The organism is Streptomyces sp. BK340 (assembly GCF_007827595.1).
GTDB lineage: Bacteria > Actinomycetota > Actinomycetes > Streptomycetales > Streptomycetaceae > Streptomyces.
Genome location: NZ_VISR01000022.1, coordinates 1 through 56,779 on the forward strand (window position 1 = coordinate 1; position 56,779 = coordinate 56,779).

Sequence of the window (56,779 nt, forward strand, 5' to 3'; positions counted from 1 at the left end):
ACGAGGTGGTGCTGCACAAGCCGGGCACCGCGGAACCGCTGCCCCTGGACACCGTTCCCGCCGTCGCGTGGGACGGCGACCTCGACCGCCTCGCCCGCGACGTCGGCGATCACGAGGCACCGGTCCTGCGTATTGCCGGCGTCCCGAACGCGCGCCTGTCCGACGAGGTCGCGGCGGCGCGCGAGCTGGGCCAGGAGGACTCCCTCGCGTCGGCGGTGCCCGCGCTCGACCCGGGCGACGTTCCCGCGTGGGCCGCGGTGCACGGATGGGACGCGGTGGTGACGTGGTCCGCGGACGCCGTCGACCGGATGGACGTGCTCGTCTTCCGGGACGCCCCGGTGGCCGGCCGGATCCTCACCGGCACGTGCCTGCCGACGGCCGGCGAACGCACCCTGGTCAACGACCCGGTGGCCGCCGGTGCCATCACCGCGCTGCTGCCCACGCTGCGCGCGTACCTGCGGGAGACCCTGCCCGAGTACATGGTGCCGGCCGCGATCGTGCCGATCGGCAGCGTGCCGCTGACGGACAACGGCAAGCCGGACCGGCGCGCGCTGCCCGTACCCGACTACTCGGCCGGCAGCAGCGGCCGGGCCCCGTCCACTCCGGAGGAGGAGTCGCTGTGCGCGCTCTTCGCCGCGGTGCTCGGACTCGACCGGGTCGGCGTCGACGACAACTTCTTCTCCGTGGGCGGCCATTCACTGCTGGCCACCCGACTGGTCAGCCGCATCCGTGCCGTGCACGGTGTGGAGATCCCGATCCGGCTGGTCTTCCAGGCACCCACGGTCGCCGAGCTGGCGGAACACCTGACGTCCCTGAGCAACGTCCGCCCGCCCCTGCTGCCCCAGGACAGGCCCGAGCGGCTTCCGGTCTCCTTCGCGCAGCAGCGGCTGTGGTTCATCCACCGGTTCGAGGGGCCTTCGGCGACGTACAACGTCTCCCTGGCACTGCGGATGCGCGGCGACCTCGACACGGCCGCGCTCCGCCGTGCCGTGCACGACGTCGTGGTGCGGCACGAGTCCCTGCGCACCGTCTTCGGCGAGGCGGACGGGCAGCCGTACCAGCAGATCCTGGAGCCGACCGCGATCCAGGTGCCCTGGGAGGAGCGCGAGGTCACCGAGGCCGAACTCCCCGAGGTCCTGAGGGAGGCGGCGCGGCTGCCGTTCGACCTGGCCGGTGAGATCCCGATCCGTGCGTGGCTGTTCCGGATCAGCGAGCTGGAGTCGGTGTTCCTGATCGGCGCGCACCACATCGTCGCGGACGGCTGGTCTGCCCTCCCGCTCGCGCAGGACCTGACCGCCGCCTACGAGGCACGCCGTGAAGGCCGGACGCCGGAGTGGGAGCCGCTTCCGGTGCAGTACGCGGACTACACCCTGTGGCAGCGGGAACTGCTGGGGAACACTGACTCCCCGGGCAGCCTGTACCGACGGCAGCTGGACTACTGGACGAACCACCTGGCCGGGCTGCCCGAGACCATCGACCTGCCCACCGACCGGCCACGGCCCGCTGTGGCGTCGTACGCCGGCGACCTGGTTCCGCTCGCACTCGACGAGCAACTGACCGAAGGGGTGCGCCGGTTGGCCCGGGAAACCGGATCCACCGTGTCGATGGTGCTGCAGGCGGGGCTGGCAGCGCTGTTCACCAGGCTGGGCGTGGGCACGGACGTGCCGATCGGTTCGCCGATCGCGGGACGCACCGACGAGGCGCTGAGCCGCCTGGTCGGCTTCTTCGTCAACACCTGGGTGCTGCGGGCGGACACCTCAGGAGACCCCGGCTTCGCCGAACTCGTCCGGCGGGTACGGGAGTCGAGCCTGGCCGCCTACGACCACCAGGACATTCCGTTCGAGCACCTGGTCGAGGTGCTGAACCCGGTGCGCTCGCCGGCACACCACCCGCTCTTCCAGGTGTGTCTGGCGCTGCAGAACAACGCGCGGCCCGAGTTCGCCCTGCCGGGCCTGGCGGTGTCCGAGGAACCCTTCAGCACGGGGACTTCGCGCTTCGACCTGTTCATCAGCCTCACCGAACGGGACGACGACGGGCCGGCCCGGATCGAGGGCTTCGCCGAGTACGCGACCGAGCTGTTCGACGCCGGCACCATCACCACGATGCTCGACCGCTGGATCCGCTTCCTGCGTCAGGTGGTGGCCGCTCCGGACACGCCCATCGGGTCGGTGGACATCCTCGCGGGCAGCGAGCGCGCGACGCTGGACCGCTGGGGCGGCCGGGGCCGGGACACCGGGTTCGAGGCCGGCACCGTCCACGAGCGCTTCGCCGCCACGGCCGCCGCGACCCCGGACGCGATCGCGCTGGTCTCCGCGGACGGCACGCACAGCTGGACCTACGCCGAACTGGACCACTGGTCCAACCGCATCGCCCACCACCTCCGAGCGAAGGGCGCACGGCCGGACACCCGCGTGGCGCTGGTGCTCGACCGCTCACCCCTGCTCGTGGCCGCGATCCTCGGCGTGCTGAAGACCGGCGCCGCCTATGTGCCGGTCGACCCCACCCATCCGCCCGAGCGCATCGAGTTCATGCTCGCCGACCTCGCCCCGGCCGTCACCGTGGACGAGGGTCTCGCCGACGCAGACCTCGCCGGGTGTCCGGACTCGCCGCTCGAAGCCGACGGCGTGGGGGAGCGCAGTGTCGCGTACGTGATGTACACGTCCGGCTCCACCGGCCGTCCCAAGGGCGTGGAGGTGACCCACCGGAACGTGGTCGACCTCGCGCTCGACGGCTGCTGGGCCACCGGCGCCCACCGCCGTGTCCTGGTCCACTCACCGCACACGTTCGACGCGTCGACCTACGAGCTGTGGGTGCCGCTGCTCGGCGGCGGCACCGCCGTGGTGGCCCGCGCCGGACGGCCGGACACCGCGGAGCTGGCCCGTGTCGTCGCCGAGCGTGCGGTGACCGGACTGTGGCTGACCGCCGGGCTGTTCGCCGTGATGGCCGAGCAGCACCCGGAATGCTTCACGAACGTCGCCGAGGTGTGGGCGGGCGGTGACGTGCTCTCGCCCACCGCCGTCCGCCGGGTCCTCGACGCCTGTCCCGGCATCACCGTGGTGAACGGGTACGGCCCGACGGAGACCACCACGTTCGCCGCCCGGTACCGGGTGTCCTCGGCGGACCGGTGCACCGACCCGCTGCCCATCGGTGAACGCATGGACGGCAGCCGGCTGCTGGTCCTGGACGACCGGCTGCGGCCGGTACCGCCCGGAGTGGTGGGTGAGCTGTACGTCGGGGGCGACGGAGTGGCCCTGGGGTACGCGGGCCGGCCCGGCCTGACCGGCGGGCGGTTCGTGGCCGACCCGTTCGGGCCGCCCGGGGCGCGCATGTACCGCACCGGCGACCTGGTGCGCTGGAACACGGCCGGGAGCCTTCAGTACGTGAGCCGGGCCGACGACCAGATCAAGCTCCGCGGCTTCCGCGTGGAGCCGGGCGAACTCGAAGCGGTGCTGCGTGAACGCGACGGGGTGGCGCACGCGGTCGTCGCCGTACGCCAGGACCGCCTCGGTGAACGCAGCATGGTCGCCTACGTGGTGCCCGACGCGTCCGCCTCCACCGGCCGCGACGCGGTCGAACAGGTCGGCGAGTGGCGTGAGATCTACGACGAGATGTACGGCGGGACAGCGGTGGAGCCGGGCGGGGTCGGCGAGGACTTCACCGGGTGGAACAGCTCCTACACCGGACAGGCCATCCCGCTGCCCGAGATGCAGGCCTGGCGCGAGGCCGTGCTCGGGCGGGTGCGGGCCCTGCGGCCGCGCCGGGTGCTGGAGATCGGCGTCGGCTCGGGCCTGCTGCTGGGACCGCTGGCACCGGAGGCCGAGGAGTACTGGGGCACCGACTTCTCGGCACCCGTCATCGAGCGGCTGCGGGCCCAGACCGGGGCCGACCGGCGGCTGTCGGACAAGGTGTCGCTGCGCTGCCAGGCGGCGGACGACCCGGAGGGCCTGCCGACCGGGTTCTTCGACACGGTGATCCTCAACTCGGTCGTGCAGTACTTCCCGGACGCCGACTACCTCACCCGGGTGCTCGACCTCGCGATGGACCGGCTCGCGCCCGGCGGGCGCATCGTGATCGGGGACGTCCGCAACTACCGCACCCTGCGGATGTTCAGCGCCGCGGTGCACCGCTCCCGGCAGCCGGACGACGGCCCGGCCGCCGTGCAGGCCGCCGTCGAACGCGCGGTACTGGGCGAGAAGGAACTGGTCGTCGACCCGGGCTACTTCACCCGCTGGGCCGCTGCACGTCCGGAGGCCGTCGCCGCCGACATCCGCCTCAAGCAGGGCAGCCACCACAACGAACTGACCCGCCACCGCTACGAGGTCGTGCTGCACAAGGAACCCGCCCGCTCACTGCACCTGGCGGACCTGCCCACGGCGGTCTGGGGAGCGGACGTGCGTGAACCGGCCGACGTGGAGACCGCGCTGGCCCGGCACGGCGGCCAACTGCGCCTGACCCGCATCCCCAACGCCAGGCTGGCGGGCGAGGCCGCCGAGTGGGGAGCCCCGGCGGAGACCGGAGGCACACTCGACCCCGCCGAGCTGGAGGCATGGGGCGCGGCACGCGGGCTCGCGGTGTACTGCACCTGGTCGGCCCAGGCGGCGGACTGCTTCGAGGCGGTGGTCCTGCCCGACGTCGACGCCCGGTGCTGCGACGGTGTGTACCGGCCCGCCGACGCCCCCTCGTCGCGGCTGGTGAACGTGCCCGCGGTGTCCCGCCGTGTGTCCCGGCTGCCTTCGCGGCTGCGGGAGGAACTCGCGCGCCGGCTGCCGGAGTTCATGTTGCCCGGCGAGATCATCGTGCTCGACCGGCTGCCGCTCACCGAGAACGGGAAGGTGGACCGGGCGGCGCTGCCCGAGCCCGACCCGACCGCCGGTGACTACCGTGCCCCGCGCACACCGCGCGAGGAGGAACTCGCCGGACTCTTCGCCGAGGTGCTGGGCCTGGACCGGATCGGGATCGACGACGACTTCTTCGCCTGCGGCGGCCATTCCCTGCGGCTGACCCGCCTGGTCTGGCAGATCCACGAGAAGCTGGGCGTGGACGTGCCGATCCGGACGGTGTTCCAGTACCCCACGGTGGCCGAACTTGCGGCGCAGCTGTCCGCGGACACGGAGGTCGGCTTCGAGGACCCCTTCGCCGTGCTGCTGCCCATCCGCACCGAGGGGGAGAAGCCCCCGCTGTGGTGGCTGCACCCGGGCGGCGGGCTCAGCTGGCCCTACCTGGGCTTCGCCCGGCACATCGACCAGGCCTGGCCGCTCTACGGCATCCAGGCGCGCGGCTTCGACGGAACCACGCCGCCGGCGAGCTCCATCGAGGAGATGGTCCACGACTACGTGGGGCAGGTGCTGGAGGTCCAGCCGAGCGGCCCCTACCACCTGCTGGGCTGGTCCTTCGGCGGCACCCTGGCCCATGCCATGGCGGCGGAACTGCAGCGCCGCGGACACGAGGTGGCGCTCCTGGCCCTGCTGGATGCCGCGCCCTCCAGCCACTTCGCCGATCTCGAAGCCCTCGACGAGGCCATGGTGCGCCGATTCCTGGCCAATTACATGGGCCACCTGGCCGGAATGGAGGAATACCCGACCCTGGTCGCCACGGCCTCCGCCATCTTCGTCGGCGAGATGGAGCAGATGCGCCGGTTCACCTCGCCGCGGTACCACGGCGACGTGGTCTTCTTCAACGCACTCCTCGACCCGGAGACCCACGACAAGCGGCAGCTGGAGGAGGAACTCGAGGTGCTGTGGCAGGAGTTCGTCGACGGTCGAATCCAGCGCTTTGACATCCCCTGCGCTCACAACGAAATGTACTGGCCGCGTAACGCGGCTGAAATCTGTCGTGTCATCAACCAGATTCTGCGCGCAGCGCGATGATCTGGGCCAAACCCTTGACCGTTGGAACGATATCTGGAGGATTAGGGTGAGTATCAACCCGTTCGACGACGAGAATGGCCAGTTCTATGTGCTGGTCAACGACGAGGACCAGCACTCGCTGTGGCCCGCCTTTTCCGAGGTGCCGGCCGGCTGGCGTGTTGTCTTCGGTCCGGCGGGACGGGCGGAAAGTGTCGCCTACGTGGAGGAGAGCTGGACCGACATGCGGCCCCGCAGTCTCCGGGAGGCGATGGGCCGGTAGTTCGCGCGCCGTGGTGAAAGGCGCACGCTCTGGGCGGGCCGGAACGGATCGGTACCGTCTGCCGGTTGCAGGCCGAACAACCTAACATGGCATAGAGGCATGGACCTGACCAATCCATGAGCGTCAACGGGGAGGCTTGTGCTGTGGCTGGCACAAACAGCGACGTGATGTTCGTCCGATGGCCGGCACAAACGGACCTGCGGAATCGATGTAGGAGGGAGGGGGTGCCCCGTCTTCTCGTCGTGGAGGGGGGTGCACGCCCTCCCGTGTGCAACGACCCGTTCGAGGACTGGGTGCGGGCGCCCATATCCCGAGAGGATTTGGACGCCCGCGTCAAGGCGTTACAGAACCGGCTCGACAGCCGGCAGGTGCCGACCCTGGATTCGGCCGGAACGCTGTGTTTCGGACCGCATTCGATCACCATTTCGAATGCGCAGACCGAATTGATGGAGCTGCTGATCGAGCACTTCGGTGAGGTCGTGTACCGGCACGAACTCACGCAGCGGCTCGCCGACCGGGTGCCGATGCCCACGAGAAACTCGCTCGACCTGCACATCATGCGGCTCCGCCGCCGCCTGTCCCCGATCGATCTGGTCATCAGGACCGCGTGGGGACGCGGCTATGTGCTGGAGCACGCGGCCGCCTGAGGGCGTGCCCGCCACGGCACCGCGTGCGGCAGTCGGGCCACGCGGTGTCGAGCCGGAGAACATCACCCAGGTGCGGGCAGGCGCCCCGACGGATCCGTCGGCGCGGTGCCGTCACCGATCACGAACTGACCGCCAGCACGGGCAGCAGTGCGTTCTGCGACTGCTCCGCGGCGGCCGTACCGTCGCTGATGTGCAGGACCGCGTCGGCTCCCTCGAGGATCGTCCGGTCGAGCGGGCGGTAGCCCTGCTGCGGGGCGATGTCGGTCCGCGTGCGGGCATCGGCGTCCGTGACGTCCGTTGCCAGGTCCCAGGCCGTGGTGCTGCTCTGCAGCAGACCCTCGTAGGTGTCGGGCTCGGGATCCAGGAGCCCGAGAGCCTCGCTGCGGCCCAGGCTGCCGGCGACGAAGCCGTACCGCTCGCCCATCAGCGGCCCGAGGACGGTGCCGGCACCGTGCCAGTTGAGGTCCAGGTCCGCCTGGCACCAGCTGCTCGGATCGCGCTGGAAGTGCAGGTTGTGGCCGAAGGCCAGGGTCGGGCCCCGCAGTGCCTCGGCGCTGCGGACGTCGAGGAGGCTCTGGGCGATGAGCGAGTCCCGGGTGGCGAGCAGGCGGGAGATCCGCGCCGCGTGTTCGAGGCTCTGCGCACACTGCTTGTGGTACCGCAGCAGGCCGAGGCCTGCGGTCAGATGTGTCCTGGCCCGGAACCACTCGGCGTGCGCGTCCGCCGCGGCCGGCTCCGGCTCGCGCGCGTGCAGCAGGGTGAGCATGGCCTCGGCGATCGAGCGCGCCTGCTCGGCCTCGGCCGTGGCGCCGAGCGACATGGCCGGGTCCATCACCGCCTCCGTGCGGCTCCAGTCCTCGTCGTCGCCGAGGAGGTCCGTGAGGTCGACACCGAGTTGCAGGTAGTCCCGGGTGTGCTCGAGATAGCGCCGCGGGCTGGGGGCGCTGTGGTTCTCCGTCGGCGTGTCGAAGCCGTGGAACGACAGGCGCTCCTCCGGCGGCCGGTTCTCGTTGTAGGTGCGCATCCAGGCGATCAGCTGCCGGTTGGGCTCCTGGTTCCCGAAGCCATGGGAGAAGCCCTCGCGCATGACCGTGTCGAGGCTTCCGGCTCCCCCCTGGACGAAGTCGTTCACGGCGAGCGCGGCCACGCGGTCGGTCTCGAGGGCGATCGACCGGAAGCCGCGGTCGGCCAGCTGGACGAACAGCTCGTTGCGGACCCATCCGAAGGCGGGCTCCTGGTGGGTCGGCTCACCGAACGCCAGCAGGTCGCATGAGGCCACGGTGAGGTCGTGCAGGTTCTTTCTCATGTGTCTCAATTGAACCATTGCAAGACCGGTTGAGACTTTCCGAAAGTCATGCCCATCGAACGGGATCGGTTGCGTCGGGAAGTCTCAAACCGTTGATCAACCAGGGGGGGGCGGGACGGAGGGGGATCAGCGGGAGCTCGACGCGTACTTGCGCACCGAGAGCGGGGCGAAGACCAGGATCAGGCCGATCGACCACGCGATCGTCTGCAGGACGTAGCCGCCCGCCGGCCCGCCGCCGAACAGTGCGCGCAGCGCGTTGACGGCCGCGGTCATGGGGCTGTGGGCGGCATAGGCCTGGAGCCATCCCGGCATCGTGCTGGTCGGCACGAACGCCGAGGAGATCAGGGTGAACGGGAAGATCCACACGGCACCGGCCGCCTGGGCGGCCTCCGCATTGGGCACCGACAGGCCGATGAAGGCACCGAACCAGGACACCGCGTAGCCGAAGAGCAGCAACAGCAGCATGCCTCCCACCGCCGGAAGGGACCCGCCCAGGAAGCGGAATCCGACGAGCAGGCCGATGAGCACCGTCACGGCCACGGTGACGGCGTTGCGGAAGATCTCCGACACCGTACGGCCGACGAGCACGGCGGAGCGGCTCATCGGCATCGAACGGAAGCGGTCCATCAGACCCTCGCGCATTTCCGTGGCGATGCCGATGGTGGTGCCGGCGGCCGAGCCGTACAGCGCCATCTGGACGAAGATGCCGGGGAGGAGGAACTGGGCGTACCGGCCGCCCCCGATGTTGATCGCGCCGCCGAACACGTACGTGAACAGCAGGATGAACATGACCGGTTGGAGGAGGGAGAAGCTCACCAGCTCGGGGCTGCGCAAGGTGTGCCGGACGTTCCGCAGCGTCATCTCCCACACGTCGGACAACCACCAGGAGACTGCGCTGCGCGGCTTCGCGCCGGCCTTGTCGCTCCGCAAGGTCAGGGCCGTGGACGTCATGACCGCTCCTTGTCCTTCCCGCTGCTCTGCCGGTCGGTCCTGTGCTCGGCGGAACGACCGGTCACGGCGAGGAACACGTCGTCGAGCGTGGGCCGGCGCAGCGCCACGTTGCCGATCGCGACACCGGAGTCCCTGAGCAGATGCAGGAGATCGGGCAGCGTGCCGCCGTCGGCCAGCGGTGCGTGGACCACCAGCGTCTCCGGGTCGGCGGTCGGCTCGATGCCCAGCCGCTCCCGCAGGAGTCCCGTGGTCCGGTCGAGGGCTGCGCCGTCGACGAGGGTGATGCCGACCCAGTCCTGGCCCACCTGCGCCTTCAGCTCGTCCGGCGTGCCGCCGGCGATGACCTTCCCCTGGTCGATCACCGACAGCGAGTCGGCGAGCTGGTCGGCCTCCTCCAGGTACTGCGTCGTGAGCAGCACGGTGGTGCCCTCCGCGACCAGTTCGCGCACCATCTGCCACACCGCCATGCGGCTGCGCGGGTCCAGGCCGGTGGTCGGCTCGTCGAGGAAGATGAGCCTGGGGCGGGCCATGAGGCTCGCGGCGAGATCGAGCCGGCGGCGCATCCCGCCCGAGTACGTCTTCGTCTGCCGGTCGGCCGCCCGGCCCAGGTCGAACCGCTCCAGCAGCTCGCTCGCCCGTGCCCTGCTGTCGGACTTGGACAGCCGGAACAGCCGGCCGATCATGTGCAGGTTCTCGCGCCCGGTCAGCAACTGGTCCACCGCGGCGTACTGCCCGGTGAGTCCGATGATGGCCCGAACCCTTCGTGGATCGCTGCGCACATCGATGCCGAACACCTCGGCCGTCCCGTCGTCCGGGCCGATCAGGGTGCTCAGGAGGCGGACGGTGGTCGTCTTGCCCGCGCCGTTGGGGCCGAGCAGACCGTGTACGGTGCCCTCCGGCACGGTGAGTTCAAGGTGGTCGAGTGCCATGACCGAGCCGAAGCTCTTGCACAGTCCAGCCACTTCGATCGCTGCCGGCATTTACCGGATTTCCTTTCCGAGCAGTGGCGGTTTTTGAACTTCCCGGTTCATGAAGCTCAAGCGTATACCTGCAATCCCGATTGAAACTTTGAAAGAAAAGCCGCAGGAATAGTGCGCTAAAGTCTCAATCCATGGATCACCTGCGTCCGACCGATCTGGCCCGTGAGCACGGCATCTCGACCCAGGCGGTCCGCAACTACGAGCGGGACGGGTGCATCCCGCTCGCCGACCGCACCGCATCCGGCTACCGGGTCTACACCGAAACGCACGCGGCCGCCCTGCGCGCCTATCTGGCGCTCGTCCCGGCGCACGGATACGCCGTGAGCGGGCAGATCATGCGGGCGCTCAACACGGGCGAACTCGACGCCGCGCTCACGGCCGTCGACCGCAGTCATGCCCAACTGCTGCGCGACCGGGGAACACTGGACGCGGTCGGGCAGGCCGTCGCCCATCTGACCACCGGCCCCGACGCCGCCGCGCACACACCGGTGAGCAGCGAGACCTTCAGCATCGGCGAACTGGCCCACCGCCTGGGTGTCACCGCGGCGACCCTGCGCAACTGGGAAGCGGCGGGCATCCTCGCCCCCGACCGCGCACCGGTCACCGGCCACCGCACGTACGGCGCCCCCGAGGTCCGTGACGCGGAACTGGCCCATCTCCTGAGGCGCGGCGGCTACCAACTGGACCAGATCGCCACCGTGGTCCAGCAGATCCGCACCGCCGGCGGCACCCAGGCACTGTCCGCCGCCCTCGACGACTGGCGGCAACGCCTCACCGTCCGGGGCGTGGCGATGCTCAACGCCTCCGTCCAGCTCGCCCGTTACACAGCCCTCCTCGGCATCACCCCGCCCCAGCCGTCGCACCGTCGGTGAGAATGGGCGATGTTCACGCGCTGACAGGGAGGCAGGGGGACGCATGGCCGAGGACGTGGAGACCGTGACGGAAACCGAGCAACGGGCAGCGGCCGAGCCCCTGCCCGAGCCCCTCGTCAAGGAGATGGACAGGGAGATGCGCAGGTGGCGGATCGCCACCTTCAACTACGGGGTCACCTACTACCTCAGCCGCATCCTGCTCATCATCGCCAGCGCCATCGTGGCGGCCGACCAGAACCTCGGCGGCGGCCACGGGAGTTGGCTGATCACCTGGGTGCCGGCGCTGGCACTGGTCGTCGCGGTGATGACGGCCGTGGACACCTGGCTGAAGCCCCAGCAGAAGTGGCGCGGGTTCATGGAGTCCCGGGACGCCCTGGCGGACCTGCGGATCCAGGCGGGCGGCGGCATGCCGGCCGACGAGGTGCGCGCGAAGTTCCTGGAACTGCGCCGGCAGCACCGGGAGCGGAACGTCTTCTGACGAGCCGCCCCCGGCACGGCGGGGCTACTTACGGGCGACGGACGTCGCGAGCCGTTCCACCGCCCGGCGCTCGGCGGCCTCGACGTCCAGCCGGCCGGACCGGTTGCCGCCGCGGGCGACGACGGCCGCGCGGACGAGGGCCAGGTAGAAGAGGGCGGGCCCGCACGGGGTCCACTCCGCGGGCTCCTTCCGCAGGATGAAGTCGAGCACGCTGTCGGGGTCGGCCGGGACGAAGTCGAACCGGTCGTGCTCCCACTTGTCCTCGATGCCGCGGCTGCGGCGGGCCATGAGGGTGTCGGCCGTCAGGCCGGGGAGCACGGCCCGGTAGAAGGCCGCCCACTGGTGGTTGCGCAGGTCGAGCGCGAAGGCGAGCAGTTCCAGCTCGACCTCGTCCTCGTCCTGGACGGCGAGTTCCTCCCGCAGCGCGCGGCGCGCCACCGCGTGCAGGCTGATGGGGGAGCCGTCCTCGGGGACGTCGTGGATGGCGGCGAGCCCCTCGTTGACCGAGGAGTTCCAGCGCACCTTGTTGTGGCCCTCCACCCTGACGCTGCGCCGCGCGAAGACCATCTTCCGGTCGGGTCCCGTCTCCACCGCCACGTTGACGCCGAAGCTGCAGGAGAGGAACGCGGGCGCCGTCACCGGGTCGGCGTTCTCCAGGTACTGGGAGCGCAGGGTGGCGGACTCCCCTTCGCGCAGCGGCTCGTCGAGGTTCACGGACGTGGCGATGAAGTCGTAGTAGTCGGCGTCGCACAGACTCATCCGCACCAAGGGTTCTTCGGTCTCGTCGCTCCGCGAGGTGATGATGCTCTCGACGGCGAAACGGGGGTTGTTCCAGGCGTACGGCTCACCCGCCGCCTGCCGGCGCTGCATCTCCGCCTCGATGTCCTCCCGCCACCGCTGGACCTCGACGGGGAGTTCCACGCGGCGGAGCCCCGGTTCGTAGATGATCTGGACATTCTCCTTCGGGATCGGGCGCGTGCCGTCTCCCTCGAAGATGTGACAGTCCGTGACGAAGTTCCCGATGACCATGCGGTCGCGCGATTCCACGAGTTCTCTCCCCGTGTCGAGTAGCGTGAGCGGCGCACCTTGTCAGGTGTGAGACGTCAGGTTTCCACAGACGGTCCTGCCGCGTGGCATGGACGGGTGGCTGAACTCTTTGGAGGGGGAGTTCGGTTGGACCGGGGGAAGAAGCGCGACGGTGTGGTCGCCACGGTTGTCGTCGACACATACCGGGGTGACGCACGACGGGTCAGGGACCGTACACAGCTGCGGAAGACGGCCTCTCGCTTCGTGGAACAGGCCGCACGACTCGGTTTTGACGCACCGTCACTGGGAGTCACCAGCGCGGGCAGAGGTGGCGGGCCCGGACCGTCCGCGGGGCGTGAACAGATTCGCGATCTGGTGCTGCGGCTGAGACAGCAGGCGGTGGAGAGGAAGATCCTCTACTGGACCGGTCACGGCGAAGTCGTGTCGGGCGCCTTCTACCTGGCCTGCGAAGACAGCTACCAGGACGGCGAGTTCGATCCCGGCCGGGGGGTCTCGGCCGAGGAACTCGTCTCGTGGCTCGCCGAGGACCCCACGGACACCCTGCTCGTCCTGGACGCCTGCTTCTCGGGCGAGGCGGTGCGCGAGGTCAGCCACCACGTGAAGGACGCGCGGCTGAACGCCGGTGTCGACGACGCCGAGGTCGGGTTCGCCGTCGTCGCGACTGCCGGATCACGGCAGGAGGCGCTGGAGGGACACTGGGTCGACTGCCTGGAAGAGGTCCTGTCGACTCCGGAACAGCTCATCGACGGCAGCGCCCGGATCTTCCAGCGCGAGAACGAGTACGTCCCCTTCCAGCAGCTGATGAGCGCGGTCCGGAGCCGGGCCGGGGGACAGGTCCCCTTCTGGCAGGAACCGCAGACACTGCGCGCCTGGTTCCTGCCCAACCCGCACTGGTCCCCGCGGGCGCGGTCCGCGCTGCGCCCGGAGGACGACCGCTCCTGGATCGGCCAGGAACTCGCCGGCGAGGAACTGCCGGTCTTCTCCGGCTCGGGAGAGAGCTGGCACCTGCGGGACTTCGCCTCCCGGCACCGGGTGCTCGCCGACCTCGTCAACTGGCTGCGCACCCAGGAAACCGGGATGCTCACGGTGACGGGAGCGTCCGGTGCGGGCAAGTCGACGCTCCTCGCGTACGTGGCGCACCTGACCGTCGAGCACTTCGTGGCCTCCCTGCCCGAGGACCGGCGCCCCCGGGTGCTGCCCGAACTCCGCTCGGTCAACGCCGCGCTCCACTGCCGCGGCCGGACACTGTCGACGCTCTGCGAGGAACTGGCCCGAGGCCTCACCCCGCTCGGACTGGACACGACACAGATCAGGCAGGGATCACCGCACAGCCTGGTCCGGCAGGTCGAGGCTCTGGCGGAGCGCAAGGGCAGCCTCACCCTGATGTTCGACGGGCTCGACGAGGCGGCCGCGGGGCACTCCTTCGACCTCGCCCGGGGGCTGCTCAACCCGCTGGCGGCCCTGCCGGGCGTACGCGTGGTGGTCGCCACCCGGCCGAACGCCCGCCGCCGTCTTCCGGGCGAGCTGCGCGCCGAGACCCTGCTGGACGTGCTGCACAGCACCACCGTGCTGGAGCTGGACCGCAAGGACGAGACCGAGCAGGACATCGCCCGGCACGTCGAACGGCTGCTCGCCGAGGGGGACTCCCTCTACGCGCTGCCGCACGCCGAGCAGCGACGCGGCGCCGTCGCCCGGCAGATCGCGGCCGGCAGCAACGGCCTCTTCCTCGTGGCCACCCTGTGGGCACGGCACGTGGCCAAGCGGCCGGTGCCGTCCGACGCGGAGCAGGTGCGCAGTGAGTTACGGCAGGGGACGTCCGTCCTGGACGCCCTGCTGGCCGAGGAGCTGTTACGCCTCGACCCGCAGGACACCGCCCGGGTCCGGGACTTCATGACCGCCCTGGCGCTGGCCCAGGGAGTCGGACTGCCCCAGCCCAGGGTGTGGCTGGCGGTGACCAACGCGGTGCGCGCGCCCGAGAGCAGGGAGTACGGGGAGCCGGACCTGCGCGACGTGATCCGCCGGGCCACCGGAGTGACGATCGCCAAGGATGTCGAGGCGGGCGAGGAGGTCTACCGCCTCCACCACCCCAGCTTCGGCGCCCATCTGCTCGGCGACGAGCTGCGGCAGCGGGAACGGCACCGAGCGGTCCACCGGGCTCTGACCCCGCGCCGCGGTGAGGACTGGCGGACCGCGGAGCAGTACGTGAAGCGCCACCTCACCGCACATGCCGCCCTGGGCGGGGACGACCTCCTGGCGGAACTGGTGGGCGACTGCCACTTCCTGGTGGCCGCCTCGCCCGACGTCCTCGAGCCCCTGGTCGCCGCCCGGCTCACGACCACTCCGCACAGCGCGCTCTACCTGGGCGTCGCCGGTCACTTCCGCCGGCACGAGGCGGAGGAGGGCAGATGGGCGATGCTCCGGGCCACCGCGCTGGCCATGTTCTCGCGGGAGTTCCTCACTGCCGTGCCGAAGCCGTCGTCGGTGTTCTGGGACGACGTGTGGAGCAGCGCCGTACGGCTTCCGCTGCACAGGAGCTGGCCCGCCCCGCCCGGCGGGGCGCTCGCCGTGCACTGGGAGTCGCACGGCGACGGGATCATCCACGCGTCGGGCGCCGGTGAGGTCAAGTCCTGGACCGCGGAGGGACAGGAGATCCGGGGCAGGGACACCGGGCCGGCCACCTGGGGCGCCCCGCCGCGGCAGCGGGGCGTGACGGCGTCGGGCCGCGGCGACAACCGGGTGGTCGCCACCGTGGACCGCCGGTGCGTGCGGATGTGGCACGGCAACGGCAGATACCCGGTGGAGGAGCTGTACTGGGGCGGGACTCCGGGCACTGTCGACTCGGTGCGGTGGGGCAGGGAGGTCCTCCTCGCCACGGTCGACGGTGACCGGGTGTGGCTGTGGCGGTGGGACAGCAGCAGGAAGTACTCCCGGGACGAACTCCGCACGCACACCGTCCGCATGCCGGCCCTCTGCGCCTGTCTCCTGGTGGCGGGCGAGAGAGCCGCGCTGGTCACCGGTGGGCCCACGGGGGTGAAGGTGTGGGAGGTGCCCGGCCGGAAGACGATGAAGGAGCCGCTCAGGCAGGTCCGGTCACTGGGGGACGGCATCGAGCAGGTTGTCGCGGTGTCGGCCCTGGCCCTGCCGGACGGAGCCGGATCCGGGGCGGTGATCGGGGCGCTGGACGGCCATACGCTCCACACCTGGCGGATGGACGACCTCTTCCGGGGAGAGGCACGCCCGCTGTTCGGCCCCGGACCCGCGAGCGCCGGCCGGTCCGTGACCGTCGGACGGGGGCCGCGCGGACTGCTGACAGCGGTGGGGGAGGACGCCGCGGTCCGTGTCTGGGACGAGGAGGGCGCGGAACAGGTCTCGCTGCCGTGCGACCACGATCACCAGTCCCTGGTCTTCGACCCCTCGGGAACAGGACGCCTGGCGGTGGCGGACGAGACACGCATCCGCGTCTGGGAGCCGCATGAACCACCTGCGGACGGTGCGGTGGCGGACGCCCGCCACACCGGCGGGAGAGCGGTCGGCAGGACACGGCTGCGGGTGACGGACCCAGGACCCGACGGAACCGTGCTGATGAGCCGCTCTCAGGGCTCGGACGTACTGGTCAGCCCGCACTCCTGCGACGGGCAGGCAGGTGAGGCGCTCCGGCTCGCGCACCCCGCGAGGGTGGAGGCGCTCGCCGCGACGAGGGTCGGTGACCGCTGGCTGACCGCCGCGGTCGGACGCAGGCAGGTGCTGCTCTGGACGCTGGGGCCGGGACTGAGAGTGCTGCGCACCGAGAGCTTCGCCCTGCCGGGGCCGGAGGACCGGCCGGTGCCTTCCCTGGCTCTCCAGGCCACCGGAACCGGCCGGCTGCGGCTGCTGTGGCCGTTCGGGCAGAGCGTGGCCACCTGGGAACGCGAGCTGCGGGACTCCGGCACCTGGAGCGAAGCGCAGACCTTCTGGATGGGAGCCGCCGGCGCCGTGCAGCGGCTCGACGTGGTGGGGCCTGCCTCGGGCCCTTCGTGGCTGTCGGCCTGGGGCGGCAACGTGGTCCGGGTCTGGGACCTCACGGACCCCGGCGCGAAGCCGCAGCCGGTCGGCGTCATCCGGGCGAAGGCTGTGGCCGCGGGCCTGCTGACGCGCACGAACACGCCGGTGCCGCTGATCGCCTTCACCACCGGGGAGACGGTGAAGTTCGCCGAGTGCGACGGAGGTTACGCCGTGCCGACCGTCCTGCCGCGGCAGGACGCGGGAGCACTCGACGGTGTCGCCCTGGCGGGTCCGGCGCAGCGGCCCCTGCTCGTGGGCTGGAGCCGGAAGTCCGGCCGCCTCCGGCTCTGGGACGTCAGGCGGGAGAAAGCGCTGGACCCCATGGAATCGCGCGGGTACGACGTGACGGGCGTGGACTCGGCCTTCGACGGCCGTGGCATCACCCTCATGATCCAGGGCATCGCGCAGAACAGTGTCCGTTGCGATCAGGTGTTCGTGCCCTGGCCGGTCGGATCCCCACGAAGAGACAAGGAGCGCGTTCTTTGAAGGACGATCTGGTGGTTCTCGTCCCCGGCATCATGGGCACGGCCCTGACCCGGAACGGAGCCGACATCTGGGACCTGACCCCGGAGGCCATGAGCGGGCTCTTCCGGCCCGGACGAGCGAGAGAGATGCTCAGACTCCCCAAGGGCATCGGGGACGAGGACCCGGAGCCGCCGCACGCCCTGGAACTGGGCGGTGTGATCCGCGGCCCGCGTCTTCTGCCCGGACTGATCTCCAACATGGAGTATCCGGACCTCCGTGAGCTGCTCGGCATCGAGCGGGAGAGGTTCGTGGAATTCGCCTACGACTGGCGTCTGAGCAACCGCAATTCGGCCGAGAAGCTCAGGCGCTTTGTCCAGGAACGGCTGACCCGGTGGCAGGAGACTGCCGACCCCGAGCGGTTTCCGCGGGCCAAGGACGCGAAGGTGATCTTCCTGTGCCGTTCCATGGGCGGTCTGGTGGTGCGGTACTACACCGAGGTGCTCGGGGGATGGGAGCAGACCCGGTCGGTCGCCACGCTGGGCACGCCCTTCTCGGGGAGCGTCAAGGCGCTGCGGTTCCTGACGGGCCGGGTGCGGTGGGTGCCGAGCCCGTTCCGCGAGTGGATCCACGAGGTCTGCTCGACCTACCCCTCGCTCGGCCAGCTCGTCCCCACCTACCGGGTGGTGGTCGACCGTCAGGAGGGCAGGTCCCGGCTGAGGGGGCAACCGGTCGAGGGCGTGGAGACGCGGGCGATCGACGACTCCTTCGCCTTCTTCCAGGAGGTGCAGGACGCCATCGAGGAGAACGACGCCGTACACGGGCCGAGGCGCTGCACGCTGGTCCCGCTCGGGGGCGACAAGCACCGGACCGACCAGGCGCTCTCCCTCTCTTCGGACGGAAGGCCGACGTTCCATCAGGACTTCTCGGACTCCGGTGATCCGGAAGACCGGGGGCTGCCGCTCTTCGGTGACGGCACGGTGGCGCACATCGCCCAGATCCCGCCCGAGTGGTCCGACACCGGTCAGGCGGTGTGGCTCGACAGCAGGCACGCCCCCCTCATCAACTCCGAACACGCCCTCAAGCAGCTCAGGCGCGTCTGCGACGGCCTCGAACCGGCCGGGGTGCTGAGTACCGGGGAGCCCGTCGGCGTGGAGTTTCCCGACTTCGCCCGGGCCGGAGAACCCTTCGAGGTGTGGGCGGCGAACGCCGACCCCGCGATGGGGCTGCGGGTCCGCCGTCTCGGTGCGGACGGCAGGTCCGTGGCGGACGAGGCGATGCAGCCGTGCGGAGACGGGGACTTCCGCGCCGAACTGCGTGCCGAACCGGGCCGGTGGACCCTGGAGGTCTACTCCAAGGCCGCCGAGTACTCGTGCCGGGACGTGCTGTTGGTCGTCTAGCCGTACCTGCCCGAAGCCCGCATGATCCGGCGCACTGGCCCTAGGCTCAACACCGTTGACGATCTCGACAAAGGGGCTGAACTGCGGTGTCGGACAGGCGTGTTGTCATCGTGACCGGTGGAGGTACGGGCATCGGGGAGGCCACCGCCCGGCTGCTGTGCGGGCAGGGCCACCAGGTGGTCGTCTCCGGCCGGCGGACCGAACCCCTGGAGCGCGTCGAGCGGGAGGCCGGGGCCCTCGCACACCCCTGTGACGCCGGGGACCCCGAAGCGGCCGAGAGCCTCGTCCGGGCGGCCCTGGCCGCGTACGGACGGCTCGACGGGCTGGTGCTCAACGCGGGCATCGGGCGCGGCGGAGCCGTGGGGGACCTGTCCCTCGCGGACTGGGACGAGGTGATGCGCACCAACGTCACCGGTCCGCTGCTCCTTCTGCGTGCCGCGATCCCGCACCTGCTGGAGAGCAAGGGGGCCGTGGTCGGCGTGGCCTCGGTCTCCGCGCTGCGCAACGGCACGGGCAACGCCCCGTACGCCACCTCCAAGGCGGCCCTGCTCCAGCTCTGCCGTTCCGTCGCCGTCGACTACGGGCGCCAGGGCGTGCGTGCCAACGTCGTGTGCCCCGGCTGGGTACGGACCGAGATGGCCGACCGGCGCATGGCGCGCTTCGCCGAGGAGGCGGACCTGGGCGACGGGGGCCTGGAGGCCGCCTACGAGGAGGCGACCAGGCTGCTGCCCATGGGGCGGCCCGGTGAGCCGCGGGAGGTCGCGGAGGCCATCGGCTGGCTGCTGTCCCCGTCCGCGTCGTACGTCAACGGCGCCGTGCTCACCGTCGACGGCGGCGCGACGGCCCTCGACCCCGGGACACACGCCTTCGACTTCCGGATCGCGCCACGCGGTCCGCTTCGGTGAGCGTTCGCGCGGGGGCCGGCCCCCGCGATCCGGTGGCCGGGTCGCGGGGCCGCCTCACGCGTCGGCCGCGGAATCCGGCCCTTCCCCGAACGCGGCCAGAATGCGTTCCGCCGCCAGGGTCGCCGTCAATGTGCCGTCCCTGACCTGCTGTTCGAGGGCGGGGGCGGCCGCGCGTACCGCGGGGTGCGCGTGCAGGCGGCCCAGGAGTTCGTCGCGGACCATCGACCAGCTCCAGTCGACCTGCTGGTCGCGTCGCTTGGCGGTGAGCCGGCCCGTGGAGTCGAGAAGCGTGCGGTGCTGTTCCAGCCGCTCCCACACCACGTCCAGGCCGGCGGACTCACGGGCGCTGCAGCTGAGCACCGGCGGCGTCCAGAACGCTTCCTTGCCGTGCATCAGCCTGAGCGCGCCCGCCAACTCCCTTGCAGCCGCGCGCGCGTCACGCTCGTGCGGGCCGTCCGCCTTGTTGACGGCGATGACGTCGGCCAGCTCGAGGACGCCCTTCTTGATGCCCTGGAGCTGGTCGCCGGTGCGGGCCAGCGTGAGCAGCAGGAAGGAGTCGACCATGTCGGCGACCGCGGTCTCGGACTGCCCGACGCCGACGGTCTCGACGAGGATCACGTCGTAGCCCGCCGCCTCCATGACCACCATCGACTCGCGCGTCGCCTTCGCGACCCCGCCCAGCGTGCCCGCGCTGGGGGAGGGGCGTACGAAGGCGTGCGGGTCCACCGCCAGGCGTTCCATGCGGGTCTTGTCGCCGAGGATCGAGCCGCCGGTCCGGGTGGAGGACGGGTCCACGGCGAGGACGGCCACCCGGTGGCCCTGCGAGGTCAGCAGCGTGCCGAACGCGTCGATGAACGTCGACTTGCCCACCCCCGGCACCCCGCTGATGCCGATCCGCCGCGCCCGGCCGCTGTGCGGGAGCAGCTCGGTGAGCAACTCCTGCGCCAGCGCCCGGTGCTGGGGGCGGGTGGACTCGACGAGGGTGATCGCGCGGGCCACGATCGCCCGCTTCCCGTCGAGCACACCCTTCGCATACGTGTCGAGATCGATCGCTGCCATGCGGATCAGAGGTCGTGGCCGAGGTCGGCCGACAGCCGCTGCACCAGGTCGTACGCCGCGTCCGGGATCACCGTCCCGGGCCCGAACACGGCCACGGCGCCCATCTCCAGCAGGGTCGGCACGTCCTGCGGCGGGATCACCCCGCCGACCACGACCATGATGTCCTCGCGGCCCTCCTCGGCGAGCTTCTCGCGCAGCGCCGGTACGAGGGTGAGGTGACCGGCGGCCAGCGAGGACACGCCGACCACGTGGACGTCCGCCTCGACCGCCTGGCGGGCGACCTCCTCCGGCGTCTGGAACAGCGGGCCGACGTCGACGTCGAAGCCGAGGTCGGCGAAGCCGGTCGCGATCACCTTCTGGCCGCGGTCGTGGCCGTCCTGGCCCATCTTGGCGACCAGGATGCGCGGCCGGCGCCCCTCCGCCTCCTCGAAGGCGTCCACCAGGGCGCGGGTGCGGTCCACGGACGGGGACTCCCCTGCTTCGTTGCGGTACACGCCGGAGATGGTACGGATCTGGCTCGCGTGGCGGCCGTACACCTTCTCCAGGGCGTCGGAGATCTCACCGACGGTCGCCTTGGCGCGGGCCGCGTGCACGGCCAGCTCCAGCAGGTTGCCCTCGCCGTCGGCGGCCCGGGTGAGCGCGTCCAGCGCGTCCCGGCAGGCGGTCTCGTCCCGCTCCTCGCGCAGCCGGCGCAGCTTCTCGATCTGCTGGGCGCGCACGGAGGAGTTGTCGACCTTGAGGACCTCGATCGCCTCGTCGTTCGCCACCCGGTACTTGTTGACGCCGATCACCGGCTGACGGCCGGAGTCGATACGGGCCTGGGTCCGGGCCGCCGCCTCCTCCACGCGCAGCTTGGGAATGCCGGCGTCGATGGCCTGTGCCATGCCGCCCGCCAGCTCGACCTCCTGGATGTGTGCCCAGGCCTTGCGGGCGAGGTCGTACGTCAGCTTCTCGACGTACGCGCTGCCGCCCCACGGGTCGATGACCCGGGTGGTGCCGGACTCCTGCTGGATGAGCAGCTGCGTGTTGCGGGCGATGCGCGCCGAGAAGTCGGTCGGCAGGGCGAGCGCCTCGTCCAGGGCGTTGGTGTGCAGCGACTGGGTGTGGCCCTGGGTCGCCGCCATCGCCTCCACGGCCGTACGCGTGACGTTGTTGAACACGTCCTGCGCGGTCAGCGACCAGCCGGAGGTCTGCGAATGGGTCCGCAGGGAAAGGGACTTGGTGTTCTTCGGGTCGAACTGCGAGACCAGCTTGGCCCACAGCAGCCGGGCCGCCCGCAGCTTGGCGATCTCCATGAAGAAGTTCATGCCGATCGCCCAGAAGAAGGAGAGCCGGGGCGCGAACGCGTCCACGTCCAGGCCCGCCTCGCGGCCCGCCCGGATGTACTCCACGCCGTCCGCGAGCGTGTACGCCAGCTCCAGGTCGGCCGTCGCACCCGCCTCCTGGATGTGGTAGCCGGAGATGGAGATGGAGTTGTAGCGGGGCATCCGCTGCGAGGTGTACGCGAAGATGTCGGAGATGATCCGCATCGACGGCTTCGGCGGATAGATGTAGGTGTTGCGGACCATGAACTCCTTCAGAATGTCGTTCTGAATGGTTCCGGCCAGCTTCTCGGGCGGTACGCCCTGCTCCTCCGCCGCCACGATGTAAAGCGCCAGCACCGGCAGCACGGCGCCGTTCATCGTCATCGACACGGTCATCCTGTCCAGCGGAATCCCGTCGAACAGCTGCCGCATGTCGTAGATCGAGTCGATGGCCACGCCCGCCATGCCGACGTCGCCGGTCACGCGCGGGTGGTCGCTGTCGTAACCCCGGTGCGTGGGCAGGTCGAAGGCGACCGACAGGCCCTTCTGGCCGGCCGCCAGGTTGCGCCGGTAGAACGCGTTGGACTCCTCGGCGGTGGAGAAGCCCGCGTACTGGCGGATGGTCCAGGGCTGGTTGACGTACATCGTCGGGTAGGGGCCGCGCAGGTACGGCGTCATGCCCGGGTAGGTGCCGAGGAAGTCCAGGCCCTCCAGGTCACGGCCGGTGTACAGCGGCTTGACCCCGATGCCCTCCGGGGTCTCCCACACCGGTGCCTCGCCGCCGGTGGCGTGCTTGACGGCCGTACGCCATTCCGCGTCACCGCCCTCGGCGACGGGGGTCCCCAGCTCGATGCCGGAGAAGTCGGGGATTCCCATCAGGACACTCCCATGCGGTCGAGAGTCGCGGACAGCACGTCCACTGCGTCGCAGCCCGCGAAGACGTACGAGTCGATGCCGGCGTAGTCGCCCCGGCCCGCGAGGACCACGTGCCGGGCCCCGGCCGCCTTCAGCGACTCGGCCGTCCGCTCGGCCTGTTCGGCGTACTGGGCGTCGCTGGAGCACAGCACGGCCTCGGTGGCGCCGCTGTCCGCGAAGCCGCCCTCGGTCACCGGCTCGATGCCGCCGGCCTGGAAGAGGTTGGCGACGAAGGTCGAGCGCGCGGTGTACTCGGCGGCCGTGCCGAGGGTGGCCAGGTAGATCCGGGGGCGGGCGCCGGTCGCCGCCAGGTGGGCGTCGGAGCGGGCGCGCAGGGCCTCGTACGCCTCGTCCCGGCGCACCCGGGGCAGCCCGCCGGACGGCGGCTCGGGCGCGGGCTCGCGCTCCAGCGGCTTCTCGGACAGGAGCGGGAACTCGCTGACACCGGTGATGGGTTCGCGCCGCTTGGCGAGCTTCTTGGACCGCTCCGCCCAGGTCGTCGCCAGGTCCGTGCGGATCCGGCCCGAGCGCAGTACGGCCGCCTGGCCGCCGTCCCGCTCGATCGACCGGAAGAACTCCCAGGCGGCGTGGGCGAGTTCGTCGGTGAGCCGCTCGACGTACCAGGAGCCGCCCGCCGGGTCGATGACCCGGGCCAGGTGGGACTCCTCGACCAGGATCGTGGAGGTGTTGCGCGCGATCCGGCGGGCGAAGGCGTCCGGCAGGCCGACCGCGTGGTCGAAGGGCAGCACGGTGACGGAGTCGGCGCCGCCCACCCCGGCGGCCAGCGTCGCGACCGTCGTGCGGAGCATGTTCACCCACGGGTCGCGGCGGCTCATCATCACCGGCGAGGTCACCGCGTGCTGCACCTGCGCACCCGCGCCGGGCGCCCCGGACACCTCGGCGACCCGCGCCCACAGCCGGCGCGCCGCGCGCAGCTTGGCGATGGTCAGGAACTGGTCGGCGGTGGCCGCGTACCGGAACTCCAACTGCGCGCAGGCCGCGTCGACCGTGAGGCCGGCCGCGGTCAGCTCCCGCAGGTAGGCCACGCCGGTGGCGAGCGAGGCGCCCAGCTCTTGCGCGGCCGAGCCGCCGGCTTCGTGGTACGGCAGCGCGTCCACGGTCAGCGTGCGCAGGCCCGGGTACTGCTCGGCGGTCCGCCGGGCCAGCGCGGCCAGCGGGGCGAAGTCCTGGGCCTCACCGGTGCGGGCCTCGTGTCCGAGCGGGTCGCCGCCGAGGTTGCCGCGCACGGCCTTCGGGTCGACACCCCGCTCCTCGTACAGCCGCAGCAGTTCGGCCGCCGCGGCCGACACGTCGGGGCCGGCGTCGAGGACCACCGGGGCCAGGTCGAGGTAGACCCCGTCGAGGGCGCGCGCGAGCGCGGACACGGGCATGCCGCCCTGTCCCACGACCAGCCAGAGGGAGGTGACGCCGTTCTCCAGGTCCGCCAGGACCGCGCCGTCGGCGAGCGTCGCGTGCCGCTGCCGTACGTCCCAGCCGCCCGCGGTGTTGCCCTCGGGGCGGCTGCCGCGCACGAACGGCGCGAAGCCGGGCAGACCGGGGTCGGGCGCGCCGTCGCGCGGTGTGTACAGCGGCCGGGTGCGCAGCCCGTCCTCGAGCATGGTGGACAGAGCGTCCTCAGCTGCCGCGCCCGAGACTTCCTTGCCCGACTTGCGCAGTACACCCTCGACCAGGCGTTGCCACTGCTCGTGTGTCGCGTCAGGGAACTCGGCGGCCAGTGAGAGCCCGTCGTCAGGCAGGACCGTCATGCTCGGATGTTAGGTCAGGGCGCTCAAGTGACTGCAGAGCGTGGGCCTGTGACCTTTCCCTCGTTACGGCTGTGACCTGCGCCCCTCGGGCGGGTGGAGGCCCCTTTTCCTATGGTTGGTCCGGCTCTTCGGCGAGGTCGGGCACCAGTGCGCACACGGCTTCGCGCTGCTCCGGGCCGACGAACTGGGAGAGCGCCTCGCGAACTGTCTCGGCGAGGGTGCCGGACGCCTCCCGGAGCAGGCGCCGGGCCTTGTCGGTGAGGGCGACCTCGATGCCGCGCTTGTCGCCGCACACGGACTCGCGGGTGACCAGGCCGGTCCGCTGGAGGCAGGCGATCTGGTAGGTGAGCCGGGTCTTGGGGCGGCCGAGGAGTTCGGCGATCCGGGTCATGCGCAGGCCGCCCCGCGGCTGCTCGGCCAGCAGGCACAGGATGAGGAACTCGTCGTGCGAGACGTCGAGGGTCTTCTTCACGACCGACCGCAGCCGCTGCTCCACCGCTCCCGTCGCGGCCAGCAGGAGCATCCAGGCGCGCAGCTCGCCGGGGAGCAGTCCGCCACCCGTGGCTGAGAAACAAGGGGGCTGGTCGGCGGGGTGTTCGTCGGGGGCGGCCATGCCTTCGAGTCTACCTGTTGTCCAAATTTGGATATTGGGCTAGCGTGCGGTCATCCAAATTTGAACGACCCTACGTCAAGGAAAGTGGAGGACGGCCATGACTGTCGCCGTGGAAACAGGCATCTGGCAGCTCGACCCGACCGCGTCCACCGTGGGCCTGCGGCACAAGACCTTCTGGGGCCTGGTCGACGTCAAGGGCACCTTCGGCGCCGTCACCGGCCGGGGCGAGGTCCGCCCGGACGGCTCGGCGACCGGCACCGTGACGCTGGACGTGGCCTCTCTGGACACCAAGAACGCCAAGCGGGACGAGCACCTGCGCTCGGCCGACCTGCTGGACGCCGGCAACCACCCGGAGATCACCCTCGCCGTCCGCGGCGCCGACCGTCTCGACGGCGACAGCGTCCGGGTGACCGGTCAGCTGACCGTGCGGGGCGTCAGCAGGCCGCTGAACCTCACCGCACGCCTGACCTCGGCGACGGCCGAGGCGCTCACCCTGGAGACCGAGTTCACCGTGGACCGCGAGCAGTTCGGCGTGACCTGGAACCAGCTCGGCATGATGCGCGGCCTGACCACGGTGACGGCCGCTCTCAGGTTCAGCCGCGCGGCGGCCTGACACCCAGGTCGGCCGGCCGCAGGTCCCGGGTGGAGAGCGTCTGCGGGTTCCCCGTGAAGGCACGCAGCCGGATGTGGGCGCTCTTCTTGTCCGGCAGCGGGAACCGTCCGGAGGGTGCCCGCAGTTCGACGGTCGCCGTGGTGTGCGCCGGGATCGTGGCCGGGCCGCGCACGAGGGACCAGTACCTGTTCATGCCCTGGCCGGTCGTCAGCATGTAGTGCGGGGTGAGCGGACCGCTCCCGGTGTTGGTCACCCGCAGGGTCAGCGCGGCCAGCGACCGCCCCGGAGCCTGCCGCGCCGCCGTGATGGCCATCCGCAGCGGCGGCCGGCCCGTCACCGCCAGGGTCGCGCTCACCAGCGCGGGCAGCACCAGCAGGACCACCGCTCCCACCAGCGCGGGGCGGCGGCGGGGACCCGTCAGCCGGCGGGGCCGCGGCTGCCAGGCCCGGGTGAAGTCCGACAGCGGCACCGTGATCGCCGCCGCGAGCCACAGCGGGGTCATCATCAGGTAGTAGCCGTCCTGGGAGCGCGTCGCCAGGTAGAAGGCGCACCAGGGCAGCACGGTCGCCGCCGGGCCCAGCCGCCGCACGAACAGCACGAAGAGCGCCAGCAGAGCGGCGGCCAGCAGCGCGCTCGCGTGGCCGTACCAGTCGAGCCGGTCGCTGCCGTGCGTGAAGTACAGCGAGATGTCCACCAGGCCCTGACCGTGCAGCACCGCACCCTGTGTCAGCGGCAGGGCGATCCCGCCGAGCCAGGGGCCCGGCTCGTGCACGACGAAGTACATGTTGATCAGCAGCCAGGTCGCCGCGGCGACCCCCAGGATCCGCAGCACCACCAGCCAGGCCGCGCGCCCGCCCAGTTCCCCCCGGCGTACGGCGTAGATGCCGGCCAGCAGGAACGGTGTCACGAACCAGGGCAGTTGCTGTGCCGCGCACGCGGCCCCGAGGCAGACGGCCCGCGCGACACCCGCCGCGCCGAGCCTTCCGCCGGCGCCGATCCGCGGCCAGCGCACCACCACCGGCACCAGCAGGGCCAGGGCGATGATCGCCGGGTATCCCTGGCGGGCGTACGTCGGCAGGAAACTGAAGCCCAGACAGAGCATCGTCGCCGTCGAGCGCCACGGCATCGGCAGCATCCGCCACAGCACCACCGCGGCCGCGATCAGCGCGAGCGTCGCCGCCATCGTCGCCGGAGCGCCGCCGTGGCCCAGCCAGAGCAGCGGCGCGGTCAGCAGCGGGGTGAGCGGGGGATAGCCGTAGGTGAAGTCGTAACCGCCGTCTATCGTCGCCGTCAGCGCGACGCCCTTGGTGTGGAACAGCCAGGGCCACGGCTGCCCGTAGATCGGGTGTCCGGCCACCATCTCCCGCGCGGCCTGCGAGGTGAGGACCGCCTCGTCGCCGCCGGCGTGGTTCAGCGCCCAGGTGCACAGGGTGAGCGTGATCGCGGTCAGCAGCACCACCAGGTCCAGCCGGGCCAGCGAGCGTGCCCGGCGGACCGTCAGGGTGAGAACGCCGCTGATCAGGATCGAGGCGTAGCAGACGGAGATGACCGCCGCGAGGACCAGCCGGTGGCTGGCCGCCTGGTTCCAGACCGAGCGGGTGCCGATGAAGAGGCTCGCGTCGGCGAGCAGCGTCAGGACGCGGTGCCACTGCGCGGGGCTGCCGAGGTCTTCCGGGCGACCCCCTGGGGCCGCGGACACCGCCGACTGTGTCCGCCGGCCGGGTGTCACCTGCTGTGTTTCTGCCAAGTGCACGGCACCGGACGCTAGTGGCAGGCGGTGAGCGGGGCGTCGTCGCAGGTGAAGAGTCCGGTGTGAGGGCGGTAAGAAAGGGGCGTTTTCGTACATGTGCCTCGTGCCGGGCGGGAGAAGAGGCGGACACACCTGTCGCGCTTCGTGTCGTTGTTGGGCCGAACGGGTGACTTGGCGTAAGAATTGGCTGGTGCAGGCATGGAGTGCGAGTCAGGTCGGGGGGAGCCGGTGAGCCGTTACGACGTCACCGATGAACAGTGGGAAGGGCTCGCCCAGGTCGTGCCGCTGCGTGGCCGGGACGCCTGGCCGTCGGCGGTGAACCACCGCTCACTGCCGGACGCGGAGACCGAGACGCGACGCCGTTTCGTCGTCCTGCGGGTCAACGTCTTCGCGGACGCCCGCGAGGTCGCCGAGACACTGATGGCCGGGGTACCGGTGCTGCTCGACCTCTCCAACGCGGAGGGTGAGGTCGCCAAGCGTGTCCTCGACTTCAGCACCGGCGTCGTCTTCGGCCTCGGCAGCGGAATGCACCGGGTCGACCGCAATGTGTTCCTCCTCACCCCGCCCGGTACGGAGGTCAGCGGACTGATGGAGGGGGCGGGGATGTCGGGCGGCTGAGGCGCGGGGGCTTCGGCCGCGGCTTCGCGTGGCGGCTTCGGCAGGCCGGTTTCACGTCGGCGGTCCCCCGATCGTAGGAAGGTGCCGCCGGTAAAACGGTTCGCCGTGGCAGTGGAGGCCTACCGTCCGGATATGGCCGTGCCTTCAGTGTCCGCCGAGTCCTCCGCGTCGTCCGGGTCCTCCGCGGCCCCCGACCCCTCGGTGTCCACCGAGCCTGTCGTGCCGGCGCAGTCGGCCCGCAGCCCTCGGTCCGTCCCGGCGGACCCGGTTTCCACCGGACCCGCTGCCGTCGACGTACGCGCCCGGATCACCGAGTTGCGGCTGTCCGCCTTCGCCGGGCATCGGCGGGCCGCGTTTCCGCTGGGTGCCGTCACCCTGTTCGCCGGGCGCAGCGGTGCGGGGAAGTCGACCGCGTTCGGGGCGTACGAGGCGCTGGCGCGGCTCGGCGGAGGGGTCCGGCTCGCCGAGGTGTTCCCCGATCCGGTCGCCTGTGTGCCGGAGCGGGCGCGACCCGATGCCGAGGGGCGGCGGGGGTTCCGGATCGGGTGTACGGCCGACGGTGCCGAGGGCCCGGTCCGGCTCGATGTCGCCGTGCAGGCCGAGCCGGAGCTGCGGATCGTGGGCGAGCGGCTGACGGCGCGGGGTGTGGTCCTGCTGGAGACCGCCCTGCGCGATCCGGGCCGGCGGACCGTGCAGGCCGCCTGGCACACCGCCGGCTCCGCCCCGGTGACCCGTGCCCCGCTGCCCGACGACCGCCTCGGTACCGCCCTGCTGCCGCTGCGGGTGGCCGGCAAGACGGACGGGCAGCGGCGGGTGCTGGCCGCCGCCGAGCAGATGGTCGTCGCCCTGCGCTCCGTCTTCGTCTGCGACCCGCGCCCCGAGTACATGCGCACCCCCGTGCCGACCGGCACGGGGCGGCTCATGCGCGGCTGCGACAACCTCGCCGACGTCCTGTGGCGCACCCGGTTCGAGTGCGGCCGCCGGCACGCCGCGCTGGTCGGGACGGTGCGCGCGGGCTGCGCGGGGCCGGTGACCGACCTGGTCGCCGAGCCGCTCGCCGACGGCACGGTCCGGGCGCTGCTCGACCGCGGCGGCGGCTTCCGCACCGACCTGGCCCGGCTCGGCGAGGGCGAACTGCGCTATGTCGCGCTGGCGCTGGTGCTGCTGACGGGACCCGGCGTGCTGGACATGGACACACCCGGCGAGGTGCCCGACGCCCTGCGGACCCTCACCGTGCTCGCCGACGGCTTCGACCGCGGCCTCGACCCCGGCCAGCGCCGCGCACTGCTGGGGACGGCGGCCCGGATGGGCGAGCGGGGCCACATCCGCTGCGTCGGCGCGGTGAGCGACGCCTCGTGGGCGGCCGGGACCGAGGGTGTCACAGTGGTACACCTGAACCCGTGACGGAACATCCTGACCTGGCCGGACTCCAGCGCAGGCTCGCCGAGTTCGCGGCCGCGCGCAACTGGCAGCCCTACCACACGCCCAAGAACCTCGTGGCCGCCCTCAGCGTGGAGGCGTCCGAACTGGTCGAGATCTTCCAGTGGTTGACCCCGGAGGAGTCGGCCCGCGTGATGGCCGACCCCGGCACCGCGCACCGGGTCACGGACGAGGTCGCCGACGTGCTCGCCTATCTCCTCCAGCTGTGCGAGGTGCTCGGCATCGACCCGCTGTCCGCCCTGTCGGCCAAGATCGATCGCAACGAACAGCGCTTTCCGGCCCCCGGTACGGACGACACCGACTGACGTCGAGCCCGGCCCCAACTTCCGGACTGCAACGCTCCGTTATTACTGTGCGCAGTCGAATCTCCGCCCGAATCCGAATTGTTGTCCACAGAATTCGGACGACCTCTGGCTTTTCGCCCTAGGGGGTTTCACGCTGGGTAATGAATAAGGGAGTGCAGGCGGACGTGCGAGGACGCACGACGAGTGGGACGGGGGCAGTGCATGGATGCGGTGCGGCTCATTGTGACGAGCAGGCGGGCTCTGGCAGGAGGTGCCGACACACCCGAGATCATGGCCGAGGTGTGGCAGGCACAGGCCCTGGCCCAGGCGATCGGCAGTCGCCTCGCGGTGTCCGGCCCCCCGGAGCTGCGGGGCGAGGCACTGGGCCTGACCGAGCTGGCGGGCCGGGGCTGCGGTGTCCTCGACCCTCCCGAACTCGACCCGGGCGACCTGCGCGCCGCCCAGCTCACCGAGCTGGACGACGCCCGGCAGACCCTTCTCTTCCTCGGCGGGCTGCTCGGCGAGGTCGGCATCGCCCTGGTCGGCATGGCCAGTTCAGCGGCCGACGAGACGACCTACTGGCAGTGCATGGAGGCCATCGACGCCGCGGACGAGTCCCGGGACCGGGTCCTGGAGATGCTGCGCAAACTGGCGGCGCGGGAGGAGGTGTTACCGGAGGAGGCGAAGGACAGCCCGTCCGGCGTGTGAGGCGAACGGCAGGCGAAGCGGTCGCTCCGGGGAGATCCGGTCCGTCCGGCGTTCGAGGGCCGGGCCGTCCCGGGCCGAAGCGGGGGCCTGGGGGCGGCAGCCCCGGCGCGGTGCGTCAGGCCGGCTCGCTCTCTTCGGCCGGCGCCCGCTGCAGATCCGCGTCCAGGGCCGACAGATCGGCGTTCAAGGCCGCCATCAGCTCCTCCATCTGCTCCAGCAACCCCTTCGGCTGACCGGCGGAGCCACCCCGAGAGGGAATGGGCTCTTCTGACATGACGGCCTCCTCGGCCCGACACGCGACGGCGACGACCGTCCGGCGCGGGTGCCGGACGGTCCGGCTCCGACGGGCCAACGATCACCACTGGGGCCGGTCACTGGCCCACGCCTCACCCGGCGCGCACATGGGACGATTTTCACCCGACCGGGGACGGCCGCGCCCGGCGCCACCAGTGAGGTTGACGGGGCAGGTGGCGTGCAGGATGGATGTATGGACCTTCGAATCTTCACCGAGCCCCAGCAAGGGGCGACGTACGACACCCTGCTCACCGTGGCGAAGGCCACCGAAGACCTCGGATTCGACGCGTTTTTCCGCAGCGACCACTACGTGCGGATGGGCAGCGCGGACGGCCTGCCCGGCCCCACGGACGCCTGGATCACCCTGGCCGGCCTGGCCCGCGAGACCAGGCGCATCCGCCTCGGCACCCTGATGACGGCCGCCACCTTCCGGCTGCCCGGCGTACTCGCCATCCAGGTGGCCCAGGTCGACCAGATGTCCGGCGGCCGCGTGGAACTCGGCCTGGGCGCGGGCTGGTTCGAGGAGGAGCACAAGGCGTACGGCATCCCGTTCCCGAAGGACAAGTTCGCCCGCCTCGAGGAGCAGCTGGAGATCGTCACCGGGCTGTGGGCGACCAAGCTCGGCGAGACCTTCGACTTCCACGGCAGGTACTACGACCTCACCGGCTCGCCCGCGCTGCCCAAGCCGGCCCAGGAGAAGATCCCGGTGCTCATCGGCGGGCACGGCGCGACCCGGACCCCGCGCCTCGCGGCCCGCTACGCCGACGAGTTCAACATCCCCTTCGCCTCCGTCGAGGACAGCGAGCGGCAGTTCGGCCGGGTGCGCGCCGCCGCGCAGGAGGCGGGCCGCAGGGCGGACGACCTGACCTACTCCAACGCGCTCGTGGTGTGCGTCGGCAGGGACGACCAGGAGGTCGCCCGGCGGGCCGCGGCGATCGGCCGCGAGGTGGACGAGCTGAAGGCCAATGGTCTGGCCGGCTCGCCCGCCGAGGTGGTCGACAAGATCGGCCGGTACGCCGAGATCGGCTCCCGGCGGATCTACCTCCAGATCCTCGACCTGGCCGACCTCGACCACCTGGAGCTGATCTCCGGTCAGGTCCAGTCGCAGCTGTCGTAACCCGCCCCGTGGCGGCCCCTCCCGGCCCGAGGCCGGGAGGGGCCGTGGCCGGCACGGTGGTCGCGGTGCCCGCCCCGGCCTCGATCGCGCCGGCCGCGGCGAGCCGGTACGCCGCCGAACGCCGGGCGGCGGCCCAGGGGGTTTCGTTCGGATCAGGTCGGACCAGGCCGTGCCGGGCGTCGCGGACCCGGGCTGATCCGAACGAAACCCCCTAGCCCTTCGAGTCCGGCTTCCAGTCCTGGGCGAGCAGTCCGAGCAGGACCTCGTCCAGGAACTCGCCCATCACCCAGGCCGAGGAGCGCAGCACGCCCTCGCGGACGAAGCCGTTGCGCTCGGCGGAGCGCAGCATCGCGGCATTGTCCGACAGCGTCTCGATCTGCAGCCGATGCAGACCGCGCACGACGAAGCCGTAGTGGCACAGCACCGCGACCACGTCGGTGCCGTAGCCCTTGCCGCGGCAGGCCGGCAGCAGCCCCAGCCCGATGTGCGCGGACCGGCTGTGGTTGTCGATGCCCCACAGCGTCGCGGTGCCGACCAGCGTGCCGCCGTCCAGCTCCACCACGGAGAACGGGACGTGCCCCTGCTCCTTGTCGTCCACCACCAGCCGCGGGTCCTTCGAGCCGGGCGTGATCGGCCGCCACGGACTGCCCTCGGCCCGCGAGGCGTTGACCACGTCGTCGTAGAGCTCGGCCCGCAGGACCGGGATGTCGTCCTCGTGCCGGGCCCTGAGCCCGACCTTGTTCCCCTTGAGCATGCAGGCTTCCTATCCGACCGGACCGGCCTGCGGCAATCGAATAGATCGAACAGGAGGCAGGGGCGGCTGGGCCAGGACAGCGTGCCGACGGACTCAGTGCAGGCAGAGGCAGAACGGATGGCCGGCCGGGTCCGCGTAGATCCGCCAGTTGGCCTCCGGGCGGAGCTGGTCCGTACGCTCCAGCACGGTCGCGCCGAGGGAGAGCGCCCGCTTCTCCTCGCCGTCCAGGTCGTCCACGTCGAAGTCCAGATGGAGCTGCTGCGGGCGCTCCTGGCCGGGCCACTCGGGCGCCCGGTAGCCGTCCACCCGCTGGCAGGCCAGCGGGATCCCCTCGAACCCGTGCACCTCGACCCAGTCGGAATCCCCCGGATCCGCGACCACCCGCCCGCCGAGCAACTCCGCGTAGAACTGTGCGAGCCGTACCGGATCGTCGCAGTCCAGCGCGACCGCCTGCAGCTTTCGAATCACTTCCGACACTCCTCGCTCCTCGGTCGCTTCCGCGACGTCCCCGGCACGGGAGGGTTCGTACCCGCCGCGGCGGCGGGCATGCACGCCTCTGCTCCGCCGGCGACGGGGGCCGGGCGGACTGCTGTCCGCCCGGCCCCCGCCGTCCCTCACCTCACTCAGCCGCGCTGCGCGAAGCCGTAGTCGAGGATCTTCTTCGCGTCCTTGAACCGCTGGTCGGCCGACGTGTCCGCCAGCAGGGCGCCCACGACCGTCCTGCCGTTGCGGGTCGCCGCGAAGACCAGGCAGAACTTCGCCTCGGGGCCGGAGCCGGTCTTCACGCCGATCGCGCCCCGGTAGGTGTTCAGCAGCGTGTTCGAGTTCTTCCACGGCTCCATCGCGTGCGTTCCGCCACCGGGCCGGTACGACTTCATGTCGTCGTACACCTTGGTGCCGACGACCTTCTTGAACGTCTTGTTCTTCAACGCGACCCCGGCCAGCTTGGCCAGGTCACGGGCGGACGCGTGGTTCCTGCCGTTGGACACCCCGTCGAAGGAGTCGAAGTGGGTGTGCGCCAGGCCGAGTTCGCGCGCCTTGCCGTTCATCTTGGCGATGAACGACGTGGTCCGCTGGGCCGTCGTCGACCCCGAACCGTAGGTGTCGGCGAGCGCGTAGGCCGCGTCGCACCCGGACGGCAGCATGAGCCCGTAGAGCAGGTCCCCCACGCTCATGGAGTCGCCCAGGATCAGCTTGGCGCTGGAGTACCGCGCGTTCTGCGTCTTCGGGTCGATGACGTAGTCCGTGTACTCCTTCTTGATCTTCACCTTGCGGCCGAGGTCCACGTGCCGCTGCGACAGCACCACGAGCGCCGTCATGATCTTCGTCGTGGAACCGGTCCGCAGCTCGGCGTCCGGTGCGCTCCCGAACAGCGTCTTGCCGGTGGCCGCGTTCATCGCGTACGCACCCTCGGCCGACACGGTGGGCGCCGGCGGAGCCGACGGAGCGGCCTGGGCGGGAGCGGCCGCGAGAGCCCCCGTGGAGAGCACGACGGCCGCCGCCGCCGCGATCGCGGCTCGTCTGCGCATGGGTACGCCTGAGTCGATGGTCATTGCCATCCCCGTTCTGTCAGTGGTCAGTTGACGATCACTCACTTCATCAGGCCGGGGCCCCAGGGGCCATGGCGAAGATCACAGGAAGAGGTGCGATGTGGTCACGGTGTGGACTCCCTGTGCCGGAACTGTGGGCTCCGTCACGGCGCGCATGATCCAGGCCTGATCGGATGGCCGGGTGCGTAAAGTGCTCCCTCTCGCTGTCACCGGCCTGCTGGCCCTGTCGGCCTGTCAGTTCGCCGGCCAGGACGACCCCGCCGGCGACGCCCACCGTCTCAACACCATGGAGTCCTTCCCGCTGCACGCCTACCTGCCGGACCCGTCGTCGGACGGGGGCAGGGCCATCGGCAGGGCGCAGTGGATCCTCGCGAAGAAGTGCATGGTCCGGCTCGGCTTCCCCGCCTTCGCGGTGCTCGACACCAAGGCCGTCGAGTCGACGTACCCGGTTCGGCAGGGAAACCTCGCGAGCCGCAGCACGGCCGGTGACGACAGCCCCTACGGGGTCGACGACCCCGACGTGGCCGCCGAGCACGGCTACCACAACCGGAGTCAGGACACGGAGGAGTCCACCCAGCCCCAGGAGTGGCCGGCGGAACAGTACGTCGCCCTCACCGGGATGTTCGACTCCGGCGACAGCCACCGTGCCCACGGGAACCCCGTCCCCGAGGGCGGGTGTCTGGGGGAGGCGACGCGGCGGATCTACGGCCCTGCGCCCAAGACGACGAAGGCGGGCGGCCTGAAGCTCACCGGGTACTTCTCGCTGCCTCTCGAACTCTGGTACGAGTCCCACAAGAAGGCGCGGAAGGACCCGGCCTGGAAGAAGGCCGACCGCGCGTGGTCGGCCTGCATGAAGGAGCAGGGCTTCCGCTACCCCGACCCGGACGAGGCATCGGTCGACACCGCCTGGTACCGGACCGAGAAGCCGTCGGACAAGGAGAAGAAGACGGCGTCCGCGGACGCCCGGTGCAAGCTCGACACCGACTACATCGACACCGTTCACACCATCGAGTCCCGCGCCCAGAAGAAGGTCATCGGCGAGCGCAAGCAGGACCTGGACGCCATGCGCGCGGCGAACGAGCGGGCTGTCGGCAACGCCCGGACGATCATCGAGAAGGCGTAGGACGCCGCCCGCCGGCGGCACCGGCGGGCGGCGGCGACGTTCTAAAACCGATGGTCAGGGCGGGCCGTACGCGGGAGACTCGGACGCGTGTTCCTGACGATATCCACGAGCGGCACCGCCGCCCAGCCCGCCACCGACCTCGGGTTCCTGCTGCACAAGCACCCCGACAAGGCGCAGAGGTTCTCGACCTCCTACGGCACCGCGCACGTCTTCTACCCGGAGGCGGACGCCGAGCGCTGCACGGCCGCGCTGTTGCTCGAGGTCGATACGGTCGCGCTGGTCCGGCGGGGCAAGGGCAAGGGCCGTGGCGGAGCACCCGACGCGGCACTCGCCCAGTACGTCAACGACCGCCCCTACGCGGCCTCCTCGCTGCTCGCGGTCGCACTGAGCGGCGTGTTCTCGAGCGCCCTGCGGGGTGTGTGCAACGCCCGCCCCGAGCGGGCCGCCGAGCCCCTGCCGCTGCGCATCGAGGTGCCCGCGCTGCCCGCCCGGGGCGGCCCCGACCTCGTACGAGGGCTCTTCGAACCGCTCGGCTGGGCGGTGACGGCCGAGCCCGTCGCCCTCGACACCGAGTTCCCGGAGTGGGGCGATTCGCGCTACGTCCGCCTCGTCCTGGAGTCGGAGAAGCTGACCCTCGCCGAGGCACTGCGCCACCTGTACGTGCTGCTGCCCGTCCTCGACGACGCCAAGCACTACTGGGTCTCCTCCGACGAGGTCGACAAGCTGCTGCGGGCCGGCGAGGGCTGGCTGCCCACGCACCCGGAGCAGAAGCTGATCACCAGCCGGTACCTGTCCCGCCGCTGGTCGCTGACCCGGCAGGCGATGGAGCGGCTGGAGCTGGTGCGCCTGGCCGAGGCCGACGACAGCGAGGTCGAGTCGATCGACAACGCCGTGGCACAGGAGGCGGAGGCCGAGGAGAAGCCGACGCCGCTCGCCGTGCAGCGGCGGGCGGCGATCCTCGCCGCGCTGCACGCGTCCGGCGCGGCCCGGGTCCTCGACCTGGGCTGCGGGCAGGGCCCGTTGGTGCAGGAACTGCTCAAGGACGTGCGGTTCAGCGAGGTCGTCGGCGTCGACGTGTCCGTGCGGGCCCTCACCATCGCCTCGCGGCGGCTGAAGCTCGACCGGCTGGGGGAGCGGCAGGCAGCCCGCGTCAAGCTCTTCCAGGGCTCGCTCGCCTACACCGACAACCGGCTCAAGGGCTACGACGCCGCCGTGCTCAGCGAGGTGATCGAGCACCTCGACCTGCCCCGGCTGCCCGCCCTGGAGTACGCCGTGTTCGGACACGCGCGCCCGCGCACGGTCCTCGTGACCACCCCGAACGTCGAGTACAACGTCCGTTGGGAGACCCTGCCCGCCGGACACGTCCGGCACGGCGACCACCGCTTCGAGTGGACCCGCGAGGAGTTCCGCACCTGGGCGGCGACCGTGGCCGAACGCCACGGCTACGAGGTCCGGTTCGAGCCCGTCGGGCCGGACGACCCCGAGGTGGGGCCGCCCACCCAGATGGCCGTGTTCCACCGCGACGAGATCCTGGGCGACACCCCGAAGGAGGCGAAGGCAGCATGACCGAGACGCAGAAGAAGGGACGGGCCCTCCCCGTCACCGACCTCTCCCTCGTCGTCCTCGTCGGCGCCTCCGGCTCGGGCAAGTCCACCTTCGCCCGCCGGCACTTCAAGCCGACCGAGGTGATCTCCTCCGACTTCTGCCGTGGCCTCGTCGCCGACGACGAGAACGACCAGAGCGCGAGCGGGGACGCCTTCGACGTGCTGCACTACATCGCCGGCAAGCGGCTGGCGGCAGGCCGCCGTACCGTCGTCGACGCCACCAGCGTGCAACAGGACAGCAGGCGCCAGCTCGTCGAGCTGGCCAAGAAGTACGACGTGCTGCCCATCGCCATCGTGCTGGACGTGCCCGAGGAGGTGTGCGCGCAGCGCAACGCGGCCCGCACCGACCGCGCCGACATGCCCCGCCGGGTCATCCAGCGGCACATCCGCGAACTGCGCCGTTCCCTCAGGCACCTGGAGCGTGAGGGTTTCCGCAAGGTGCACGTCCTGCGCGGGGTCGAGGAGATCGACGGCGCCACCGTCGTCACCGAGAAGCGCTTCAACGACCTGACCCACCTCACCGGCCCCTTCGACATCATCGGCGACATCCACGGTTGTGCTTCCGAACTGGAGGCCCTGCTGGCCCGGTTGGGCTATGCCGACGGCGTGCACCCGGACGGCCGTACCGCAGTCTTCGTCGGAGACCTGGTCGACCGCGGCCCCGACAGCCCCGGCGTGCTGCGCCGGGTGATGTCGATGACCGGGTCCGGGAACGCGCTGTGCGTGCCCGGCAACCACGAGAACAAGTACGGCCGTTACCTGAAGGGCCGCAAGGTCCAGCACACCCACGGGCTCGCCGAGACCATCGCGCAGATGGAGGGCGAGAGCGAGGAGTTCAAGGCGGAGGTCCGCCGCTTCCTCGAGGGACTGGTCAGCCACTACGTGCTCGACGGCGGCAAGCTGGTCGTCTGCCACGCGGGCCTGCCCGAGAAGTACCACGGCCGCACCTCCGGCCGGGTGCGCTCGCACGCCCTGTACGGCGACACCACCGGCGAGACCGACGAGTTCGGGCTGCCCGTGCGCTACCCGTGGGCGGAGGACTACCGGGGGCGCGCGGCCGTGGTCTACGGGCACACACCGGTACCGGAGGCCACCTGGCTGAACAACACCATCTGCCTGGACACCGGCGCCGTCTTCGGCGGCAAGCTCACCGCGCTGCGCTGGCCGGAGCGCGCGCTGGTGGACGTACCGGCGGAGCGGGTCTGGTACGAGCCGGCGAGGCCGCTGCGCGCCGAGGCGCCGGGCGGGCGCGAGGGGCGGCCGCTGGACCTGGCGGACGTGCACGGCCGCAGGGCCGTGGAGACCCGGTACGCGGGCCGGGTCGCGATCCGCGAGGAGAACGCGGCCGCGGCCCTGGAGGTCATGAGCCGCTTCGCGGTCGACCCGCGCCTGCTGCCGTACCTGCCGCCGACGATGGCACCGACGGCGACCTCGCACGAGGAAGGCTTTCTGGAGCACCCGGTGGAGGCCTTCGCGCAGTACGCGGCGGACGGGGTCGCGCGGGTCGTGTGCGAGGAGAAGCACATGGGCTCGCGGGCGGTGGCCCTGGTGTGCCGGGACGCGGACGCGGCACGGGAGCGGTTCGGCGTGGACGGACCCACCGGGTCGCTGTACACGCGAACCGGGCGGCCGTTCTTCGCCGACGAGCAGGTGACCGAGGAGATCCTCGGCCGGCTGCGCTCGGCCGTCGCGGACGCGGGCCTGTGGGAGGAACTCGACACGGACTGGCTGCTGCTGGACGCCGAGCTGATGCCGTGGTCGCTGAAGGCCTCGGGTCTGCTGCGCAGCCAGTACGCGGCCGTGGGCGCCGCCTCCGGAGCGGTGTTCCCGGGTGCGCTCGCCGCACTGGAGGCCGCCGCGCAGCGTGGCACGGACGTCGGCGGGCTGCTGGACCGGCAGCGTGACCGCGCCGCGGACGCGGCCGCGTTCACCGACGCCTACCGCCGTTACTGCTGGACGACCGACGGCCTGGACGGGGTCCGCCTGGCCCCCTTCCAGATCCTGGCCGTCCGCGGCCGCAGCCTGGCCGCGCTGCCGCACGACGAGCAGCTGGCCCTGATCGACCGGCTGGTGGAGCACGACGGCACCGGACTGCTGCAGACCACGCGGCGGCTGTGCGTCGACACGGGCGACCCCGGGTCGGTGCGCGCCGGCGTCGACTGGTGGCTGGAGATGACCGGCCGGGGCGGCGAGGGCATGGTCGTCAAGCCGGTCGGGGCGGTGGTCCGCAGCCCGGAGGGCCGGCTGGTCCAGCCCGGCATCAAGTGCCGGGGCCGTGAGTACCTGCGGATCATCTACGGCCCCGAGTACACCCGGCCGGACAACCTCGCCAGGCTGCGGCAGCGGTTCCTGAACCACAAGCGGTCGCTGGCGATCCGCGAGTACGCCCTCGGCCTGGAGGCTCTGGACCGGCTCGCGGACGGGGAGCCGCTGTGGCGGGTGCACGAGGCGGTGTTCGGGGTGCTGGCCCTGGAGTCCGAGCCGGTCGACCCCCGGCTGTGAACCGGTCCGCCGGTCCGTGAACCAGGGGGTTTCGTTTGGATCAGCTCGGATCAGGCCGCGGCGTGCGGTGCGGTGCATCGCAAGGCGGAGGATCACCCGCGTACTGGGCGTACCCGGGTGGTCCGACAACGCGGCGAGGTGGTGCCGGGCGTCGCGGACCCGGGCCGATCCAAACGAAACCCCCCTAGGTCCTGTCGTCAAATTCCCGTCGTCGCCCGAAGGGCGGCCTCGCGGCGTCTGGTGCGTGCTCTCGGCGTGCCGGGCGGAAGTCCTCGTACTGGACGTACTTGGGCTTTCGCCCGGTGCGGCGAGAGTGCGTGCCAGGCGTCGTGGGGCAGACGGGAATTTGACGACAGGGCCTAGCCCGCCAGCCGCAGCCGCTGCCCGCACACCCCGACCCGGACCGTCTGCCCCCAGGTGAGCTGGAGCGCGTCGGACTCGATGCCGTCGCCGAAGGCGATGAGCCGGTCGGACTCCACGGTGAGCGTCAGGGACGCCGAGGCCGCGAGTTCGCCCGCCACCAGGGTCGTACCGGTGGCGGGCGAGGGCCAGGCCTCCCGGACGAACCACACCAGGCGGTCCTCGGTGGGGGAGGGCAACGGGAGCCGGCTGGTCCGCTCCTGCCACACCGAACGCAGCCAGCCGGTGGCGCCGGTGCCGGTCCCGACCAGTACCCCGGAGGAGGCCTGGGCCTCGACGGCACCCCCGTCGTCGTCGAGGCCCAGGCGGTAGCGGGCGGTCTGGTGGCCCGGTGTGCCGAGGTAGATCTCGTTGAGCGCCACCAGCCGCTGGGTGTCGTCGGCGACGGCCTCGACCATGGTGAGTTCGTCCACCGCGGCCGTCGCCGCCGCCGACAGGAGCTTCGCCGCGTCCTGCGGGCGGTGCCGTACCAGCACCCCGGGGTTGCGGCCCGGGTCGGTGTCGATGCCGATCACCGGCTGGCCCGTCAGGTACTTGGCGGCATTGGCCACCAGGCCGTCCTGGCCGACCACCACGACCACGTCCTCCGGCGCGAACAGGAACCGGTCCAGGTCGGTCCGCTCCACCTGGGCCTGACGCCAGGTCAGCGGCACGGCCGAGGTCACCTCGGCCAGGGCGCCGCGGGCGCGGCGGTGGCGTTCGGCGACCTCCTCGATGTCCCGGCCCCGGGAGGTGAGGAAGAAGGCGGCCTGGCCGTGCGTGCCGTGCCGGGCCACCAACTCCTCGTACTCCGTGGTGCGATGGACCAGCACGGCGCGCGGCGCGAGGCTCACCGCGCCGCCTCGGGCGGGCCGCCGCCCAGCTTCGCGAGCAGTCCGGTCAGCACGTCCGGGGAGACCGTCACGCTGTCGATCCGCGGCAGGTTCTCGGCCAGCCGGGTCGCGGTGAGCGCCCGCAGGGTCGCCGTCCCGTCGATCCCGGCCTCCGCGTGCACCCGCAGCCAGGCCGCCTGGGCCTGTGCCCGGGCCTCGCCGACCTCGCGCGCGCCCTCGGCCTCCGCGCGGGCGACCCGCTCGGCCCGCGCGGCCTCGGCCTCGGCGAGTTGCAGGGTCCGCGCCGCCTCCGCCTCGGTGAGCTTCAGCGTCCGGGCCGCCTCGGCCTCGGCGAGCTTGACCGACCGCGCGGCCTCCGCCTCCGCCAGCTTCACCGACCGCGCCGCCTCCGCCTGGGCGCGCACCGCGTCCGCGGCCGCCTGCTCCTCGGCCTCACGGCGCGCGTTCGTGCCCCGCTGCTCGACCAACTGCTCCTCGCGGCGGGCGAGTTCGATCCGGCTGGCCAGTTCGTTCTCGGCGATGGTCCGCTCCCGCTCGACCGCGACGGCCCGCCGTTCGTAGGTCGCCCGGTCGGCCTCCTGCTGGATCTGTTCCCGGGCCGGGGTGCGCAGCGCCCGCTCCACCTCCGGTTCCGGCCGCAGTGCCATCACGCGTACGGCCACGACCTCGATGCCGGTGGCGGGCAGCCGCGGTTCGGCGCCGAGGCCCGCTGCGACCCGCTCGCGCACCGCCGCGACACCGTCGACCAGCGCCGCCGAGAGCGGCGTGCGGGCGAGGACGTCCAGTGCGTGCTGCTGGGCCGTCTCGGTCAGCAGGGTGCCCAGCTGTTCCAGCGGGGTGCCGCGGAAGGCGCCGGTGTCGGGGTCGATCGAGAAGTCCAGGCGGGCGGCGGCGACGGCCGGGTCGGCGATCCGGTAGGTGACCGTCGCCTGCACCGCGACGTCCTGGAAGTCGGAGGTGCGGGCGTGGAAGGTCATCGCCAGTTCCCGGTCGTCCACCGGCACCTCGGACAGCGCGGCGGTCAGCGGGCGGAACCAGAAGCTGAGCCCGGGGCCGTCGTGCACCAGCGTGCCGGAGCGGTGGTGCCGGATGTGCGCCGTGGGCGCGCCGCGCAGATGGCGCCAGCCCAGGCGCCGGGTGATGTCGGCCATGAGTCCCCCTCGTTTTTCGTCACGGCGACGATAATCATCCCATCCGCTTCTCGTCAAGGGGACGAAAACAGGAAGAGGCGGAAACGGTCAAGAAGGGCGTGAAGACGGGCGGCAATGGCCAGGATGGTGGCATGGCATACCACGTCGACTCCGAGGCCGGGCGCTTGCGCCGCGTGATCCTGCACCGGCCCGACCTGGAGCTCAAGAGGCTCACCCCCAGCAACAAGGACGCCCTGCTGTTCGACGACGTGCTGTGGGTGCGCCGGGCGCGCGCCGAGCACGACGGGTTCGCCGACGTCCTGCGCGACCGCGGGGTCGCCGTCCATCTCTTCGGTGACCTGCTCGCGGAGGTGCTGGAGGTGCCGGCCGCGCGGGCGCTCGTCCTGGACCGGGTCTTCGACGAGAAGGAGTACGGCCCGCTCGCCACCGACCACCTCCGGGCCGCCTTCGAGACCCTGCCCGCGCGCGAGCTGACCGAGGCTCTCGTCGGCGGGATGACCAAGCGGGAGTTCCTGACGGCGCACGAGGAGCCGACCTCCGTGCGCTTCCACGTCATGGACCTCGACGACTTCCTGCTCAGGCCCCTGCCCAACCACCTCTTCACCCGTGACACCTCCGCCTGGATCTACGACGGCGTCTCCATCAACGCCATGCGCTGGCCGGCGCGGCAGCGCGAGACCGTGCACTTCGAGGCGATCTACCGGCACCACCCGCTCTTCCGGGACGAGCTGTTCCACATCTGGTCCGAGGGACAGGCCGACTACCCGTCCACCATCGAGGGCGGTGACGTCCTGGTCATCGGTAACGGCGCGGTCCTCATCGGCATGAGCGAGCGCACCACTCCGCAGGCCGTCGAGATGCTCGCGCACAAGCTGTTCGCCGCGGGGTCCGCGCGCACGATCGTCGCGCTCGACATGCCCAAGAAGCGCGCCCTGATGCACCTCGACACCGTGATGACCATGGTCGACGGCGATGTCTTCACCCAGTACGCGGGCCTCGGCATGCTCCGCTCCTACACCATCGAGCCGGGTGCCGCCGACAAGGAGCTCAAGGTCACCGACCATCCGCCGGAGCACATGCACCGCGCGATCGCCGCCGCGCTCGGGCTCAGCGAGATCCGCGTCCTGACCGCCACCCAGGACGTCCACGCGGCCGAGCGCGAGCAGTGGGACGACGGCTGCAACGTGCTCGCCGTCGAGCCCGGTGTCGTCGTCGCCTACGAGCGCAACGTCACCACCAACACCCATCTGCGCAAGCAGGGCATCGAGGTGATCGAGATCCCGGGCAGCGAGCTGGGGCGGGGCAGGGGCGGCCCGCGCTGTATGAGCTGTCCCGTCGAGCGTGAGGCGGTGTGACCGGGCCGGTGTGACGAAGTGGGCTGTATATAAATGCTGCCGGTCGTATAGAATTCCAAAGTCCGTGCACCCGTATCCCTGGAGCGCCCCATGGCGACAGTCCCGACCGCCCTCGCCGGCCGCCACTTCCTCAAGGAGCTGGACTTCACCGAGGAGGAGTTCCGTGGTCTGGTCGAGCTGGCCGCCGAGCTGAAGGCCGCCAAGAGGGCGGGGGCCGAGACGCAGTACCTGCGCGGCAGGAACATCGCACTGATCTTCGAGAAGACCTCGACGCGCACCCGCTGCGCGTTCGAGGTCGCAGCCGCGGACCAGGGCGCGCACACCACCTACCTCGACCCCTCCGGCTCGCAGATCGGGCACAAGGAGTCCGTGAAGGACACCGCCCGCGTCCTCGGCCGGATGTTCGACGCCATCGAGTACCGCGGACACGGACAGGGCGTGCTCGAGGAGCTGGCCACCTACGCCGAGGTCCCCGTCTACAACGGCCTCACCGACGAGTGGCACCCCACCCAGATGCTCGCCGACGTGCTCACCATGACCGAGCACAGCGACAAGCCGCTGGCCGAGATCGCCTTCGCCTACCTCGGCGACGCACGGTACAACATGGGCAACTCCTACCTGGTCACCGGCGCCCTGCTCGGCATGGACGTCCGCATCGTCGCGCCCAGGCTGCTGTGGCCGGACGAGACGATCGTCCAGGTGGCTCGGCAGCTCGCCGCCGCCTCCGGCGCCCGGATCACCCTCACCGACGACGTGAAGGACGGCGTGCGCGGCACCGACTTCATCGCCACCGACGTCTGGGTGTCCATGGGCGAGCCCAAGGAGGTCTGGGACGAGCGCATCGCGCTGCTCGGCCCGTACGCCGTGACCATGGACGTGCTCCGCGCCACCGGCAACGACCAGGTGAAGTTCCTGCACTGCCTGCCGGCCTTCCACGACCTCGGCACGGCCGTCGGCCGTGAGATCCACGAACGGCACGGACTGACCGAGCTGGAGGTCACCGACGAGGTGTTCGAGTCCGAGCACTCCGTCGTCTTCGACGAGGCGGAGAACCGGATGCACACGATCAAGGCGGTCCTCGTGGCCACCCTGGCAGGCGCGTCACACAGCCTTGCCTGACCCACCTCACCAGGCCTTATCCTGACCGGCGGCCCGGCGCCACCCCTGCCGCGGCCGTCGCAGCGATCGACCTGAGATCGCGCCCGCACCACCAGAAACGAGCTCCACCCGCATGCCCGCTCCCCGCATCAAGTCCCCCGGCGCGCTCATAGCCGAATCCGGCGCCGACCGTGAAGGCCACGGCCTCAAGCGCACGATGGGCCTCTTCCAGCTCATCTGCTTCGGCGTCGGCGCCATCGTCGGCACCGGCATCTTCGTCGGCCTCTCCGACTCCGTCGCGCAGGCCGGCCCCGCCGTGGTCGTCTCCTTCGTCCTCGCCGCGATCACCTGCGTCTTCACGGCCCTCTCCTTCGCCGAGCTGGGCGGCGCCATCCCGGTCTCCGGCTCCTCGTACTCCTTCGCCTACGCGGGCCTCGGCGAGTCCACCGCCTTCCTGGTCGGCTGGTGCCTGCTGCTGGAGTACGGCATCTCCATCTCGGCGGTCGCCGTCGGCTGGAGCCAGTACGTCAACGAACTGCTGCACAGCCTCACCGGCTGGCAGCTGCCCGCCGCCCTCTCGGCCGGTCCGGGCGACGGCGGCGTCGTGAACCTCCCCGCCGTGATCGTCATCGCGATGGCCTCGATGCTCCTGGTCCGCGGGGTGCGCGAGAGCGCCCGGGCCACCGCCGCCATGGCGGCCGTGAAGCTCGTCATCCTCCTGGCCTTCTGCGCCATCGGCTACAGCGCCTTCAAGGACGGCAACCTCACCCCGTTCTCCCCGGCCGGCCTCGGCGGCATCGGCGCGGGCACCACCGCCGCCTTCTTCTCCTACATCGGCTTCGACGCGATCACCACGGCCGGCGAGGAGGCGAAGAACCCCCGCCGGGACATCCCGATCGCGATCCTGGTCTGCATGGGCCTGGTCACCCTGCTCTACTGCGCGGTCGCGCTCGCCGCGATCGGCGCCATCGGCGGCGACCAGGTCGCCGGCCGTCCCGCCGCGCTGTCCTACGTCGTCCACGAGGTCACCGGCTCCACCGTCGGCGGCGGTGTCGTCGCCTTCGGCGCGGTCGTCGCCATCGCCTCCGTCGTCCTCGCCGTGATGTACGGCCAGACCCGCATCCTGATGTCGATGTCCCGGGACGGCCTGATCCCGCGCGTCTTCGAGAAGGTGTCGCCGCGCACCTCCACCCCGGTGGCCGGCACCCTGATCGTCGCGGTCGTCTTCGCGGTCCCGGCGGCCTTCGCCTCGCTCGACGCCGTGATGAACCTGTGCACCATCGGCACGCTCGCCATCATGGCCGTCGTCAACATCGCCGTGATCGCCCTGCGCCGCCGCGAGCCGGGCCTCGCCCGCAGCTTCCGGGTGCCCCTCTACCCCGTCGGCCCGCTGCTCGGCGTCGGCTTCTGCCTGTACCTGATGTACGAGACCGGCTGGCAGACCTGGATCCAGTTCGCGGTGTTCCTCGCGGTCGGGCTGCTCGTCTACGTCGCCTACGGGCGCCGGCACTCCACGCTGGCCCGCCCGGCCGCCGAGGTCACGCCGGACGCCGCTGACCGGGAACCACAGGCAGTCTGAACCACACCGCCTTGCCCGACGGGGTCGGGCGGTGACCGCAGGACGAACTGAGGGCGCGGATCAGCAGCAGACCGCGCCCTCCCTCCTGCCAGGGGTCGGGCTCCTCGATCACCGGACGCGTGAGATGCCCCGGCGGCGCCGGATCGGGGTCGTGCACCTCGACCTGGCAGCCGCTCGGCAGCAGCTCGACGACCAGCTCTATCGGGCCGCGCCCGTCGGTGTGCTCCACCGCGTTGGCGACCAGTTCGGCCGTGAGCAGCTCGGCGGTGTCGGGATCGGCCGCGTGCTCCACCTCGGCGAGGGCCGTACGGACCAGGGCACGCGCCACGGGCACCGCGGCTGCGGTGTGCGGCAGCGCGATGCGCCAGGAAGCCGGTTCGGTGGGGCGTTCGTACAAGGCGAGTCCGTTCATGGAGCAGGCTGTCCTGCTTTCAACCGTAGGAATGGTACGGGCCCGGCCACAGAGACCGTCGTCGGGCACCGCTCGGGACCATCGGCCCCGGTACCGGGCGGCTTACCCCGCTGGACGCCCTGCCTCGCCCGGCTGTGCCCACTGTTACGACGCTGTGGACGATCGGTGACGCGCGTGACGGGACCGGGCCGGCCCCGGGTCACGCTGTCGCGCCCTCATGACGACAGTCACAAAGACGTGTTAACTTCGTCGGGTAGCGCCACGTGAGGCACCGCCCCCCTAGGAGGCCGCACGTCATGAGTCCTTTCACCGGCTCCGCCGCCCGCACCTCGGACTGGGAGCATCTGCGGGTCCAGCTGGCCGACGGGGTCGCCACCGTCACCCTGGCCCGCCCCGACAAGCTCAACGCCCTCACCTTCGGCGCCTACGCCGACCTGCGTGATCTGCTCGCCGAGCTGAGCCGGGAGCGGTCGGTCCGCGCCCTCGTCCTGGCCGGCGAGGGGCGTGGCTTCTGCTCCGGCGGCGACGTCGACGAGATCATCGGCGCCACCCTCTCCATGGACACCGCCCAGCTGCTCGACTTCAACCGGATGACCGGGCAGGTGGTCAGGGCGATCCGCGAATGCCCGTTCCCGGTGATCGCCGCCGTGCACGGCGTGGCCGCCGGCGCGGGCGCGGTCCTGGCCCTCGCCGCCGACTTCCGCGTCGCGGACCCCTCGGCCCGCTTCGCCTTCCTCTTCACCCGCGTCGGCCTCTCCGGCGGCGACATGGGCGCGGCCTACCTGCTGCCCCGCGTCGTCGGCCTCGGCCACGCGACCCGCCTGCTGATGCTGGGCGAGCCCGTACGCGCCCCCGAGGCTGAGCGCATCGGCCTGATCAGCGAACTGACCGAGGAGGGCGCCACGGACGCGGCGGCCCACACCCTGGCCCGCCGCCTCGCCGACGGCCCCGCCCTGGCCTACGCCCAGACGAAGGCCCTGCTCACGGCCGAGCTGGACATGCCGCTGGCGGCATCGATCGAACTGGACGCCTCGACCCAGGCCCTCCTGATGAACGGCGAGGACTACGCGGAATTCCACGCGTCGTTCACGGAGAAGCGCCCGCCGAAGTGGCAGGGACGGTGACCATGGAAGCCGACGCGAGGAACGAAGGGGCGCGGGGCCCTGTCGATCTGCGGCTCCGCCGCGGGGCGCGACAAGCCACAACGCACCCGCACTCGCAGAACGACACAAGCCATCCCCAGCGCATCGCGATCATCGGCGGTGGACCGGGCGGCCTGTACGCGGCAGTGCTCCTGAAACGACTCGACCCGACCCGGGAGATCACCCTCTGGGAACGCAACGCTCCCGACGAGACCTTCGGCTTCGGAGTGGTCCTCTCCGACGAAACCCTGGGCGGCATCGAACACGCCGACCCGGCGGTCTACACGGCCCTGCAGAGCAGCTTCACCCGCTGGGACGACATCGACATCGTCCACCGAGGCACCCGCCAGACCTCCTCGGGACACGGCTTCGCGGCACTGGGCAGGAAACGACTCCTCGAAATCCTGCACGACCGCTGCCGCATCCTCGGCGTGGACATCCGCTTCCGCACCGAGGCCCCCGGCCCCGACCAGCTCTCGGCGACCCACGACCTCCTCGTCGCAGCCGACGGAGTCAACAGCACCACCCGCCAGACCTACGCCCATGCGTTCCGCCCCCAGGTGACCGAACACCGCTGCCGCTACATCTGGCTCGCCGCGGACTTCCCCTTCGACGCCTTCCGCTTCGAGATCGCCGAGACCGAGCACGGCGTGATGCAGCTGCACGGCTACCCGTTTGCGGCCGACGCCTCCACGGTGATCGTCGAGATGCGCGAGGAGGTCTGGCGGGCGGCGGGATTCGACGAGGCCGCCCCGCAGGAGTCCGTCGAGCGCTGCGCCAAGATCTTCGCCGACGCGCTCGGCGGCAGGCCGCTGCGCTCCAACAACTCCGCCTGGACCACCTTCCGTACGGTGGTCAACGACCGCTGGTCGCACGGCAACGTCGTCCTCCTCGGGGACGCGGCCCACACCGCCCACTTCTCGATCGGCTCCGGCACCAAGCTCGCGGTGGAGGACGCTCTGGCCCTCGCGGCCTGCCTGGAGGAACAGCCCGACGTGCCACGGGCGCTCGCGGCCTACGAGGAGGAGCGCAAGCCCGTCGTCGCCTCCACCCAGCGGGCCGCCCGGGCGAGCCTGGAGTGGTTCGAGAACGTGCGGCGTCATCTCGACCAGCCGCCCCGCCAGTTCGCCTTCAACCTCCTCACCCGCAGCCGCCGCGTCACCCACGACAACCTGCGGCTGCGCGACGCCCGCTTCACCGAGTCCGTCGAGCGCGAGTTCGGGTGCCCGTCCGGCACGCCCCCGATGTTCACCCCGTTCCGGCTGCGCGGCCTGACCCTGCGCAACCGGGTCGTCGTGTCCCCGATGGACATGTACTCCGCGGTCGACGGCGTCCCCGGCGACTTCCACCTGGTCCACCTCGGCGCCCGTGCCCTCGGCGGGGCCGGTCTGGTGATGACCGAGATGGTGTGCGTCAGCGAGGAGGGCCGGATCACCCCGGGCTGCACCGGCCTCTACACCGGCCGCCAGGCGGAGGCCTGGAAGCGGATCACCGACTTCGTGCACGCCCAGGCACCGGGAACGGCGATCGGGGTGCAGCTCGGGCACTCCGGCCGCAAGGGCTCGACGAAGCTGATGTGGGAGGGCATGGACGAGCCGCTGCCCGACGGGAACTGGCCGCTGACGGCCGCCTCCCCGCTGCCGTACAAGCCGGGCAGCCAGACCCCGCGCGAGCTCTCCCGGGCCCAGCTCACCGACATCCGGGAGCAGTTCGCCGCATCCGCCTGGCGGGCCGCCCGGGCCGGCTTCGACCTGCTCGAACTGCACTGCGCGCACGGCTACCTGCTCTCCGGCTTCCTCTCCCCGCTCACCAACCGGCGCACCGACGGCTACGGCGGCTCGCTGGAGAAGCGCCTGAGGTTCCCGCTCGAGGTGTTCGACGCCGTACGCGCGGTATGGCCGGAAGAGAAGCCCCTGACCGTCCGCATCTCGGCCACGGACTGGGCCGAGGGCGGCACCACCGCCGAGGACGCGGTCGAGATCGCCCGGGCCTTCGCCGCGCGCGGCGCCGACGCGATCGACGTGTCGACGGGGCAGGTGGTGGCCGAGGAGCGGCCGGAGTACGGGCGGTCGTACCAGACGCCGTTCGCCGACCGCATCCGGCACGAGGCCGGCGTCCCGGTGATCGCGGTCGGCGCGATCTCCTCCTGGGACGACGTGAACTCCCTGATCCTGGCCGGGCGTACGGACCTGTGCGCGCTGGCCCGGCCGCACCTGTACGACCCGCACTGGACCCTGCACGCGGCCGCCGAGCAGGGCTACGAGGGTCCCGGCGTCGCCTGGCCCGCGCCCTACCGGGCGGGCAGCCGCCGCCCCCAGACCGGCCGCACGGACGCCCCCAAGCCGCGCCTGTCGCTCAGTACGGTCACACGCCTTCCACGCGATTCGCACGGTTCCTGAACCGGCCTGTTATCGACGGCTGCCTAGGTTCTTTCGAGTCATTCGGAAGAATCACAGGGATCGAGACTGAGATGACTGACACCAGGCCGTTGCCCGAGCCGCCACCCGGATACGGCTACGGCCCCTCTCCGGACCCGGGCCCGCCGTACCCGGGACCCGCGGTGCAGCGCGCCGCGCCCGCTCGGCAGCGCCGTCCGGACGGTTCGGGCACCCGGCGCACCGCGCTGGTCATCCACACGATCGCCGACGTCGCGGCGGCGTTCCTGGGGCTGTGGATCCTGCTGTACCTGCTGGAGGCCAATCACGCGAACGTCTTCGTGGGGTTCGTCGAGGACGTGGCCGACTCGCTGGCCTGGTGGTCGCAGGACATCTTCACCATGGACACGGAGAGCCTCCGGGTCCTGCTCGACTACGGTCTGCCCGCGGTGATCTACCTCGCGGTCGGGCACGGCATCGCGATGCGGCTGCGCCGGTTCTGAGCCACCGGTCACATCCTCGGAACCGCCGGCCGTTCACCCCGCCCCCACGAACTCCGCCCCGGCGTCCCGCAGCCGCTCGTGCAACCCCCGGAACACCTCTGCCGAACGGACGCCCGGCCAGTCGGTCGGGAGGAGGTGGGTGGGGAGGCCGGGGTCGGTGTAGGGGAGGTGGCGCCAGGAGTCGAGGGCCAGGAGGTAGTCGCGGTAGGCCTCCTCGGGCGGGGTGTCCGTGCGGTGCTCCCAGGCGCGCAGGACGGGCGCGTGGGCGTCCAGGAAGCGCTCGTGTTCCTTGGCGATCGCCGCGAGGTCCCACCAGCGGGTGACGGCCTCGGGGGTGGGTGCGAAGCCGAGGTGCTCGCCGCGGAAGAAGTCGACGTACGGGTCGAGGCGGAGCCGGCGCAGGGTGTGCCGCGTCTCCTCGTACAGGCGGGCGGGGGCGATCCACACCCCTGGGGCCGCCGTGCCGAAGCCCAGGCCGGCCAGCCGCGAGCGCAGGACGTGCCGCTTCTGCCGCTCCGACTCGGGGACGGAGAAGACCGCCAGGACCCAGCCCTCGTCCTCGGGGGGCGCGGTCGCGTAGATGCGGCGGTCGCCGTCCTCCAGCAGCTGGCGCGCCTCCGCGGACAGCTCGTACCCCGCCGCGCCGGCCTCCGTGCGGGCCGGCACCAGCAGGCCGCGGCGCTTGAGCCGGGACACCGAGGAGCGCACGGAGGGGGCGTCCACCCCGACCGCGGCCAGGAGCCGGATCAGCTCGGCGACGGGCAGGGGGCCGGGCATGAAGCGGCCGTACGCGCCGTAGAGCGTGACGATGAGGGACCTGGGGGCGTGCTGCTCGGACACGTTGATCATTTTAAGTCTTCGGCATCAGTGCTGGTCACCTTTGGTGCGCAGCCGGAACCGCTGCAGCTTGCCGGTGGCCGTGCGGGGCAGCGCGTCGAGGAAGACGAACTCGCGCGGGCATTTGTAGGGCGCCAGTTCGGACTTGAGGAAGGTGCGGAGGGCCTCCGGGTCCGGCCGCACTCCGTCCCGCAGCACCGTGTAGGCGACGGCCACCTGGCCGCGCGCCTCGTCGGGGCGGCCGACGACCGCCGTCTCGACCACGTCCGGGTGGCGCAGCAGCGCGTCCTCCACCTCCGGTCCGGCGATGTTGTATCCGGCGGAGATGATCATGTCGTCGGCGCGGGCCACGTAGCTGAAGTAGCCGTCGCTCCCGCGGACGTAGGTGTCGCCGGTGACGTTCCAGCCGCCGCGTACGTACTCCCGCTGCCGTGGGTCGCGGAGGTAGCGGCAGCCGACCGGGCCGCGGACCGCGAGCAGGCCCGGCTCGCCGTCGGGCACCGGCTTCCCGTCGGCGTCCTGGACACGTGCCTGCCAGCCCGGCACCGGGACGCCCGTCGTGCCGGGCCGGACCCGCTCGTCGGCCGCGGAGATGAAGATGTGCAGCAGCTCGGTGGCGCCGATGCCGTTGATGATGCGCAGCCCGGTGCGCTCCTGCCAGGCGCGCCAGGTGGCCGCCGGCAGGTTCTCGCCGGCCGACACACAGCGCCGCAGGGACGAGGTGTCGTACCCGGCCAGGTCGTCGAGCATCGCCCGGTAGGCGGTCGGCGCGGTGAACAGGACCGAGACCCGGTGCTCGGCGATCGCGGGCAGCAGCTGGCGGGGGCCTGCCTGTTCGAGGAGCAGGGAGCTGGCGCCGGCCCGCATCGGGAAGATCACCAGTCCGCCCAGGCCGAAGGTGAAGCCGAGCGGGGGACTGCCGGTGAAGACGTCGTCCGCGTGGGGGCGCAGCACATGTCTGGAGAAGGTGTCGGCTATGGCCAGCACATCCCGGTGGAAGTGCATGCACCCTTTCGGGCGACCCGTGGTGCCTGAGGTGAACGCGATCAGGGCCACGTCGTCGGAGGCGGTGTCGACCGCAGGGTAGGGGGTGCCGGGCGCCGGGCGGTGCAGCAGGTCGTCGGCCGCGTCACCGCCGTACGCGGTGATGCGCAGGCCCGGCACCTCGGCCTTCGCCAGGTCGTCCAGGGCCCGGATGTCGCACAGCGCGTGCCGGACCTCGGCGATCTCGCACACCGTGGCCAGCTCGTGCGCGCGCTGCTGGGCCAGGACGGTGACCGCGACGGCGCCCGCCTTGAGCACGGCCAGCCAGCAGGCGGCCAGCCAGGGGGTGGTGGGGCCGCGCAGCAGGACCCGGTTGCCCGGTACGACGCCGAGCTCGCCGGTGAGGACGTGGGCGATGCGGTCGACCCGGGCGCGCAGGTCGCCGTAGGTCCAGCTGGGGCCGGCCGGGGTGTGGAAGACCGGGCGGGCCGGGTCGGCGTGTTCGAGCAGCTCGACGGCGCAGTTCAGCCGTTCGGGGTAGCTCAGCTCCGGCAGCTCGAAACACAGGTCGGGCCACTCGTCCGGCGGCGGGAGGTGGTCGCGGGCGAAGGTGTCGACGTGGGCCGAGAGATGCATGGCGCCCCCTTGCCTGGTGGGCTCGTGGTGGCCATGGGGCCTGTCAGACGATTCCCGCCTGCCGCGCGGCGTCTGGCCCCAGCACAAGGAGCGTATCGTGTTGGTGACGACAGTCAATGGAGCGCGATACGGTCGGGTGACAGCACGGGAGAGGGGACCGGCGATGCCTGCATTCTCACTCGCACCGGAACAGCTCGCCTGGTGTGCAGAGCTGCGCACCCTGGCCGCCGAACGGCTGCGCCCGTTCGCCGAGAAGGCCGAGCCGGGCCGGGTCGACCGGCCACTGGTCGCGGAACTCGGCCGGCTGGGCCTACTGGCCCGGCTCTTCGCCTCCGGCGCCCTCGACCTCTGTCTGATGCGGGAGTCCCTGGCCTACGGCTGCACGGAGGCCGAGACCGCCCTCGCCCTGCAGGGCCTGGGCGCCCACCCCGTCCACGCCCACGGCACCCCCGCCCAGCGGGAGCGCTGGCTGCCCGGTGTGACCGAGGGCACCGCGGTGGCCGCGTTCGCGCTCAGCGAGCCGGGGGCCGGTTCTGACGCGGCGGCGCTGGCGCTGCGGGCGGATCCGGACGGGGCCGGGCGCTGGCGGCTGACCGGACGCAAGTGCTGGATCTCCAACGCCCCCGAGGCCGACTTCTACACGGTCTTCGCGCGGACCACCCCCGATGCCGGCGCCCGCGGCGTCACCGCTTTCCTCGTCCCCGCCGACCGGCCCGGCCTGACCGGCTCCGCCCTTCGGATGCTCTCCCCGCACCCCATCGGCAGCCTCGACTTCGACGCCGTCCCGGTGACCGAGGACGATGTGCTCGGGGAGGCCGACCGCGGTTTCCGGGTCGCGATGGGCACGCTCAACCTGTTCCGGCCGAGCGTCGGCGCCTTCGCCGTCGGCATGGCCCAGGCGGCGCTCGACGCGACGCTCGCCCACACCGCCCGGCGGGACGCCTTCGGCGGCAAGCTGATGGACCTTCAGTCCGTCGCCCACCAGGTCGCCGAGATGGCCCTGCGCACGGACGCGGCCCGGCTGATGGTGTACGCGGCGGCGACGGCGTACGACGAGGCGGCCCCGGACGTGCCCAAGCGGGCCGCGATGGCGAAGCTGCTGGCCACCGAGACCGCGCAGTACGTCGTCGACGCGGCCGTCCAGCTGCACGGAGCGCGGGCGCTGGAGCGGGGCCATCTGCTCGAACACCTCTACCGCGAGGTGCGCGCCCCACGGATCTACGAGGGCGCGAGCGAGGTCCAACGAGGCATCATCGCCAAGGAGTTGTACGCCACCGCCACCCGGGAGGGCCGTCCGTGACGACCGAGCGCATCAACCCGCCCGAGCTTTCCCCGCCCACGGGCTTCTCGCACGCCGTCGTCGCCGCCGGCTCCCGCGTGGTGTTCCTGGCCGGCCAGACCGCCCTCGACAGCGACGGCAAGGTCACCGGAGCCACGCTCCCCGAGCAGTTCGAGAAGGCGCTCGCGAACCTCCTCACCGCCCTCGACGCGTCCGGCGGCACCCCCGCCGACCTCGCCCGCGTCACCGTGTACGCCACCGACGTCGCCGCCTACCGCACCCATGCCCGCCAACTGGGCCGCATCTGGCACCGGTTGGCGGGCCGGGCCTATCCGGCGATGGCGGTCGTGGAGGTCGTACGGCTGTGGGACGAGCAGGCGCTGGTGGAGCTGGACGGGTTCGCGGTGCTGCCGTAGCCGGTCAGGCCGCCACGGCCAGCCGGTCGGCGGGCACCCGGCGGGGCGGGACCACGCTGCCGTCCGGGAGCAGCTCCCCGCTGTCGTCGAAGCGGATCGAGCCGTCGCAGAGCAGGGCCCAGCCCTGTTCCGGGTGGGCGGACACGGTGTGCGGGGTGCCGGGGCCGGACGCGGCGCACGAGATTTCACAGGAGCACATGGCGCACCTCCACATCGGATGTGAGGGGGCGGGCCGGGTCGGCCGTCACCCGCCATGCACAGACCATGCTCCCGCCGTGAACGGACCGGAACCGGCCGCCGTGAAGCGTGACAACATGCGGACAACTCCCGGACGCTTCCATGACGCGCCACCGAAGGGGTGACGATCACGCCCGGCGGCACGGTCGCCCGGTACCAGTGGAGGCCCCCACCCCACGGAACCGGGAGGTATCCCATGCTCGTACGCCCCGCCCTGGCCGCCGCCCTCGGCGCAGCCGCGCTGCTGTGCGCCGCCGTCGGCCCGGCCGCCGCCGACGCGGGCGAGAGTGTCACCGTCGCCCCCACCGGCCGGATCGCCGCCGACGGCACCGTCACCCTTTCGGGCACCTATCGGTGCACCGGCAACACCGGCCCGGTCTTCGTCAGTTCCTCGGTCAGCCAGGGCGACTCCCGGCTCCGGCACGGCATCGGCGGCAGCGGCGCCCTGTGCGACGGCGCCGAGCACCCCTGGCAGAACTCCGGCAAGGTCTCGGCCGGCTCGCTCGTCCCCGGCGCGGCCCATGTGGAGGCCACCGTCATGGAGCTGCGGTCCTCGGGCATCGTGCCGCTGCCGGTCTTCCACGCGGTCCAGGAGCAGGACGTCACCCTCGTCCAGGAGTGACGCCCGCGCCGAGCGGCCCGGCACACCCGCCTGACGGGTGCCGGGCCGCTCGGCGTGGCAGCGGTCGTCAGGAGCGCTGCCAGCTGTGGGGGGCGTGGAAGGCGTGCGGGCGCCAGGACGTGGTGCCCGGCGAGGAGGGCTCGGCGCCGGAGCCGGCCAGGGCGGTGCGGCTGAGCAGCAGCACCGCGAGGGCGGCCAGCTCCTCCTGGGTGGCCTCGCCCTTCTCGACGCGGATGGGGGCTGTGAGGGACACGGACATGGGGACCTCCGTCACTGAGGGGGGTTGCCGTGCTTGCGGGCGGGGCGCTCGGCGTGCTTGGTACGCAGCATCGCCAGCGCGCCGATGAGGACACGGCGGGTGTCGGCCGGGTCGATGACGTCGTCCACCAGGCCGCGCTCGGCCGCGTAGTACGGGTGCATCAGCTCGGCCTTGTACTCCTTGACCAGCTCGGCACGCTTGGCCTCGGGGTCGTCGGCCTCGGCGATCTGGCGGCGGAAGATGACGTTGGCGGCACCCTCCGCGCCCATCACGGCGATCTCGTTGGTGGGCCAGGCGTAGGTGAGGTCGGCGCCGATCGACTGGGAGTCCATGACGATGTAGGCGCCGCCGTAGGCCTTGCGCAGGATCAGGGAGATGCGGGGCACGGTCGCGTCGCAGTAGGCGTAGAGCAGCTTCGCTCCGTGCCGGATGATGCCGCCGTGCTCCTGGCCGACGCCCGGCAGGAAGCCCGGCACGTCGAGCAGGGTGACGATCGGGATGCTGAAGGCGTCGCACATCTGCACGAAGCGGGCCGCCTTCTCGGACGCCTCGATGTCCAGGACGCCGGCCAGGCTCTGCGGCTGGTTGGCGACGATCCCGACGACCTGGCCGTCCAGCCGGGCCAGCGCGCAGATGATGTTCCGCGCCCAGCGCTGGTGGACCTCCAGGTACTCACCGTCGTCGACGATCTCCTCGATGACCGCGGCCATGTCGTACGGCCGGTTGCCGTCGACCGGTACCAGGTCGGTCAGCGTCTCGCAGCGGCGGTCGGCCGGGTCGTCGCACGGCACGGCGGGCGGGTTCTCGCGGTTGTTGCGGGGGAGGAGGGACAGCAGGTAGCGGACCTCCTCCAGGCAGGTCTCCTCGTCGTCGTACGCGAAGTGGCACACCCCGCTGGTCTCCGCGTGCACGTCGGCACCGCCGAGGCCGTTCTGGGTGATCTCCTCGCCGGTGACCGCCTTGACCACGTCCGGTCCCGTGATGAACATCTGGGACGTCTCGCGGACCATGAACACGAAGTCGGTGAGCGCGGGGCTGTAGGCGGCACCTCCGGCGCACGGGCCGAGCATCACGCTGATCTGCGGGATGACCCCGGACGCCGCCGTGTTGCGCCGGAAGATGCCGCCGTAGCCCGCGAGGGCGGTGACGCCCTCCTGGATGCGGGCGCCCGCGCCGTCGTTCAGGGAGACCAGGGGCGCGCCCGCCGCGAGGGCCATGTCCATGATCTTGTGGATCTTGGCGGCGTGGGCCTCGCCCAGCGCACCGCCGAAGATCCGGAAGTCATGGGCGTACACGAAGACCGTGCGGCCCTCGACCGTGCCCCAGCCGGTGACGACACCGTCGGTGTACGGCTTCTTCGCCTCCAGACCGAAACCGGTCGCCCGGTGCCGGCGCAGCGGTTCGACCTCCTG

General features: G+C 71.7%; 47 protein-coding genes (1 of these 47 cut by a window edge). 26 read left to right on the plus strand and 21 right to left on the minus strand.

All coding sequences use genetic code 11. The annotated features are described in order from the left end of the window. Positions 1–8: 8 nt before the first annotated feature. The 3 genes from FB157_RS31460 (at position 9) to FB157_RS31470 (ending at position 6,773) form a co-directional block, all read left to right on the plus strand. Positions 9–5,867, plus strand: a complete 5,859-nt coding sequence (locus FB157_RS31460; protein WP_222440986.1) for a non-ribosomal peptide synthetase — start codon at positions 9–11, stop codon at positions 5,865–5,867. A gap of 46 nt (positions 5,868–5,913) precedes the next feature. Next, the gene (locus tag FB157_RS31465; RefSeq protein ID WP_145884056.1) at positions 5,914–6,126 is read left to right on the plus strand and encodes an MbtH family protein; all 213 of its coding nucleotides are present in this window, start codon (positions 5,914–5,916) and stop codon (positions 6,124–6,126) included. A 266-nt stretch (positions 6,127–6,392) separates the two neighbouring features. Then, positions 6,393–6,773: a winged helix-turn-helix domain-containing protein gene (locus tag FB157_RS31470; protein WP_222440987.1), complete on the plus strand. Its 381-nt coding sequence runs from the start codon at positions 6,393–6,395 to the stop codon at positions 6,771–6,773. Between the two features lie 118 nt (positions 6,774–6,891). On the opposite strand, the gene FB157_RS31475 is transcribed toward FB157_RS31470, so the two are convergent. From FB157_RS31475 to FB157_RS31485, 3 genes are all read right to left on the minus strand, one after another. Next, positions 6,892–8,079 carry an erythromycin esterase family protein gene (locus FB157_RS31475; RefSeq protein ID WP_315903851.1) on the minus strand — a complete coding sequence of 396 codons (1,188 nt, stop codon included), beginning with the start codon at positions 8,077–8,079 and terminating at the stop codon, positions 6,892–6,894. 126 nt (positions 8,080–8,205) lie between these two features. Further along, complete coding sequence (locus tag FB157_RS31480; RefSeq protein ID WP_145884058.1) at positions 8,206–9,030, minus strand: ABC transporter permease; 825 nt, start codon at positions 9,028–9,030, stop codon at positions 8,206–8,208. Beyond that, the gene (locus FB157_RS31485; RefSeq protein WP_145884059.1) at positions 9,027–10,010 is read right to left on the minus strand and encodes an ATP-binding cassette domain-containing protein; all 984 of its coding nucleotides are present in this window, start codon (positions 10,008–10,010) and stop codon (positions 9,027–9,029) included. The genes FB157_RS31480 and FB157_RS31485 overlap by 4 nt, the downstream gene beginning before the upstream one ends. Before the next feature lie 131 nt (positions 10,011–10,141). Here FB157_RS31485 and FB157_RS31490 point away from each other — a divergent pair, with 131 nt between their 5' ends. Both FB157_RS31490 and FB157_RS31495 read left to right on the plus strand, forming a co-directional pair. Further along, positions 10,142–10,882 (plus strand): TioE family transcriptional regulator, encoded by a 741-nt coding sequence (locus tag FB157_RS31490; RefSeq protein WP_145884060.1) that lies wholly within the window; start codon positions 10,142–10,144, stop codon positions 10,880–10,882. Positions 10,883–10,925: 43 nt separating this feature from the next. Then, positions 10,926–11,360 (plus strand): DUF4231 domain-containing protein, encoded by a 435-nt coding sequence (locus tag FB157_RS31495; protein ID WP_261386662.1) that lies wholly within the window; start codon positions 10,926–10,928, stop codon positions 11,358–11,360. 24 nt (positions 11,361–11,384) lie between these two features. Here FB157_RS31495 and FB157_RS31500 read toward each other — a convergent pair whose 3' ends face one another. After that, complete coding sequence (locus FB157_RS31500; protein WP_315903852.1) at positions 11,385–12,407, minus strand: translation initiation factor 2; 1,023 nt, start codon at positions 12,405–12,407, stop codon at positions 11,385–11,387. Between the two features lie 354 nt (positions 12,408–12,761). Here FB157_RS31500 and FB157_RS31505 point away from each other — a divergent pair, with 354 nt between their 5' ends. The 3 genes from FB157_RS31505 to FB157_RS31515 all read left to right on the plus strand — a co-directional run bounded on the left by FB157_RS31505 (position 12,762) and on the right by FB157_RS31515 (position 19,215). Continuing rightward, the gene (locus tag FB157_RS31505) at positions 12,762–16,934 is read left to right on the plus strand and encodes an AAA family ATPase (protein WP_145884061.1); all 4,173 of its coding nucleotides are present in this window, start codon (positions 12,762–12,764) and stop codon (positions 16,932–16,934) included. Continuing rightward, on the plus strand, positions 16,931–18,310 hold the full coding sequence (locus tag FB157_RS31510) for a triacylglycerol lipase (RefSeq protein WP_145884062.1): 1,380 nt from the start codon (positions 16,931–16,933) through the stop codon (positions 18,308–18,310). Before FB157_RS31505 ends, FB157_RS31510 begins: the two co-directional genes overlap by 4 nt. Positions 18,311–18,396: 86 nt before the next feature. Then, positions 18,397–19,215, plus strand: coding sequence for an SDR family NAD(P)-dependent oxidoreductase (locus tag FB157_RS31515; RefSeq protein ID WP_145884063.1), 819 nt, complete (start codon positions 18,397–18,399; stop codon positions 19,213–19,215). 54 nt (positions 19,216–19,269) lie between these two features. Here the strand turns inward: FB157_RS31515 and meaB are convergent, their stop codons facing one another. The 4 genes from meaB to FB157_RS31535 form a co-directional block, all read right to left on the minus strand. Further along, positions 19,270–20,274, minus strand: a complete 1,005-nt coding sequence (meaB, locus tag FB157_RS31520) for a methylmalonyl Co-A mutase-associated GTPase MeaB (RefSeq protein WP_145884064.1) — start codon at positions 20,272–20,274, stop codon at positions 19,270–19,272. A gap of 5 nt (positions 20,275–20,279) precedes the next feature. Then, positions 20,280–22,454, minus strand: a complete 2,175-nt coding sequence (gene scpA / locus FB157_RS31525; RefSeq protein WP_145884065.1) for a methylmalonyl-CoA mutase — start codon at positions 22,452–22,454, stop codon at positions 20,280–20,282. Next, a complete protein-coding gene (locus tag FB157_RS31530) occupies positions 22,454–24,259 on the minus strand; it encodes a methylmalonyl-CoA mutase family protein (protein ID WP_145884066.1) in 1,806 nt (601 codons plus the stop codon). The genes scpA and FB157_RS31530 overlap by 1 nt, the downstream gene beginning before the upstream one ends. A 109-nt stretch (positions 24,260–24,368) precedes the next feature. After that, positions 24,369–24,872, minus strand: coding sequence for a MarR family winged helix-turn-helix transcriptional regulator (locus FB157_RS31535; protein WP_145884067.1), 504 nt, complete (start codon positions 24,870–24,872; stop codon positions 24,369–24,371). A gap of 97 nt (positions 24,873–24,969) precedes the next feature. Between FB157_RS31535 and FB157_RS31540 the strand changes: the two genes are divergently transcribed. Further along, positions 24,970–25,485 (plus strand): YceI family protein, encoded by a 516-nt coding sequence (locus FB157_RS31540; protein WP_145884068.1) that lies wholly within the window; start codon positions 24,970–24,972, stop codon positions 25,483–25,485. Here FB157_RS31540 and FB157_RS31545 read toward each other — a convergent pair. Then, on the minus strand, positions 25,466–27,184 hold the full coding sequence (locus FB157_RS31545; protein ID WP_145884069.1) for a hypothetical protein: 1,719 nt from the start codon (positions 27,182–27,184) through the stop codon (positions 25,466–25,468). The two genes, FB157_RS31540 and FB157_RS31545, sit on opposite strands and share 20 nt — an antisense overlap. Before the next feature lie 249 nt (positions 27,185–27,433). On the opposite strand from FB157_RS31545, the gene FB157_RS31550 reads away from it, so the two are divergent. The 4 genes from FB157_RS31550 (at position 27,434) to FB157_RS31565 (ending at position 30,285) form a co-directional block, all read left to right on the plus strand. Beyond that, on the plus strand, positions 27,434–27,853 hold the full coding sequence (locus tag FB157_RS31550; RefSeq protein WP_145884070.1) for a cell division protein SepF: 420 nt from the start codon (positions 27,434–27,436) through the stop codon (positions 27,851–27,853). 132 nt (positions 27,854–27,985) lie between these two features. Next, complete coding sequence (locus FB157_RS31555) at positions 27,986–29,257, plus strand: ATP-binding protein (protein ID WP_186581780.1); 1,272 nt, start codon at positions 27,986–27,988, stop codon at positions 29,255–29,257. Continuing rightward, a complete protein-coding gene (locus FB157_RS31560) occupies positions 29,254–29,598 on the plus strand; it encodes a nucleotide pyrophosphohydrolase (protein WP_145884071.1) in 345 nt (114 codons plus the stop codon). Before FB157_RS31555 ends, FB157_RS31560 begins: the two co-directional genes overlap by 4 nt. 201 nt (positions 29,599–29,799) lie before the next feature. After that, positions 29,800–30,285, plus strand: a complete 486-nt coding sequence (locus FB157_RS31565; protein ID WP_145884072.1) for a DUF6099 family protein — start codon at positions 29,800–29,802, stop codon at positions 30,283–30,285. A 115-nt stretch (positions 30,286–30,400) separates the two neighbouring features. Here FB157_RS31565 and FB157_RS47605 read toward each other — a convergent pair whose 3' ends face one another. Beyond that, positions 30,401–30,559, minus strand: coding sequence for a hypothetical protein (locus FB157_RS47605; protein ID WP_186581781.1), 159 nt, complete (start codon positions 30,557–30,559; stop codon positions 30,401–30,403). 213 nt (positions 30,560–30,772) lie between these two features. Here FB157_RS47605 and FB157_RS31570 point away from each other — a divergent pair, with 213 nt between their 5' ends. Next, positions 30,773–31,696 (plus strand): LLM class F420-dependent oxidoreductase, encoded by a 924-nt coding sequence (locus FB157_RS31570; protein WP_145884073.1) that lies wholly within the window; start codon positions 30,773–30,775, stop codon positions 31,694–31,696. Positions 31,697–31,907: 211 nt separating this feature from the next. Here the strand turns inward: FB157_RS31570 and FB157_RS31575 are convergent, their stop codons facing one another. From FB157_RS31575 to FB157_RS31585, 3 genes are all read right to left on the minus strand, one after another. Then, on the minus strand, positions 31,908–32,450 hold the full coding sequence (locus FB157_RS31575) for a GNAT family N-acetyltransferase (protein ID WP_145884074.1): 543 nt from the start codon (positions 32,448–32,450) through the stop codon (positions 31,908–31,910). A gap of 93 nt (positions 32,451–32,543) precedes the next feature. Further along, positions 32,544–32,918, minus strand: coding sequence for a VOC family protein (locus tag FB157_RS31580; RefSeq protein WP_145884075.1), 375 nt, complete (start codon positions 32,916–32,918; stop codon positions 32,544–32,546). 155 nt (positions 32,919–33,073) lie between these two features. After that, positions 33,074–34,003 (minus strand): D-alanyl-D-alanine carboxypeptidase family protein, encoded by a 930-nt coding sequence (locus FB157_RS31585; RefSeq protein ID WP_145884076.1) that lies wholly within the window; start codon positions 34,001–34,003, stop codon positions 33,074–33,076. Positions 34,004–34,190: 187 nt separating this feature from the next. Here FB157_RS31585 and FB157_RS31590 point away from each other — a divergent pair, with 187 nt between their 5' ends. The 3 genes from FB157_RS31590 (at position 34,191) to FB157_RS31600 (ending at position 39,229) form a co-directional block, all read left to right on the plus strand. Then, entirely contained in the window at positions 34,191–35,123 is a 933-nt protein-coding gene (locus FB157_RS31590) for a hypothetical protein (protein ID WP_261386663.1), read from the plus strand. Positions 35,124–35,210: 87 nt separating this feature from the next. Next, on the plus strand, positions 35,211–36,689 hold the full coding sequence (locus FB157_RS31595) for a 3' terminal RNA ribose 2'-O-methyltransferase Hen1 (protein ID WP_145884078.1): 1,479 nt from the start codon (positions 35,211–35,213) through the stop codon (positions 36,687–36,689). Then, the gene (locus FB157_RS31600; protein WP_145884079.1) at positions 36,686–39,229 is read left to right on the plus strand and encodes a polynucleotide kinase-phosphatase; all 2,544 of its coding nucleotides are present in this window, start codon (positions 36,686–36,688) and stop codon (positions 39,227–39,229) included. The genes FB157_RS31595 and FB157_RS31600 overlap by 4 nt, the downstream gene beginning before the upstream one ends. 359 nt (positions 39,230–39,588) lie before the next feature. Here FB157_RS31600 and FB157_RS31605 read toward each other — a convergent pair whose 3' ends face one another. Further along, on the minus strand, positions 39,589–40,482 hold the full coding sequence (locus FB157_RS31605) for an NAD(+)/NADH kinase (protein ID WP_145884080.1): 894 nt from the start codon (positions 40,480–40,482) through the stop codon (positions 39,589–39,591). Further along, positions 40,479–41,633 (minus strand): SPFH domain-containing protein, encoded by a 1,155-nt coding sequence (locus FB157_RS31610; RefSeq protein ID WP_145884081.1) that lies wholly within the window; start codon positions 41,631–41,633, stop codon positions 40,479–40,481. The genes FB157_RS31605 and FB157_RS31610 overlap by 4 nt, the downstream gene beginning before the upstream one ends. A gap of 131 nt (positions 41,634–41,764) precedes the next feature. Here FB157_RS31610 and FB157_RS31615 point away from each other — a divergent pair, with 131 nt between their 5' ends. From FB157_RS31615 to FB157_RS31625, 3 genes are all read left to right on the plus strand, one after another. Continuing rightward, positions 41,765–42,988 carry an arginine deiminase gene (locus tag FB157_RS31615; protein ID WP_145884082.1) on the plus strand — a complete coding sequence of 408 codons (1,224 nt, stop codon included), beginning with the start codon at positions 41,765–41,767 and terminating at the stop codon, positions 42,986–42,988. A 90-nt stretch (positions 42,989–43,078) separates the two neighbouring features. After that, positions 43,079–44,107, plus strand: coding sequence for an ornithine carbamoyltransferase (gene argF, locus FB157_RS31620; RefSeq protein WP_145884083.1), 1,029 nt, complete (start codon positions 43,079–43,081; stop codon positions 44,105–44,107). 112 nt (positions 44,108–44,219) lie between these two features. Continuing rightward, positions 44,220–45,665 carry an amino acid permease gene (locus FB157_RS31625; RefSeq protein WP_145884084.1) on the plus strand — a complete coding sequence of 482 codons (1,446 nt, stop codon included), beginning with the start codon at positions 44,220–44,222 and terminating at the stop codon, positions 45,663–45,665. Here the strand turns inward: FB157_RS31625 and FB157_RS31630 are convergent. Beyond that, positions 45,625–46,077 carry an ATP-binding protein gene (locus FB157_RS31630; RefSeq protein ID WP_145884085.1) on the minus strand — a complete coding sequence of 151 codons (453 nt, stop codon included), beginning with the start codon at positions 46,075–46,077 and terminating at the stop codon, positions 45,625–45,627. The two genes, FB157_RS31625 and FB157_RS31630, sit on opposite strands and share 41 nt — an antisense overlap. A gap of 296 nt (positions 46,078–46,373) precedes the next feature. On the opposite strand from FB157_RS31630, the gene FB157_RS31635 reads away from it, so the two are divergent. The 3 genes from FB157_RS31635 (at position 46,374) to FB157_RS31645 (ending at position 50,097) form a co-directional block, all read left to right on the plus strand. Continuing rightward, positions 46,374–47,201: an enoyl-CoA hydratase family protein gene (locus FB157_RS31635; RefSeq protein ID WP_145884086.1), complete on the plus strand. Its 828-nt coding sequence runs from the start codon at positions 46,374–46,376 to the stop codon at positions 47,199–47,201. A gap of 2 nt (positions 47,202–47,203) precedes the next feature. Beyond that, a complete protein-coding gene (locus FB157_RS31640; protein WP_145884087.1) occupies positions 47,204–49,618 on the plus strand; it encodes a bifunctional salicylyl-CoA 5-hydroxylase/oxidoreductase in 2,415 nt (804 codons plus the stop codon). Positions 49,619–49,689: 71 nt separating this feature from the next. After that, the gene (locus FB157_RS31645; protein ID WP_261386664.1) at positions 49,690–50,097 is read left to right on the plus strand and encodes a hypothetical protein; all 408 of its coding nucleotides are present in this window, start codon (positions 49,690–49,692) and stop codon (positions 50,095–50,097) included. 33 nt (positions 50,098–50,130) lie between these two features. Here the strand turns inward: FB157_RS31645 and FB157_RS31650 are convergent, their stop codons facing one another. Then, positions 50,131–50,946, minus strand: a complete 816-nt coding sequence (locus FB157_RS31650) for a PaaX family transcriptional regulator C-terminal domain-containing protein (RefSeq protein ID WP_145884088.1) — start codon at positions 50,944–50,946, stop codon at positions 50,131–50,133. Positions 50,947–50,961: 15 nt separating this feature from the next. After that, positions 50,962–52,554: an AMP-binding protein gene (locus tag FB157_RS31655; protein WP_145884089.1), complete on the minus strand. Its 1,593-nt coding sequence runs from the start codon at positions 52,552–52,554 to the stop codon at positions 50,962–50,964. 163 nt (positions 52,555–52,717) lie between these two features. Here FB157_RS31655 and FB157_RS31660 point away from each other — a divergent pair, with 163 nt between their 5' ends. Together FB157_RS31660 and FB157_RS31665 are read left to right on the plus strand one after the other, a co-directional pair. After that, on the plus strand, positions 52,718–53,854 hold the full coding sequence (locus FB157_RS31660; RefSeq protein WP_145884090.1) for an acyl-CoA dehydrogenase family protein: 1,137 nt from the start codon (positions 52,718–52,720) through the stop codon (positions 53,852–53,854). After that, positions 53,851–54,249 (plus strand): RidA family protein, encoded by a 399-nt coding sequence (locus tag FB157_RS31665; RefSeq protein ID WP_145884091.1) that lies wholly within the window; start codon positions 53,851–53,853, stop codon positions 54,247–54,249. The genes FB157_RS31660 and FB157_RS31665 overlap by 4 nt, the downstream gene beginning before the upstream one ends. A 4-nt stretch (positions 54,250–54,253) precedes the next feature. On the opposite strand, the gene FB157_RS31670 is transcribed toward FB157_RS31665, so the two are convergent. Further along, positions 54,254–54,448: a DUF5999 family protein gene (locus FB157_RS31670; RefSeq protein ID WP_145884092.1), complete on the minus strand. Its 195-nt coding sequence runs from the start codon at positions 54,446–54,448 to the stop codon at positions 54,254–54,256. 234 nt (positions 54,449–54,682) lie between these two features. Here FB157_RS31670 and FB157_RS31675 point away from each other — a divergent pair, with 234 nt between their 5' ends. Continuing rightward, on the plus strand, positions 54,683–55,108 hold the full coding sequence (locus FB157_RS31675; protein ID WP_145884093.1) for a DUF6299 family protein: 426 nt from the start codon (positions 54,683–54,685) through the stop codon (positions 55,106–55,108). Between the two features lie 67 nt (positions 55,109–55,175). On the opposite strand, the gene FB157_RS31680 is transcribed toward FB157_RS31675, so the two are convergent. Together FB157_RS31680 and FB157_RS31685 are read right to left on the minus strand one after the other, a co-directional pair. Continuing rightward, positions 55,176–55,367 carry an acyl-CoA carboxylase epsilon subunit gene (locus FB157_RS31680; protein WP_145884094.1) on the minus strand — a complete coding sequence of 64 codons (192 nt, stop codon included), beginning with the start codon at positions 55,365–55,367 and terminating at the stop codon, positions 55,176–55,178. Between the two features lie 11 nt (positions 55,368–55,378). Beyond that, on the minus strand, positions 55,379–56,779 hold the 3' portion of the coding sequence (locus FB157_RS31685) for an acyl-CoA carboxylase subunit beta (RefSeq protein ID WP_145884095.1). It continues 144 nt past the right edge of the window; only the last 1,401 of its 1,545 coding nucleotides appear in the window; its start codon lies beyond the right edge, outside the window; it ends in the stop codon at positions 55,379–55,381.

What these genes read in the sequence shown, in the direction of transcription:
- FB157_RS31485 (WP_145884059.1), bottom strand. Translation starts at nt 10,010, where the DNA reads ATGCCGGCAGCGATCGAAGTGGCTGGACTGTGCAAGAGCTTCGGCTCG.
- FB157_RS31630 (WP_145884085.1), bottom strand. Translation starts at nt 46,077, where the DNA reads ATGAACGGACTCGCCTTGTACGAACGCCCCACCGAACCGGCTTCCTGG.
- FB157_RS31535 (WP_145884067.1), bottom strand. Translation starts at nt 24,872, where the DNA reads ATGGCCGCCCCCGACGAACACCCCGCCGACCAGCCCCCTTGTTTCTCA.
- FB157_RS31570 (WP_145884073.1), top strand. Translation starts at nt 30,773, where the DNA reads ATGGACCTTCGAATCTTCACCGAGCCCCAGCAAGGGGCGACGTACGAC.
- FB157_RS31480 (WP_145884058.1), bottom strand. Translation starts at nt 9,030, where the DNA reads ATGACGTCCACGGCCCTGACCTTGCGGAGCGACAAGGCCGGCGCGAAG.
- FB157_RS31490 (WP_145884060.1), top strand. Translation starts at nt 10,142, where the DNA reads ATGGATCACCTGCGTCCGACCGATCTGGCCCGTGAGCACGGCATCTCG.
- FB157_RS31680 (WP_145884094.1), bottom strand. Translation starts at nt 55,367, where the DNA reads ATGTCCGTGTCCCTCACAGCCCCCATCCGCGTCGAGAAGGGCGAGGCC.
- FB157_RS31575 (WP_145884074.1), bottom strand. Translation starts at nt 32,450, where the DNA reads ATGCTCAAGGGGAACAAGGTCGGGCTCAGGGCCCGGCACGAGGACGAC.
- FB157_RS31475 (WP_315903851.1), bottom strand. Translation starts at nt 8,079, where the DNA reads ATGAGAAAGAACCTGCACGACCTCACCGTGGCCTCATGCGACCTGCTG.
- FB157_RS31625 (WP_145884084.1), top strand. Translation starts at nt 44,220, where the DNA reads ATGCCCGCTCCCCGCATCAAGTCCCCCGGCGCGCTCATAGCCGAATCC.
- meaB (WP_145884064.1), bottom strand. Translation starts at nt 20,274, where the DNA reads ATGGCAGCGATCGATCTCGACACGTATGCGAAGGGTGTGCTCGACGGG.
- FB157_RS31660 (WP_145884090.1), top strand. Translation starts at nt 52,718, where the DNA reads ATGCCTGCATTCTCACTCGCACCGGAACAGCTCGCCTGGTGTGCAGAG.
- FB157_RS31600 (WP_145884079.1), top strand. Translation starts at nt 36,686, where the DNA reads ATGACCGAGACGCAGAAGAAGGGACGGGCCCTCCCCGTCACCGACCTC.
- scpA (WP_145884065.1), bottom strand. Translation starts at nt 22,454, where the DNA reads ATGGGAATCCCCGACTTCTCCGGCATCGAGCTGGGGACCCCCGTCGCC.
- FB157_RS31550 (WP_145884070.1), top strand. Translation starts at nt 27,434, where the DNA reads ATGGAGTGCGAGTCAGGTCGGGGGGAGCCGGTGAGCCGTTACGACGTC.
- FB157_RS31645 (WP_261386664.1), top strand. Translation starts at nt 49,690, where the DNA reads ATGACTGACACCAGGCCGTTGCCCGAGCCGCCACCCGGATACGGCTAC.
- FB157_RS31530 (WP_145884066.1), bottom strand. Translation starts at nt 24,259, where the DNA reads ATGACGGTCCTGCCTGACGACGGGCTCTCACTGGCCGCCGAGTTCCCT.
- argF (WP_145884083.1), top strand. Translation starts at nt 43,079, where the DNA reads ATGGCGACAGTCCCGACCGCCCTCGCCGGCCGCCACTTCCTCAAGGAG.
- FB157_RS31495 (WP_261386662.1), top strand. Translation starts at nt 10,926, where the DNA reads ATGGCCGAGGACGTGGAGACCGTGACGGAAACCGAGCAACGGGCAGCG.
- FB157_RS31615 (WP_145884082.1), top strand. Translation starts at nt 41,765, where the DNA reads ATGGCATACCACGTCGACTCCGAGGCCGGGCGCTTGCGCCGCGTGATC.
- FB157_RS47605 (WP_186581781.1), bottom strand. Translation starts at nt 30,559, where the DNA reads ATGTCAGAAGAGCCCATTCCCTCTCGGGGTGGCTCCGCCGGTCAGCCG.
- FB157_RS31650 (WP_145884088.1), bottom strand. Translation starts at nt 50,946, where the DNA reads ATGATCAACGTGTCCGAGCAGCACGCCCCCAGGTCCCTCATCGTCACG.
- FB157_RS31635 (WP_145884086.1), top strand. Translation starts at nt 46,374, where the DNA reads ATGAGTCCTTTCACCGGCTCCGCCGCCCGCACCTCGGACTGGGAGCAT.
- FB157_RS31640 (WP_145884087.1), top strand. Translation starts at nt 47,204, where the DNA reads ATGGAAGCCGACGCGAGGAACGAAGGGGCGCGGGGCCCTGTCGATCTG.
- FB157_RS31565 (WP_145884072.1), top strand. Translation starts at nt 29,800, where the DNA reads ATGGATGCGGTGCGGCTCATTGTGACGAGCAGGCGGGCTCTGGCAGGA.
- FB157_RS31610 (WP_145884081.1), bottom strand. Translation starts at nt 41,633, where the DNA reads ATGGCCGACATCACCCGGCGCCTGGGCTGGCGCCATCTGCGCGGCGCG.
- FB157_RS31585 (WP_145884076.1), bottom strand. Translation starts at nt 34,003, where the DNA reads ATGACCATCGACTCAGGCGTACCCATGCGCAGACGAGCCGCGATCGCG.
- FB157_RS31670 (WP_145884092.1), bottom strand. Translation starts at nt 54,448, where the DNA reads ATGTGCTCCTGTGAAATCTCGTGCGCCGCGTCCGGCCCCGGCACCCCG.
- FB157_RS31675 (WP_145884093.1), top strand. Translation starts at nt 54,683, where the DNA reads ATGCTCGTACGCCCCGCCCTGGCCGCCGCCCTCGGCGCAGCCGCGCTG.
- FB157_RS31655 (WP_145884089.1), bottom strand. Translation starts at nt 52,554, where the DNA reads ATGCATCTCTCGGCCCACGTCGACACCTTCGCCCGCGACCACCTCCCG.
- FB157_RS31555 (WP_186581780.1), top strand. Translation starts at nt 27,986, where the DNA reads ATGGCCGTGCCTTCAGTGTCCGCCGAGTCCTCCGCGTCGTCCGGGTCC.
- FB157_RS31540 (WP_145884068.1), top strand. Translation starts at nt 24,970, where the DNA reads ATGACTGTCGCCGTGGAAACAGGCATCTGGCAGCTCGACCCGACCGCG.